This is a genomic window from Bradyrhizobium sp. AZCC 2262 (assembly GCF_036924535.1).
Taxonomy (GTDB): domain Bacteria; phylum Pseudomonadota; class Alphaproteobacteria; order Rhizobiales; family Xanthobacteraceae; genus Bradyrhizobium.
The window spans coordinates 8,963,292-9,020,023 of sequence record NZ_JAZHRT010000001.1 but is presented as its reverse complement, the minus strand read 5'-3'; the positions used below and the strand labels follow the sequence as shown (position 1 = coordinate 9,020,023).

Below are 56,732 nucleotides of genomic sequence, written 5' to 3'. Positions count from 1 at the left end.
GCGGATGCACATGCGCGGCGTCTCCGGCCAGCAGGACCCGTCTGTCCCGGTAAGCGGCTGCCTGACGCGTCATGTCGGTGAACCGGGAGATCCAGGTGGGATTGCAGACCCCGTAATCGGTCCCGTAGATGGCGACGAGCGCCTCGCTGACATCGCGCAGGGTGGGTTCGCTGTCGAGCCGCAACTGCGGTTCGGTCAGCACGATCCGGGCCGATCCGTCATCCGCCTTGCCGATTCCATGGATGCCGCGCGCATCCTGGTGAAGGCCCCACTTCGGCTCCTCGACCATCTTGGCTTCGGCGATCAACCAGCTCGTCGTCGGATCCCATCCGGCGAATTCGATGCCGGCTATTTTACGGATCAGACTGCGGCCGCCGTCGCACCCGACGAGATATTCCGCCCGCAGCGTCTGGCCGTCGGAGAGCGCGACGTCGACGCCGGTGTCGTCCTGCGCGAAACCGGTCACGTCACGTCCGCGATAGATCGTCACCGCCAGTTCGCCGACCCACTCGGCCAGGATGCGCTCGATATGGTTCTGCCACAGGCCGAGCACGTAATTGTGCCGGGTGGGAAGGTCGCTGATGTCCAACGGGATGTGGAAGTGCACGGCCGGATGGGTCTGTCCCTGCGAGAGGAACCGGTCGGCGATTCCGCGCTGATCAAGGACCTCGATGGAGCGTGCGTGCAGCCCGCCTGCGCGCGAGCCGGTGAGGTCCTGGCTGGCGCGCCGCTCGACAATGGCAACGTCGACGCCCGCCAGCGCCAACTCGCCCGCCAACATCAGTCCTGTCGGACCGCCGCCGGCGATCACCACCGCATGCGACCGGCACGTCGATAACAGTGCACTCATTTCGTGACCCCGCAGGTTCTGGCTTCGGTCGGCGTTTCTACGGGATGACGGGGGCCTTGAAGCAAGCCCCTTGCGCGCTACATATTAGAGTGGGGGGAGATCGGTAGTCCGGCTTCCGGTTATTTCCGCGGTAAAGCGGAGAGTTGCGGAAATGGCTTTGAAGAAGCGCGGAGGTCACAACTGGACCTTCCGAAGCCCGCTAATGACCCAAAGCGACAACCCCGAAGTTTTTGTGTATGGTTCGGCATTCGGATGAGCGGGATGCCTGCCTTGAGGATTGAGGCCATGCACAAGAAATTTGGATCGTTACTCCTGGCTATCGCTGCTGTTCTTTCCAGCCCGCAGGTGCAGGCGCAACCGGTTGCGGCCGAAACGCCGCAGACCGTGCTGGCGGCCCAGATTCGCATCCAGGGGTTTACCTGTGACAAGGCTCTCGGCGCCACCAGGGACAAAAAGCGCTCGCGGCCGGACCGCGCCGTCTGGGTCCTCAAATGCAGCAACGCGACATACCGCGTCACGCGCGCGCCCGACATGGCGGCGACGGTCAAAGCGCTCCAGTAAGCGAAAGACTTTTATCGACGCGTCGGATATCCGCGGCCGCTTGCGGCGCTTTGGTTCGCAGCCAACCCGTCGGCTGATCGCCGCGCCCCGCCGCCGGGTGCATCCTGCTTCGTGGTCGAGCCGGATTCAATGGTGATGCGCATTGGCCTGCGCTGGATTTCAGATTCCAAGTGCGAATAAACCAGTACAAACGATAATCAAGCTCACCACGATAACGGCAAGAAAGCTGGAAGAAGCAAAATCTTCGCGCATGACGACACCTATGCCCCAATCAGGCAAAGCTCCTTTAGGTTGCAATTAAATCATCGGTTCGTTTCAGGATGTCTTCGTCGAACTGAGAAAACGACTTCGTCGCGACCGCTCGACCGTTACATCCCAGGCTGCCCCACGAAGCCTCTTCACGAAACCGAGAGCCTGGCGGGCATGGAGGTTAAGCCTCCATCATTCCGCTCGGCGAGACGAATTTCCGAGATGTGGTGTGCTTCACACGCGGCTTGCCGCGCCCGGGATTACCCTAGCGCGCTCCCAGTTGGACATTGGCCTATCCCCAGCAGAAATCTGCGAACGGAGGAGCGTTAGCCATGGACGACGCCATACGGCTCTACCGAACGCTGTTGGGCAATCGCGCCTATGTGCGCTCGCTATCCGAGGGCGCCGCCTTCCTCGCCGCCAGCGCCATCGCGATCTTCGCGTCGGTCAGCTACGCCACGGTCCACGCCAGCAACTATGTCACCGATTTCGTGCTCAGCCGCGTTGGCCCCTACAATTTGCGCTTTCTGTTCGTTTACGGGACGTTCACAGCTTTTGTCATTACGGCGGGTCTGCTGGCCTGGCGGCCGAACCGGTTGCCATTCGCGCTGAAGGCCACGGCGCTGTTCCTGCTCGTCCGCGCCGTGTTCGTGGCGCTCACCCACATGGCGCCATCACCGATCGATCCGCAGAAGGCGGCGCCATTCTTCAACTCGATTTTTTACGGCAGCGACCTGTTCTTCTCCGGCCATACCGGGCTGCCGTTTCTCGCCGCGCTTGCCTTCTGGCACATCCCGCAGTGGCGGGCGTTCTATCTCGCGATGACTGGCTTCTTCGGCTCAGTCGTGCTGCTCGGCCACTATCACTATTCGATCGATGTGCTCGCCGCATTGTTCATCACCCACGGCGTCTTTCAGATTTCGTGCTGGCTATTCGGCCGCGACTACGCGCTATTTCGTTCTTCCGAGAACCAGGCGGCGCCAAGACCAAAGCGGGCAAGCCGAAAGATACTGGTCCCGGGTGGGCGCGCCCCCAAGCCGTTCATGCTGCACGTCGTTGGCGATAAATCGATGCCGGGTGATCAATCCAAAGCCGACACGCCTCATCAAGGCGGTTAGGTGCTACGGCATATTCCATATCCGTCCGCGCCCTGCTTTCATGCTTCGGATGAAAGCGTGTCCCCTCCCCGTCAGGAACGGAGAGAGGACGAAGCGCGATCCGCCTCAGTTCGTCGGCATGACGTAGGCGTAGATCCGGCCGCGCGAGATCGAGGCTTCGCGGACGCGGTTGCCGTTGTTGCCGGAGATCATGATCGGATTCCCCTTGGCGTCGATGCCGGTGATGATGCCGACATGACCGCCGCGGCGGCCGCGCGACATCACCGCAATCGCGCCGACCTGCGGGCCGGAAACGCGCTGGCCGTATTTCGCGAACGAGCTCGCCATGTCCGAGCCGGTGCCGCGATAACCGGAGTGCTGCAGCACCAGGTTCATGAACCGCGCGCACCACAGGCTGCCGCGTCCCGTCGGATTGCCGCCGAGATAGCGGCGCGCTTCGGCGACGACGTTCGATGAGCCGAAGCTGGATGCCATCGCGCCGCCGGCCGGCGTCACGGTTGCATTCGGCCCGACGCTTGCGCTTGTTGCGACGCTTGCATTGGCGTCGGCAAGACCGCGCGCCTGCATTTGCGCAACGCCACGCTCCCAGCGTGATGTGCGCTCGACCTGCCGGAGCCGGGCACGATGGCCGCGACCAGCGCTCGCCTCCGCGACGGCGTTAGGTGAGCCGAAGCCGCCGGGCGCCACCATCTGGGGGCTGCTCACCGCGTAGCTCGGATTGGTGTCGGCAAAACCACCCATCTGCATTTGCGGCGTGTTGCGCTCCCAGCGCGACATCCGGGCTGCATGGCGATAGTGGCGATAGGCGTAATGATGCTTGGCATGATGGCCGGCGTGATAGGCCCGGGCGTGCCGCCCTGCGCCGTGGTGAGGCCGTGCCGAAGCCGGCGAGACGAATACGACGATGGACGCCGAACACAGTGCCAGTGCCATGAACCGAAGCGACCGGCGAAACCCAAACAACTGACGCATACTAAATCCTCTGTATCACCCCCGCTTCCCCTTTGCGTTCGTCTACGAACGACCGCGGGGCGGCGTTTTGCGTCGCGGTGTGACGGGAACAAGACTTCATGTGGCGACGAGGAAACGATTTCGGGGTAATTCCGCGATCATTCGATGGCGAAAATGAAACGATTCCGCCGCATTGCGGCCCCGGAAATTAATTGCGATGTTCGGCGCGCTCGACGTAATGATGTTGCGTAAAAACAAGAAAATGGAGAGGAATCGAAAATGCCCCATGCCGTCGCCAAGGATAGCGTTCGACTGCACTATGAAGAGGCTGGAAGCGGGACGCCGATCATCTTCCTGCACGAGTTCGCGGCCGACCACACCAACTGGGAGCCGCAGATGCGCTACTTCTCGCGCGGCCACCGCTGCATCGCCTATTCGGCGCGCGGCTATACGCCCTCCGACGTGCCGCCCGCCGCTGCCGTCTACAGCTACAAGCACTTCTATACCGACGCGCTCGCCGTGCTCGATCACCTTGGCATTGCCAAAGCGCATTTCGTCGGCCTGTCGATGGGCTCCTACTCGTCGCTGCAGGTCGGCCTCAACGCCCCGGAGCGCGCGCTGTCGATGACGCTGGCTGCCGTCGGCTCAGGATCGGGTTTGGAAAACCTCGACGCCTTCCGCGCGCAATGCCGGGCCAATGCCGAACAGTATGAGGCGATCGGCTCAGTGGAAGTTGCAAAAGTGACGCGCGAGGCGCCGAGCCGGATTCCATTCCTGCTGAAGGACCCGCGCGGCCACGCCGATTTTTACGCCGCCCTGGCGCGTCACGATGCCAGGGGCTCGGCCAACACCATGCGCAGCTTTCAGGGCGGGCGTCCCTCGATCTACACCATGACGGATGCGATCCGGAAGGTGCCGACGCCGGCGCTGATCCTGTGTGGCGACGAGGACGACAATTGCGTCGGGCCGAGCCTGTTCCTGAAGCAGCATCTGCCGGCGGCGGGGCTCTCATTCTTTCCCAAATCGGGCCACGTGCTCAATCTGGAAGAGCCGGCGCTGTTCAACGAGATGGTGGAACGCTTCATCGCGCTGGTCGAGGCCGGGAGATGGCCGGTGCGGGATCCGAGGTCGCTGTTGAAGGCGTCGGTATAGGTATCCAGGCCGTAGACTCATAAACGCGCAGCCACAGCCGCATTCCGCGAATGCCGATGCTCGCCTGCAAGCGGTCGTGGGGTTCCGGTTGATCCGCCCCAAAACCGCAAGATCGGTCGAGCACGTTACGGCTATCGGCGACTAACTGGTGCCGCCACGGAGGAAGGGACGATGAAGGCGGCGCTTCAAAACTACCATACCCGGATGCAGCGGGTGTTGGACTACATAGACCAGCATCTGGACGGTGATCTGGATTTGGAAACGGTGAGCCGCGTTGCGGCATTCTCCAAATTTCATTTCCACCGGCAGTTTACGGCGACCTTCGAGTTGTCCGTGCATCGCTATGTCCAGCTTGCCCGTATGAAGCGCGCTTCGCACCGGCTGGCCTACAGGGACGCCCAAAGCGTCACGGACATAGCGATGGATGCCGGTTACGATGCACCCGATGCCTTCGCCCGCGCCTTTCGGCAACGGTTCGGGCAATCGCCTTCGTCGTTCCGGAAGTCTCCCGACTGGGAGCCGCGGCTTGCGGCCTTCGGGCCTCTCGACAACGCGAGGAGCAAGCTCATGCAGAAGACTTTTACCAACGACGACGTGATGATCCGCGATGTGCCCCCAACGCCGGTGGCGATCATAGAGCATCGGGGCGATCCGGCGACGCTCGGCGCCACCATCCAGCGGTTCATCGCGTGGCGCACGGCCGCTGGCCTGCACCCCAAGACAAGTCCGACCTTCAATGTCTGGCGTTCCGAGCGGCGTCCTGCGTCGCCTGCCGACTATAGCGTGGACCTTTGTGTCGGGACCGACCAACCGATCGAGGCGAACGGCGAGCGGATCAAAGCCGGCGAGATCCCTGGCGGACGCTGCGCGGTGCTGCGCGTCGTCGGCAACACCGACAATCTGGAGCCCGCCGCGCTATACCTTTATCGCGACTGGCTTCCGGCCAGCGGCGAAGAAGCACGCGACTTCCCGATCTATTGCCAGCGGGTGAGCTTCTTCCCGGAGGTGCCGGAGCATGAGGCGGTCGCGGAAGTTTTTCTGCCGCTGAAATAGCGCCCTCTGACGGCGGCCTGTCCCTTCCGATCGCAAGAAACGGTCAGGCTGCTGTCCCCCCTCGGTCGCTCCCGATTCACGGCCTAGTTGGCCGGCGCGCGGAAGGCAGCCCGGTAGTGCGCCGGGCTGGTGCCAAGCCGCAGCCTGAAATGATGCCGCATGGCGTCGGCGGAGCCAAAACCGGTCTCGGTCGCGACGCCTTCGATCGGGATCCGCGTTGCTTCCAGCAACTCGCGCGCCTTCGCGACGCGCGTCTGCACCACCCATTCACCGGGCGACATCCCGGTTGCATCCTCAAAACGGCGGATGAAGGTGCGCCGGCTCATTCGCGCCTTGGCGGCAAGGCTCGAGATCGTCAGATCGCGATCGAGATGGCGCTGCGCCCAGGTGAATATGGCGGCGAGAGCATCGCCTTGGATCGGGGGGACCGGTTGCCGGATGTATTGCGCCTGACCACCTTCGCGATGTGGCGCGATGACCAGGCGCCGCGCCACATGATTTGCGATCTCCGTGCCGTGATCGCTCCGCACGATATGCAGGCAGAGGTCGAGCCCCGCCGCGCGGCCGGCCGAAGTCATGATATCGCCGTCGTCGACATAGAGCACATTGGCATCGACCTGCACGCGCGGATACCGCCGTGAAAGCTCTTCGGTATGCGCCCAGTGCGTGGTGGCGCGCCGGCCGTCGAGCAGGCCGGCGGCGGCAAGGATGAAGGCTCCCGCGCAGATCGAGGCCACGCGCGCGCCGCGCCGGTGCGCACGCCGCAGCGCGTCGAGCATCGCGGCTGACGGCGACTCCACGATGTCGCGCGATCCCGGCACGATGATCGTATCCGCGCGGGCCAATGCCCCCAATCCGGCGTCGGCTATGACCTTGAGGCCGTTGTTGGCCGCCAGCGGCTGTCCTGGCCGCTCGGAGCACACGACGACGCGATACCAGTCCGGGCCCATCGTCGAGAGACCGAACACCTCCAACGTCAGGCCGAGCTCGAAGGCGCTGACGCCGTCATAGGCCAGCACCGCGACGACGCGTTGCGCGCCTTCCCTGCGGGATTTCCCCGGCAGACCTGGCATGATCCTGCTTGGCATGATCTTCACGATATACGGCATTCGTGCCACTGGCAAGATGGCGTCGCGCGGTTCACGTTCGCCCCCAAGGAGGCGAGCATGACTTTTCTGATTGCGACCTGCGAATTCCCCGACCGGGCCGACCTGGCCGCCGGGATGTGGCAGCGGCTTGCCGGCGAGTTCGAGAAGTCTCCGGTCGATCTGCTCGTCCTCCCCGAGCTCGCCGGCGTCGACAGCTTCTGGACCAGCCCCACTTTCGATGAAGCGGTCTGGCGCCAGGCCGCCGCGACGCATGCGACGCTCGAGGAGCACCTGCGGCCCATCGCTGCGAAGCGCATCGTGGGGACGCGCGCCATCGCTGAAGGTGCAAAGCGATGGAACGAGACGTTTCTATGGACGCCGGAGCGCGGCCTGGTTCGCGGCCGGGCCAAGGCGCTGCTGCCGCAGCAAGAAGGCGGCTGGGAAGAAACCTGGTTCGACCGCGGTTCGCAGTACGCCGAACCGGTGCGCGATGGCGCACTCTGCTATAGCGAACTGGTATGCACCGAACTCATGGTGAGCACGGCCGCGCGCGGTCTGGGGCAGTCGGGGGTTCAGGTGATTGCCGCGCCGCGTGCGACCGGCGGCCATCCGCGCTGGGAAGTAGCTTCGCGAATGACGGCCATCGCCGCGGGTGCGTTCGTGGCGACGGCCAACCGCCGTGGCGCGAGGCTTGCGGGCGGCAGCTGGATCGTGGCGCCCGATGGCGACATCCTCGCGCGCACCAACGTGAGTACGCCGATCGTCAGTCTCGAGATCGATCTCGCTTTGGTTGAGAGCGCGCGACTGACCTATCCGCGCAACGTCAGGGATTGAGCGGCCTCAGATTTCGAGGCTGCCGCGCGGGAATATTTTTTATTGCGGATGATCATTATTGAGAGGGCAGGACGATGAAACTGCGGCTATTGCGCAACGCCACGCTGAAGCTGGAGATACGCGGCCGGATCGTCCTGATCGATCCATTCTTTGCCCCAAAGGGATCGCGCCCGTCCTTTACTGGGCGCGCGCCCAACCCGCTGGTCGAACTGCCGGCAAGCCCGGAAGAAATCCTCGATGGCGTCGAACTCGTCGTCGTCTCGCATCTGCATGCCGACCATTTCGATCCGGTGGCGCAATCCCTGGTGCCAAAACATCTTCCGATGATCTGCCAGCCGGGAGACGAGGACAAGATCCGGTCGTACGGATTCAGCGACGTCATGCCTCTTGCCAAAATCATCGATTGGAACGGCATTCGCCTGCAGCGCCGCGAGGGCAGTCATGGCCTGGGACCGGTGGTGAAGAAAATGGGACCGGTGATGGGTTTCAGCATCACGGCAAAGAACGAACCGGCGGTCTACTGGGCCGGCGACACCGTGCTCTATCCGGCCGTCGAAGCCATCATCACGGGCACTAAGCCCGAGATCATCATCATCCATCCCTGCGGGGCACGATGGGACGGCGATCTCATCACGATGGATGCCGCAGAGGCCGTCGCGACCTGCCGGCTGGCGCCTGACGCCGTGGTGATCGCCACCCACATGGAATCGCTCGACCACGCCACCGTCTCGCGCGACGAACTGAGGCGGTATTCGATCGAGCAGGGCGTATCGCCGCAGCAACTGCTGATACCGCTGGATGGAGAGACCCTGCAGTTGGCATCGAGACAGGCTTGAACGTGTGGCCGGGGAAAGCGTTACTTCCCTGCCCCACCCCGGCTCAGCAAAAACACGCCCTGCTCGCCGAACATGTTCCAGACCCACCAGGGCAGGTTCAGCGGCACCGGGCGGCCGTAGAGATCGAGCGCGACGGCGCGCTCCATCTTGACGTTGATCTCGTCGCAGAGCTGCACGAAATCCTTGATGGTGCAGAAGTGGATGTTCGGCGTGTCGTACCAGGTGGCGGGCAGGTTTTCGGTGCGCGGCATGTGCCCGCCGACCAATAGCTGCAGCCGCATCTTCCAGAAGCCGAAATTCGGGAATGAGACGACCGCGCGCCGGCCGATGCGCAGCAGATTTTCCAGCACGACCTTCGGCTGCCGCGTCGCCTGCAGCGTCTGCGACAGGATCACGTAATCAAACGCATCATCAGGATAATTGACGAGGTCGGTGTCGGCGTCGCCCTGCACCACCGCGAGCCCCTTGGCGACGCAGCGGTTGACGCCCTCGCGCGACAGCTCGATGCCGCGGCCGTCGATGCCACGGGTTTCCAGCAGTTGCAGCAACTCGCCATCGCCGCAGCCGACGTCGAGCACTTTTGAGGCGTGCGGAATCATTTCCGCGACGAGAAGATGATCGGTGCGATAGTTACCCGTGCGATCGGGCGCTACGCCGCCGAGCGGCAAGGCCTGTTCCTGAAGCGCCATGTCAGCCACCTAACCCAATCCGCGCGCCTTGCCTGCCGATTGCAGGAAGGCGCGGGAAATGTCGAAGAACTCGGGAACGTCGAGCAGGAAGGCATCATGACCACGATCGGTCTCGATCTCGGCGAACGACACCCGCGCGCTGGACGCGTTCAGCGCATGCACCAGCGCCCGCGATTCAGAGGTCGGAAACAGCCAGTCCGAAGTGAACGACACCACGCAGAAGCGGGTCTTGATGCCGCGAAACGCCTGCGCCAGCACGCCATCGTGGTCGGCGGCGATATCGAAATAATCCATCGCTCGCGTCAGATAGAGATAGCTGTTGGCGTCGAAGCGTTCGACAAAGGACGAGCCTTGATAGCGCAGATAGCTTTCGACCTGGAAATCCGCGTCGAACGAGAAGGTCGGCAGATCGCGGTCCTGCATCCGGCGACCGAACTTGCGATGCAGCGCGGCGTCGGAGAGATAGGTGATGTGTCCGGCCATCCGCGCCACGGCCAGCCCGCGATGCGGATGGGTGCTGCGTTCGAAATAGCGCCCATGATGCCAGTCCGGATCGGCCATCACGGCCTGCCGGCCGAGTTCATGAAACGCGATGTTCTGCGCCGAATGGCGTGTCGAGCAGGCGACCGGCAGCGCCGAGAACACGCGCTGCGGATAGGCGGCGGTCCATTGCAGCACCTGCATGCCGCCCATCGATCCGCCGATCACGCAGAACAATGTTTCGATCCCGAGCCGATCGAGCAACATGGCCTGCGCGCGGACCATGTCGGGGATGGTGATGAGCGGAAAATCCAGCCCCCAGGCCTTGCCGGTGGCCGGATTGGTCGAGGCCGGACCGGTCGATCCCATGCAGCCGCCGATCACATTCGCACAAATGATGAAGTATCTGTCGGTATCGAGCGGACGGCCGGGACCGACCATGATTTCCCACCAGCCGGCCTTGCCGGTCAGGGGATGCACATTGGCGACATGCTGATCGAGGGTCAGCGCGTGGCAGATCAGTATGGCGTTGGAGCGATCGGCGTTCAGTTCGCCATAGGTCTGATAGGCGATCTGGAACGGCGCGAGATCGATGCCGCAATCGAGCTTCAGCGGCTGGTCCATGCCGAACTTCGCCACAGGCGAGGTCGGATGATCGGCCTCATGGGCGCGATCCTCGCTGTGAATCGACGGACTGGGTATCGAATGCACGTTTGTCATTTCGGCACCGACCTCCTTGCGGAGGCTCTACAGACAGAATCAGGCCATAAAAAACCCGGCCTGAACAAAGGTTCGGCCGGGATCAACTCTGTCCCCGGCCTGTTTAGCGAGTTGTTTAACGTGGCTGCAAGCCGGCCGGCTCAAATGACCACGGAATGGAACAAAGCTAGTCCCGCCCAGGCATTTCGTCAAGGCAGGCGGGGGGCCGGACAGATGGTTAATCGGATCGTGCAGGGCTCCCCCGTGACGTTTCTCTTTGCTTTCAGCGCCCGTCTTTCCTAATCAATGCGACTGTCTGCCGGCCGCATCGGGCTGTTCCGGCACCAAGGTTTTTTCCGATGTCCAAGGCACCGTTCAAGGCACCCCCGGCCCCGCCCTCGCTGCAGGAACTGCGCAAGGAAATCGATGCGATCGACGAACAGGTCCATCGCCTCCTGATGGCGCGCGGCGACATCATCGACCGGCTGATCCAGGTGAAGCAGACGCAAGAAGTCGGCTCCGCGTTCCGCCCGGCGCGCGAGGCCAGCATGATGCGCGAACTCGTCCGGCGTCATCGCGGCATCCTGCCGCTCGACACCATCGAGAGCATCTGGCGCGTCATCATCTCGACCTTCACATACGTCCAGGCGCCATTCTCGGTGCATGCGGACGTCTCGGTCGGCGAGCCTGCGATGCGGGATTCGGCGCGATTTCATTTCGGCTTCGTCGTGCCTTATGTGGGCCATTTCAGCGCGCAGGCGGCGGTCGAGGCGGTGGCGAAATCGAAGGGCGATCTGGCGCTGGTGTCGGCGACCTCGAGCCGCACGCCATGGTGGCTCGCGCTGGAGGCCAGCGGTGCACCGAAGATCACTGCCCGGCTGCCGTTCCTCGAACGCGCCGATCATCCGGCGGCACTGCCGGTGTTCGTGATCTCCCGGGTCGCCGACGACGCCATGGTGACGGAGGTCCAGTTGTGGAGCGTGCGCGTCGCCGGCTGGAACGCCGATATCGCCCGCGCGCTGGCGCCGCTCGCCGAAATCGTCGCCGTGCCCGACACCGCCTTCGACGGCGCGGCGCTCTTGGTGTCGGATGCCGGCACCGGTTTCGAGAAGATCAAATCCGCCCTGATCCAGGCCGGTGCCTCGGTGCGCTCGTCGGCCCTCGTCGGCAGCCACGCAACGCGCTATACGGTGCCCCCGAACGGGTCGACCAAGGTTTAAACGGCCCGCCCGAAATTCCGGAGTTGAAGATGAACCGCCCCGTGCCGAATCCCGGCATTCTCGATATTGCGCCCTACACGCCCGGCAAGACGCCGGTGCCGGAGCCGGGCCGCAAGGTGTTCAAGCTGTCCGCCAACGAGACCCCGTTCGGGCCGTCGCCGAAGGCGATCGAAGTCTACAAGGCCGCGGCGGCGCATCTGGAGGACTATCCGGAAGGCACTTCGCGGGTGCTGCGCGAGGCGATCGGCCGCGCCTACGGGCTCGATCCCAACCGCATCATCTGCGGCGCCGGCTCGGACGAAATCCTCAATCTCTTGGCGCACACCTATCTCAGCCACGGCGACGAGGCGATCTCCACCGCCCACGGTTTTCTGGTCTACCCGATCGCCACGATGGCGAACGGCGCCAAAAACGTCGTCGCGCCCGAGACCGACTTCACCGCCGACGTCGATGCCATTCTCGCGCGCGTGACGCCGAAGACCAAGTTGGTGTGGCTGGCCAATCCAAACAACCCGACCGGGACTTATGTCCCGTTCGACGAGGTCAAGCGGCTGCGCGCGGGATTACCGCTGCGTGTACTGCTGGTGCTGGACGCCGCCTATGCCGACTATGTGTCGCGCAACGATTACGAACTCGGGCTCGAACTGGTGGCGACCACCGAAAACACCGTCATGACGCATACCTTCTCCAAGATTCACGGGCTGGCGGCTTTGCGGATCGGCTGGATGTTCGGTCCTGCCAGCATCATCGACGCGGTCAACCGGATTCGTGGGCCTTTCAACGTCTCGACGCCGGCGATGCTGGCGGCGGTGGCCGCGATCGAGGACACCGCGCATGTCCAGATGTCGAAGGCGTTCACCGAGCAGTGGCGCAACTGGATCACCGAAGAGGTGACAAAACTCGGGCTGAAGGTGACGCCGAGTGTCGCGAATTTTGTGCTGATCCATTTCCCGCTCGACAAGGGCAAGACCTCGATTGAGGCGGACGCGTTCCTCACCAGACGTGGCCTGGTGCTGCGGGCGCTGAACAATTACGGACTCCCCCACGCCCTGCGCATGACCATCGGCACCGAGGAGGCCAATCGCCTCGTCGTCGACGGCCTGCGCGACTTCATGGCGGCGAAATGAACGGGACGCCGATTTTCCGGCGCGTCGCGCTGATCGGCTTCGGCCTGATCGGCGGCTCGATCGCGCGCGCGGCGCGGGCCCAGGGGCTCGCCAGCGAAATCGTCACCACCGCGCGCTCCGAAAAGACGCGCGCGAGGGTGTTGGAGTTGGGTATCGTCGACCGCGTGCTGGAAACCAACGCGGAAGCCGTCCAGGACGCCGACCTCGTGATCCTCTGCATCCCGGTCGGCGCCTGCGGGCCGGTGGCGCAGGAGATCGCGCCCTTCCTCAAGGCGGGCGCGATCGTCTCCGACGTCGGCTCGGTCAAGGGCGCCATCGTCCGTGAGATGGCGCCGCATCTGCCGGCGAGCGTCCATTTCGTTCCGGCCCATCCGGTGGCGGGCACCGAACACTCCGGACCCGACTCGGGTTTCGCCGAACTCTTCATCAACCGCTGGTGCATCCTCACGCCACCCGACGGCGCCGATCCCATGGCGGTCGAAACGTTGCGCGCGTTCTGGGCCGGCATGGGAGCCAAGGTCGAGATCATGACGCCCGACCATCATGATCTGGTGCTGGCGATCACAAGCCACCTGCCGCATCTGATCGCCTACACCATCGTCGGCACGGCGGACGAGCTGGCGCAGGTGACGTCGTCGGAAGTGATAAAATTCTCCGCCGGCGGCTTTCGCGATTTCACCCGCATCGCGGCTTCCGACCCGACGATGTGGCGTGACGTGTTCCTCAACAACAAGGAAGCCGTGCTGGAAATGCTTGGCACCTTCAATGAGGATCTCTCAAAACTCACCCGCGCGATCCGCCGCAATGACGGCGAAGCGCTGTTCGAGCATTTTACCCGCACCCGTGCCATCCGCCGCGGCATCGTCGAGATCGGCCAGGATTCGGCCGCGCCGGATTTCGGCCGGCCGCATCCGCCGTTGGGGAAGAAGGCGGAGTGATTCTATCGTCGTCCCTGCGAAAGCAGGGACCCATAACCACCGTCGGCGATTTTTTGAAAGAAAGCCGGCCACCATCTCGAAACACAACACCCGCCGCAGCGTATGGGTCCCGGCTCGCGCTTCGCTTGGCCGGGACGACGGCGAGATTCAAAACATCCTTGTAGCCCGGATGAGCGAAGCGATATCCGGGGCGGTGTTGGAGAAGTCCCGGATATCGCTACGCTCATCCGGGCTACGAAACTATTTCCGCGATTTCATGAGCCGCGCGATCGGATGTCGCATCACGAGTCGCGGCGCCATCGCCTGAGCGTCGATCGGCGATCGCGCCGATCCGATGCCGAGGTCGCCATTGGGATGGTAGAATGCATACATCCCAGGCTCGTCTATCATGTGCTGCGCCGACGCGGGCGACCCGACCAGTGCGGAAAACGCCACGACGGCGCCAAAAAACGGGATTCTGATCATCTTGCTTCTCCTCAATATCGACCCTTCAAGGGTCGTCAGAGAGCAAGAGCGGCGTAGCTGCGACTACATTCCCGGCAAAGCTGGATCGGCCGATCACGCTTCGGCGATCCGGATTTGAACGCACGCACACCGAGTTTGATCGCATGAGCACGTAGGATGGGTGGAGCGAAGCGATACCCATCGCTGCCCGGGAAACGAAGCGTTGGACTTCGCTCTAGACTAGAGAGGCTGCACGTAGGGTACAGCATCCATCAACAGCACACCAAAAAGCAGGGCCAGATAGAGCATGGAAAACACGAACAGGCGACGCGCAGGCTGCCTTTCCTTGTCATTGCTCCGACGTACCTGCCATGAGAGAAAAATCATGATCGCTCCAAGCATCGCCGCAGCCGCGCCATAGATCGCCCCCGCGAACCCCGCTGCCCAGGGCAGCAGGGAGACAGCAGCCAGAAGAACGCTATAGAGAAGAATCTGGCGCTTTGTTTCGGCCCGGCCGGCTACGACCGGCAACATCGGCACCCCGGCGCGAGCATATTCTCCGGCAAGATTGAGCGACAGCGCCCAGAAATGGGGTGGTGTCCAAAGGAAGATGATCAGGAACAGGATGAGCGGTTCGAGCCCGACATTCCCTGCGGCCGCGACCCAGCCGATGACAGGAGGGAGTGCACCAGCCGCACCGCCAATGACGATATTTTGCGGTGTTCGGCGCTTGAGCCACATCGTGTAGACGACGACATAGAAGAAAATTGTGAAAGCAAGCAGCGCAGCCGCGGCCATGTTCAGGAAAGCGCCGAGGCTTAGAACGGCGCACGTGCCAAGCATCAGTCCGAAAACCAGTGCTTCCGAGCGCGATACACGGCCGCCGGGAATTGGACGCGTGGCAGTGCGCGCCATCAACGCGTCGATGTCGGCGTCGTACCACATGTTGAGCGCACCTGCGGCGCCAGCTCCGGCGGCTATGCAAAAAAGAGCAACGACACCGGCGAAGGGATCGATGTCGCCCGGTGCGACCATGAGACCGACCAGTGCGGTAAAGACGACCAGCGACATAACGCGCGGTTTCGTCAGCGCGACATAGTCCCCAATGCTGGCATAGCTCGCGCGAACGAGAATTGAACGATTGATTTGCATGAGATCAATGCCTCCTCTTGCCCGCGACAGGCGGCATCTAATGGACCTTGCGAGCTTGCTTCCGGGGACTACCCCCACCTTCTGCCGACTAGCCCAGCGAGCTAATGACTTCCCGATAGGCGGCTTCAGGAAACGCTTTCAGCGTGCGTGTCCGGATGTTCCCCAGCATGCCCAGCTGCAGATTAAAACGCGCCGCGACGGCATCATCAGGAGCTTCATAGATCGCGACCATGTCGTAGTCGCCCATGGTGAGGAAAAAGAGTTTGAACTCGCCGCCCATCTCCTTGAGCGCTTTCTTTGCCGTATCCAGACGACCGGGCGAGTCCTTTACCTTCTGGATGCCCTGGTCGGTCCAATTTGCGAGCATGACGTATGTGGTCATGACCTCCTCCTTCTGATGCGAGGCGGCAGTATCTAGGTCGGCGACGCGAAGAACAGGGCCCGGATGAGGTGCGTGTACTCGGATTCGAACACCATGATGGCCACGAAGATCAGCACCGCCACTGGCGGCAGCAGGATGGCATAGGCCAGCGCCAACCGCTCCCAGGCCATGTGCATGAAGACGGCGACGATCAGGCCGGCCTTCAACACCATGAACAGCAAGATCAGCGACCATCTGAGATAGCCATGGAGGCCAAAGTAGTCGACGAGATAGGAGCAGGTGCTGAGGACGAACAACCATCCCCAGACCACGAGATAGAGCTTGATCGGGTGCTGCTGCCCCTTTACGTGCGTGGTTCCTGCCGCGACTGTGTCATGCGCGTGAGTGCGTAGCGAAGGTTGTTGTCCGTCTATTACTGCTGTGCTTGTCATGCGCCGACCTCACCAAAGATAAAAGAAGGCAAAGATGAAAACCCACACGAGATCGACGAAGTGCCAGTACAGGCCCATGATTTCGACGTTCTCGTAATGGCCTTTCCTGCTCGTGAAGAAACCGCGCCTTTCGACGTCGAAGTCGCCCCGCCAGACCTTTCGCGCGATCGCGATCAGGAAAATCACGCCGATCGTCACGTGGGTGCCGTGGAATCCGGTGATCATGAAGAAGCTTGAACCAAACTGTTCCGCGCCCCAGGGGTTGGCCCAGGGCCGGACGCCCTCCATGATCAGCTTGGTCCATTCGAAGGCCTGCATTCCGACGAAGGTTGCGCCAAATGCCGCTGTGACCAGCATCAACACTGCCGTCTTGGCGCGATCACGGCGGTAGCCGAAATTGACGGCCATCGCCATCGTCCCGCTGCTGCTGATCAGGATGAAGGTCATGATGGCGATCAGGATGAGCGGGATGTGCTTGCCCCCGATATTGAGGGCGAAGACTTCGCTCGGGTTGGGCCACGGCACCGTCGTGGACATTCGCGCGGTCATGTAGGAGAGCAGGAAACAACTGAAGATGAAGGTGTCGCTGAGGAGGAAGATCCACATCATGGCCTTCCCCCAGGAGACATTCTTGAATGCGCGCTGATCCGAGGACCAGTCGTCAGCAATGCCCTGCCAGCCGGCAGCTCGCGCAGGCGATTCTCCAAGGTGAGTCAGCGCAGTCTCTGCCATCTGGTCTCTCCCAGAGCGTTTTCCAGCGAAGTGGACACCGGTTCGCATCAAGAAAACGCGTCAAATCAAAAATCCAGAGCCCCGTTCCGATTTCATCGGAACGGAAAAGGCTCTAGGTGAGCAACCGCCGACAGATGTCGACGAAATCGTCCGTCCAGCCCGTCAGCAGACCAAGCAAGACGAGCCAGACCAACAGCAGGAAGTGCCAGTAGATCGTGCAGAGCTCCACGCTCAGGCGCACCTGGGCCATCTCGGCGCCACGCCACACTTTGGCAGTCGTCCTCTCGAGGGCCACCAGGCCGCCCATCAGGTGCAGCCCGTGCGCCGCGGTGATCATGTAGAAGAAGGAATTGGCCGGATTGGACGTCACGAAATAGCCCGCGGCCCTCAGCTGTTGCCACGCCAGCAATTGCCCCACCAGGAATGTAACGGCGGATGCTGCCCCTGCGCACAGGCCGATGATTACACCGTCCATGTCGTCCCGGCGCGCGGCCACGTATGCCCATTGCAGCGCGACACTGCTCAGGACCAGGACGCCGGTGTTGAACCACAGCAGCGCCGGCACGGGCATTGCCCGCCAGTCCGCCATGTTCATGCGCATGGAGTAGGCGCTGATGAAGAGTGCGAACAACGAGGTGGCGACGGCGAGGAACACTCCCAGTCCGATCTTCGCTGCCGGCAAGGTCATTGCTCCCGTGCCCGGGAAGTCGTCGATCGAACCTTCTTCCAGCCAGGGTTTGGCTGTCAGCCGTTGATGCGAGAGCCACCATCCGACGATGACCGCTATCACAGCCATGAACAGGACGATGGCGCTCACGGAGCAGCTCCCTGAGCAGCTCGTGTCGCCGGTGGCTGGTTCTGCGGAATGAAGTCCTGCGCGGCACCTGGCACGCTGTAGTCATACGCCCAGCGATAGACCACAGGGAGCTCCTTGCCCCAGTTGCCGTGCCCCGGCGGGGTCTCCGGCGTCTGCCACTCCAGTGTCGTCGCCCGCCATGGATTGCCGCCTGAAGGTCTGCCCCTGAACAGGCTCCAGACAAGATTGAACAGGAACACCATCTGGGCGAAGCCCACGATCAAGGCCATGACGGTGATGAAGGCATTGAGCGTATGGACGTTCGGCGTGATGAACGCCGCTTCGCCAAGGTCATGATATCGCCGCGGAACTCCCTGCAGCCCGAGATAATGCATGGGGAAGAAGATCAGATAGGCACCGAGGAACGTGACCCAGAAGTGAAACTTGCCCATCCAGTCATCCAGCATCCGCCCGGTGACCTTGGGGTACCAATGATAGATCGCCCCCAGCACAACCATGATGGGCGCCACGCCCATCACCATGTGGAAATGCGCGACGACGAACATGGTATCCGAAAGCGGCACGTCCACGACGACGTTGCCGAGGAAGAGGCCGGTGAGCCCGCCGTTCACGAATGTGATGATAAAGCCGAGGGCGAACAGCATCGGAACGGTGAGATGAATGTCGCCGCGCCACAGGGTCAGCACCCAGTTGTAGACCTTGATGGCGGTCGGGATCGCGATGATCAGCGTCGTCGTGGCGAAGAAGAACCCGAAATGCGGGTGCATGCCGCTCACATACATGTGGTGCGCCCATACGACGAAACTGAGCGCGCCGATTCCCACGATAGCCCAGACCATCATGCGATAGCCGAAGATGTTCTTTCGCGCATGCGTGCTGATCAGATCGGAAACGATGCCGAAAGCCGGAAGTGCGACGATGTAGACCTCAGGATGGCCGAAGAACCAGAACAGGTGCTGGAACAGGATCGGGCTGCCGCCGCCATACTTCATCTGCTGGCCCATCTCGACGAGTGCGGGCATGAAGAAGCTGGTTCCCAGCAAGCGGTCGAACAGCATCATGACAGAGGCGACGAACAGCGCCGGGAAAGCCAGCAGCGCCATCACGGTAGCCGTGAAAATGCCCCACACCGTCAGGGGCAAACGCATCAACGTCATGCCGCGCGTGCGCGCCTGCAGCACGGTCACCACGTAGTTCAGCCCGCCCATGGTGAAGCCGATGATGAACAGGATCAGCGACGCCAGCATCAGAACGATGCCCCAATCCTGCCCGGGGGTGCCGGAGAGAATCGCCTGCGGCGGGTACAGCGTCCAGCCGGCGCCGGTGGGCCCGCCGGGCACGAAGAAGGTCGACGCCAGCACGACAACTGCGAGCAGGTAGACCCAGTAGCTCAGCATGTTCACATAAGGGAAGACCATGTCCCGGGCGCCGACCATCAGCGGGATAAGGTAGTTGCCGAAGCCTCCCAGAAACAACGCCGTGAGCAGGTAGATCACCATGATCATGCCGTGCATGGTGATGAACTGGAGATATTGATTTGCATCGATAAAGGAGAATGTGCCGGGAAATCCCAGTTGCAGGCGCATCAGCCACGACAGCACCAGCGCGACCAGCCCGATTGCCGACGCCGTCAGCGAGTACTGGATCGCAATGACTTTGGCGTCCTGCGAAAAGACGTAGTGCGTCCACCAGCTTTTGGGGTGATAGAGCTCAACCTCCGGCACTTCTGCAGGCGGAGCGTCCGCGATTGCGTCATACGGGACATCGACCATAGAAATACCTCCTCGGTCGTTTCCATCGGGGGTGAGTTGGTTTCACTTGCCCGATCTATCTGCGCAACGGCACTTTCTACTTGTCGCCGGATTTGTACGTCGCCTTCATAACGGCGTTCCGGCGTGACAGTTCTGCAAACGTCTGCTGCTTCTCCAGCCAGGCGTGATACGCACCCTCTTCGTCGACGATAACCTTGGCTCGCATCTGCGCGTGCGCTGCGCCGCACAGCTCGGCGCACAGCACATCAAACGTTCCGGTTCGGATCGGCGTCATCCAGAAATAGGTGACCATGCCGGGGACCATATCCATCTTGGCCCGGAACTCTGGCACGTAGAAATCGTGCAGGACGTCGACGGAGCGCAGCAAAACCTTGACCGGCTTCCCGACCGGGAGGTGCAAGTCGCCATTTTCGATGACGACGTCGTCTTGCCCGTGCGGGTCGTCGCGATTCAAGCCCATGGGGTTGTCGGGGCCGATGTTGCGGACATTGGTCGTACCCATCCGGCCGTCCTTGCCCGGAAGGCGGAAGCTCCATTGCCACTGCTGGCCCATGACCTCGATCTCGGTGGCGTCGGCCGGAACCGTGACGAACTGGTGCCAGACAAACAGGCCGGGCGCCAACATCGCTGCGACGCCGATTGCGGTCCCAACGGTGAGCCACGATTCGAGCTTCTTGTTCTCAGGATTGTAGTGTGCCTGCCTTCCCTCCTTGTGATGGAAGCGGAAGACGCAATAGGCCATGAACGCGATCACCGCGAAGAACACCACGCCGGTGATCCAGAAGGTGATGCTGATCGTGTGGTCGATGTAGCTCCAGTTGGTGGCGATCGGCGTCCACCACCACGGGCTGTAGATGTGAAACAGCACCGAGCCGACCGCAACCAGAAGCAGTACGATAGCGACAGCCATCCCTCGCTCCTTCTTGCCACTAAAGGCAACGGAGAGGAATCAGAGGGCGGAGCTCGCATCTGTCTCGATGGCTGACTTCACATGCGCCATCGCAGTGCGTCTTGCCTCACCCATTTGACCGGTCGCGACATCAAAACGTGGCACGGAGCACACGTTACGACCGCTAATCATCGGATCCGGGCGTCTGACAATCAAGATGATACGCGTCGCGCCGCGCGTCAATAGATCAATAAAGAACGTTGCGATGCAGCACACTGGTGCCAGCACAATCGCTCGATGATGACGCGATGCACCAAATGACCTCCAGCGTGCACAACTCACCCAGCCGTGAGCGCTATTTTCGTGAGTGCTATTTGACGCCAATCGCGCTAAACTTGCTGGGCAGGTCGCGACAAGTTTCGTCCGGCTAAGCTCCTTCGATGAACTTGAGTTTGCCGTACTCGGCTCGACCGCGACTCTCGCACATCAATGCGGAGACACGCGGGTTGCGGCGTTTTGACCGCCGCTACTGCGAGCACGGGAGGTTGCGCCTATGGCCACCACGTATTCTGACAGCATCGCAAAGTTTGGACGGCATGTATTCGGCGAGGCCGCCACATATCCCATTCGCAGAATCGAACTGTCCGACCTGGGCGAGGCGTTGCGTCTCGGCTGGGAAGACTTCAAGGCCATGCCAAGTCACGCGGTAGTCGTGTGCGTGATTTATCCCGTTCTTGGTATTGCGCTGTTCAGGATGGTCCTTGGCTATTCGGTACTGCCATTGCTGTTCCCGCTGGCCGCCGGGTTTGCCTTGCTTGGACCCTTTGCCGCGATTGGGCTCTACGAGCTCAGCCGCCGCCGCGAGCGCGGCGAGGAAGTCGACGTATCGAAAGCGCTTCAGGTGCTGCGCGCCCCGGCTCTCGGCGCCATGGTCGAGCTCGGCGTGCTCCTGCTCGTTCTGTTCGGAGCCTGGATCGGCGTAGCGAACGCTATCTACGTCTCAATCTTTGGCCACGCACCGGCTGCGAGCATCCCCGATTTTGCAACGCGCGTGCTGACGACGCCGGAAGGCTGGTCGCTCATCCTCGTCGGTTGCGGCGTTGGTTTTCTGTTCGCGGTGGTGGCGCTGTGCGTCAGCGTCGTGTCGTTTCCGTTGATGCTCGACCGGCATGCCACTGCGATCGACGCCATCCGGACGTCGCTGCGGGCGGTGATGAAGAATCCGGTTGCCATGGCCGGGTGGGGGCTGATCGTCGCGGCGCTGCTGGTGATCGGTTCGATACCGCTCTTCGTCGGTCTTGCCGTCGTTCTGCCGGTGCTCGGTCATGCCACCTGGCACCTGTACCGGAAAGTGGTGGAGCCGGATCCCAACCCGCCACAGGAAGAACCTCGCCTGCGGAAAGGACACCGCTACGCGGCGGATTTCCCGGCCAATCTCTTCCCGTGGAGCCGCGAGCGCTAGCTCGTAATGATTGAAGGGATCTACCCGGCAATCGCCGGATTCAGTTACGTGCGCGCCGTCCCAGCAACTGGGACGGCGCAGCGCTGTTGACATGTGCGAGGCGTCTATCACTGATCCGTCAGCGTCCGCCGATGGCTGATCGAGCCTAAAGACCGGCCCCCGATAGCAACAGAACCGCACCGAGTGCCATAAGGAAAAGGCCCGGCCAATTCGTTCCGAGCCCCAGGAATCGCAAGCTGCGCCGTGGCGGCTCCAACGTATCGCGAGCGGGCCGAGAGGAATCGCGGCCACTAAGCGGTCCGCGCCAAATAGCGGTGCGTGCCATGTACAGGAGTCCGCCGATAACGAGGAGCGCGCCAAGTCCCATCAGGAACATCCTCGCCTCCTATTTGTCGCTGCCCCGCACAATACAATTGGACTCAAGCATCCAAGCTCGAAAACGTTCCGGCCAGGCGCTGCAATTCGGCTGGTCGCTGGTCGACGTGAGTCCGGAATGCAAACCAAAGCGAGCATCCATCGGACACTCTGAATTGGGCTGACGTTCTAGAATAGCGGCGGCACCTGCCCTACTTTCAGGGGTCCGAGAAACACCGCGCCGTCGACGAAGCGCAGCGGGAAGGCGCGGGCCTTCTTGCCTTCCAGCTCCGCCTCCTTGCCGAGCGCATTGATGCCCGCGGCGACGCCGGTATTGGCGTTCTGCTTAACGACCTTGCCCAGCCCCGGGATCGCCCGGTCGAGCGCGCCGAACAGATTGTTGAGGTCCTGCGTCTTGACGCCTGGGGCTACGCGATCGAGCGTTGCCTGCGGCACGCCCTCCTCCAGCATCTTTTCGATTCCGAGCGCCGGAATTACTTTCTCGATCCCCGCCACCGTCATCTGCAATTCGCCGTCGATCCGCCCCTGGGCGTTGAGGGTCAACGTGCCCGCGGCCACCGAGACCAGGTCGCCCTGTTGAATCCGCGACCGCACGATCTCGACATGGCCGCCGGCCGCCTGCAACTCCCTGAACCGTTCGGGCCACGGTTTTGGCGAAAAATCCTCCAGGCCGGTCAGCTTGGTATCGATGTCGGCGTCGAACGGCTGAGCGAGCAGCGGGTGCACCTCCTGCACGTTGCCGCCGGATATCCGCAACACGGTTTCGATCACGGGATGATCCTTCGCCGAGCCTTCGGCGAGGCGGCCGTGCAGTTCGACACGGCCGGCGCGCGCGAGCGGCGTCTGCACCGGTCCGTTGATACGGTCGATCGAGGGATTGTCGAACACGATGGAAGCGCGTTGGGGAATATCGGGCAGGCCGCTTACGCTGCTCTGGCCGATGGTCCAGTTCACCTTCAGCGACGGCGGCTGGCCGCGATCGGCCAGCGTGGCCGGCGCCTTGAATTCGGCGATCAGCAATTTCGGCTGGTAGATCTGCGCGATCACCATGATTTCGCCGAGCCGCGCGGTGAACAGCGCCTTCGCGTCCGCCGTCTGCGAGACCAGCGCAACGCTGGCGTCCTCGCAGCTGACTTCGAAGCGGAATGGGAAACCGGCCACCGAACGCTTGCCGCACACATAGACCCGGCCGGATTTGGCCTCCTGCGCCGCCCACGCGTCGGCACGGACGCCGACTTCGGACGCGGCATAGAACCAGAACGCGCTCCACGCCGCGGCGGCGACGACGAGCAGTGCGGGCATGATGAAAAGGCGCCACAGCGGGCGCCGGCGCGGCGCGGGGGTCATGTCAGGCATGCGGCGTCCTTTGGCTAGCGATTTTGTCAAATGTAAGCATCCGCCGATCACAACAAAAGGCATTGATTTCACTTCGCTTTGTCGTTCCGTTCTGGTAGCGGTGCGAGGGCATGTCTGCGATTACGCTGAACGATACGGAATTCTCGACAGGCGACCTCTGGGTGTTCGGCTACGGCTCCCTGATGTGGCGCCCGGGCTTCGAATTCATCGAACGGGTCCCGGCGCGGCTGATCGGCGAACATCGCGCGCTCTGCGTCTATTCCTTCGTCCATCGCGGCACGCCGGAAAAACCCGGCCTCGTGCTCGGGCTCGACCGCGGCGGCGCCTGCCGTGGCGTCGCGTTCCGGGTCGCGGAGAAGAACAGCGCCGCCACCATTGCCTATTTGCGCGAGCGCGAGCAGGTCACCTCGGTTTACCGCGAGGTGAAACGATCGGTGTGGCTGGAGAACGAGGCGCGGCAACGCGTCAGCGCACTCGTCTATGTGGTCGATCGCGGCCACGTGCAGTATGCCGGACGGCTGTCGCCGGCGGAGCAGTTGCGCCACGTGCTGCAAGGGCACGGCCAGTCCGGCGTCAACCGCGACTATGTTCTGGCCACCGTGAAAGCGATCGAGGCGGAAGGTTTCCGCGATTCCCAATTGCACCGGTTGGCGGCGATGCTGCACGACCAGCACCATCCGCCGCTTCCCGCAGAGAACAGCGACCGTTGAGCCGGGGTAATCGGCGGCGTCTCCGTGCATGCGACGGCGTGCGTGGTGGCGTAATCGGGTCGGGACGAGCTGCTGGTGTCACGCGTCGTCACCGATCTGGTCGCTGAGCGCATTAAAATTCTTCCCCGCGCAATACGGGCTCGGCGCCTCCATTCGACCCGTCGGTTTTGCGGGAAAAATTGCCTTAATCTATCGCAACGGTGCCGGCGTTTGACGGGGATTTGGCAACCCGCCTATGTATGGTCATCTGGCGTCTGGCAGCGGCGCCGTTGAAAGGGCCGGCGATGCAATGCGTTCGATGCGGTAGCCTGAACAGGACTGACAACGACTATTGCGAGAACTGTGGTGCGCCTTTTGGGATTAAATGCGACGCGTGCAACCATATTAATGGCTCCGCCAGCCGGTTTTGCGGCCAATGTGGTACGGCGCTGACGCAAAGGGCGGTGGGCGGGGGTCCCTCACAACGTCTGCTTCGGTCCCTCAGTAGCAAGGGCGGCGAGCGCAAGCGCCTGACGGTGCTGTTCGCCGACATTCGGAATTCGACCCGGCTGATAGACAGCCTCGGTGATCCCGAACTCGCGATGCGCCGGCTGGAGCCGGTACTCAACCTCATGAAGGAGGCCGTTCATCGCTACGACGGCATCGTCAACAAGATCCAGGGCGACGGTGTCATGGCGCTGTTCGGCGCACCGCGGCCGCATGAGGACCATGCCGTTCGCGGCTGTCTGGCTGCCTTGGCGATGCAGGATTCGATCGGGCGCCTTGCCGACCCGAGCCTGCAGATCAGGGTCGGCCTGCATACCGGTGAGGTCGTCGTCCAGACCATCGAAAACAGCATCTACCAGACGTATGACGCGGCCGGAGCAAACGTCCATATCGCCAATCGACTGGAGCAGATGTCCGAGGAGGGCTGCACCCTCATCAGCCGCGATACCTATGTCAGTGCCAAGCAGTTCGTGGAGGTCGCGCCGCTTGGCATGCAGGCCGTTCGCGGGATCGCCGCCCCGATCGAGGTTTTCAAGCTGACGGGGCTGCTCAACGCACCGGCGAGCGATGTCTTCCGCAGCGGCAAGCGGCTGACTTCGCTGATCGGGCGCAGCGAACAGGTGGCAGCGCTCGAGAGCGAGCTCGCCCACGCAATCAAGGGCGACGGGCGTGTGGTCGGCGTGGTCGGCGACGCCGGCATCGGCAAGAGCAGGCTCTGCTTCGAATTCGCCGAGAATTGCAGGCGGCAAGGCATCCGCGTGTATGAGGCTCGCGTGCTGGCCCATGGCCGGGCGACGCCGTTTCAGCCGGTGCTCGAACTGTTGCGCGACATTTTCGGTATCCGGCCCAGGGATTCCGTCGAAAAATCGCGCCGCCGGGTGATCGAGCGCTTCGCCCCAATCGCCTCTTCCGAGCAGCAGCTTTTGCTCTTGCTGGAATTTCTCGGTCTTTCGGACCCGCAGCGTCCGCCGCCGAAGCTCGACCCGCGTGCGCTGAAGCTGCAGTTGCTCGATCTGGTCCGAACGCTCGTGCACGTGCGGTCCGATGAAACGCCGGCCGTGGTCCTAATAGAGGATCTCCACTGGATTGACGCGGCGAGCGAGGAGTTCATCGAGACACTGGCGGATGCCGTCGTCCGCACTGCCACATTGCTCATCGTCAATTTCAGGCCGGGCTTCGCGGCTGCCTTCATGAAGCACGCGCACTTTCGTCAGATCGTGATGCCGCCGCTCGAATGGGCGGATGCGGATCGGTTGTTGCGGGAGCATTTCGGCGAGGATCCGTCGCTCGCCCCGCTTACCCGCAATGTCATCGAGCGTGCGCAAGGCAACCCGTTCTTTATCGAAGAACTCGCCACCGCAATCGCGGAGCGCGGCGATTTCGACGGCGAAAGGGGCGCATACCGGCTGAAGCACGGCGTCGACACCATACCGCTGCCGGCGACCGTCCAGGCCGTCGTCGCCGCGCGCATCGACCACCTCGAGGAAATGGCCAAGCAGGTGCTGGAGACCGCCGCCGTGATCGGGCGGCTGGTTGCGATGTCGATCTTGAGGCCGGTCGCAGCCTTGCCCAACCACGAGCTGTTGGAAGCGATCTCGCAGCTCAGGCAGGCGGAACTGCTGTACGATTTGCCGCCCTACGAGCAGGAATTGCTGGCGTTTCGCCATCCGCTGATCCAGGAGGTGGCCTATGCGACGCAACTGCGATCGCGCCTGATCGCGCTGCACGCTTCGGTCGCCAAAACCATCGAAGCCTTTGATTGGGGAAAGCTCGACGAATTTGCCGGCCTTCTTTCCTATCACTACGAGTCAGCCGGCCAGACGCTGGAGGCCGCCACCCATTTGCGGCGGGCGGCGCAGTGGATCGGCCGGACCAACTCTGCGGAAGCATTGCAGAGCTGGAAGAAAGTACGTGGGCTGCTGCAGGATTTGCCGCGATCAGAGCATGTCGACAGTCTCCGCGCCCTTGCCAGCGGCCAAATTCTGAGCTTCGCCTGGCGCGAGGGCATGTCGGCCGACGAAGTGAAGCCGTACGCGGAAGAGGCCATCAGCTTCGCACGGGCTTCCGACAAGATGCACGAACCGATCCTGATCGGTGCATATGGTCGGGTTCTGGCGTCGACCGCGGCGACCGACGACTACGTCAAGCTGGCGCAGGACGCCGTCGAGTTGACCTCTCAGGAAGGGGATGTCGCCCGCTTCGCAACCGTGAACGCCATGCTCAGCCAGGCTTTCTTCATGTCCGGCCGCCTGCTGGAAGCCCATAATGCCGCGGACGTCACGCTTGCCGCCATCGCCGAACAGGGCGGCTTCGACAAGAACGTAACGCTGGGCCTCAATCCCAATCAGATCCTGGGGTTCGATGTCGAGCACTGGGTCAAATGCCTCAAGGCCAGGATCCTGGTCCGGCTCGGTCGATTTCGTGAAGCCGAGCAACGGCTCAAGCAGCTGATGCAGGCGACCCCCGAGCGCGTGGCCGCGGTCGTGCAGTTCATTCCCCATTTTGCCTCGGTCGAGATGGCTTGGGGATTGGGCAAGCCCGAAATGGCGCGGGCGCATGCGGCCAAGGTCGCGGAATTGGCGGAGCTTTCCGGCATGCCGTATTTGCGAGTTGCGGCAATGGTCTGTGATGCACTTGCACATGCAACCGCGGGCGAACTTAACGAGGCCGCCAGCGAGCTCAGAGAGGCGATCGCATTCGCTCGCCATGCCCGCGCGGGTCTCGAATTCGAAGGCCGCATGCTTGCCGATTTTGCTGACGTGCTCTATCGCGCCGGCGATCTCGATGTCGGGTTGGAAGCTTGCGATGAGGCTATTGCAGTCTCGCGGCGGCGAACTGACCGGCTTGCCGAACTGCATGCGACCGTGGTGCGCGGATTGATCCTGGCGGCCGCCGGCGATGTCCGGAACGCTGACGAGATCGATCAGATCATTCTCCGCGCCGATGAGCTGTTGAACGCGTCGGGGGCAGCTTTCTTCGCGCCGCAGTTGGAAAAACTTCGCTTGCAGCTTGAACCACGCTAATGATGTGACACAATGGCCTCGGGTTTAATGACCTTGGGTTTAATGACGTTTTTCTTATTTGGGAGGAAGTATTGTGGGAGCAATGATCAAAGACAGCACGACCCTGGAGATTCTCGTTCAGTTGAACAAGCGATTTGATGCAGATTCATTGCCGGAGATGATTGAACTGCAAAACGAGTTCGAGGTCTTTTCCAGCAAGCGCTCCCTTCAGCAGGCCTTCGCTCTCCTGGGCATCGTGCCGACAGACTGGTCGGAGCGGAGACGCTGGTACAAATTCCTCGATCATCTCAAGAAGTATCCCTCCGATTTGCCCAAAATCAACGGACACGACCGCGTGATAAAGGCCTTCAAGGACGGTCTTGCGGCTGAAAAGCCCATTCCGATCTCGATCAAGTGCCACTCGGCGGCCGAAGATCCCAGGGTGACCGTGGCAAAAGGCCGGCCTGTCGTCTTTACCATCGAGACGCATCTGATCGTGTCCATTCCGACCACGCCCGGACGGGAGGTCCGCAAGCAGGTTGCGGAGATCGCCAGGAAGCGGCGCGCCGCGAAGAAGAAATGACGAGCGGCCTTGAGCGTGTCGATATGGGTGCTCGGCCTGGCGGTGCTGAGGTTCAGCGGGTCTATTCCGACGTCGAGGCCTATTACGGCGCGCGGGTTGCCAAATATGGTGCAACGCCGCGGGGGGTGGATTGGTCGTGCCAGGCCACCCAGAGCCTGCGTTTTGTCCAGCTCCTGAGGATTTGTGATTTCGCAGCACCGTTTGCTTTGAACGACGTCGGTTGCGGGTACGGTGCGCTATGCGCGTTCCTGGACCTGCGCTATCCCGATTCCAGGGTCGACTATCTCGGCGTCGACCTCTCGCGCGCCATGGTCAGCCGGGCGCGCCGGCGCTTCCGAAGGACGGACCGCCGCTTTGCCGTCGGAAAGGCAAGCCCGCGGCCTGCGGACTATTCCGTTGCCAGCGGCGTCATGAACGTCAATGTTGGTTATTCCCGTGCGGTCTGGGAAGATTTCATCGCTGCTGTGCTCCAGGACATGCGACGGACCAGCCGGCGCGGGTTCAGTGTCAACTTCATGAGCGACATGGTCGCTGCATCCGAGGCGCCTGACAATTCACCCGAGACCCGACTCTATCGCACCAGTCCCGAGCGATGGATTCCTTACTGCGAAAACGCGCTCGGCTGTTCGGTCGAGACGCTCGAAAATTACGGAATGCGGGAATTTACGCTGCTAGTCCGCTGCCGGCAGAATTTGGCGAAGGATTTGCCTCTCCGACATTGATTTTCGCGAACCTTGAGGATGAATGCGTGCCTTCCCGGAGTTCGAGGCGTCCGAGCCGACGCGAGACGCCCAAATTCGAAACTGAAGTCGCCACTCTGCTTTCGCCGAGCGCGTATGCCGATGACGCGGCGCTAAACAAGGCCTTCGCCCGCTTGCGTCAACTATCTCCGGTGCACTGGGTGGACGTTCGCGGGATCAAACCTTTTTGGGCGCTGACGCGACATGCCGACGTTTTGTCCGTCGAACTCCGCAGCCAGCAGTTCGGGGCGGAACCACGAACCTATCTGTCCAGCGAAGCCATGGACTTCGCCCTGCGACAGGTCAGCGGCAAGCCACAGGTCGTGCGTGGCCTGACCGAAATGGATGACCCGGACCATGGACGGTATCGCGCCATCCTCCAGCGATCGTTCACCTCGGCTGCGCTCCTGCCCTTGGAAGAATGGCTGCGTGACCGGGCGAAGGTCGCGGTGGACGCCATCGCCGACCGCTCCGGCGTCTGCGATTTTGCGACCAATATTGCGATGCCGTACACGATGCGAGCGATTGCGCACATGCTCGGCTTTCCCGAAGCCGATGATGCGGAGCTGATACGCTTCGTGCACGGATTTGTCGGCGCCGAGGATCCGCGGCGCCGGCTGGCCGAGGAGCCGGCCGAGGCGATGCGTCTCGCCATGCTCGGTCTGCGCGATTACGTTGAAGCTGCGGTTGCCGAGCGGCGGTCATGCCCGCGTCATGATCTGGCAAGCCTGATTGGAAATGCGAAAATCGACGGACAGGAAATCCCGCATTACGAAATGATTTCCTATTTTTACCTGATGCTGACCGGAGGGCACGACACCGTCGCGCTTGCCCTTGCGGGCGGGCTGCACGCGCTTCTCACTTATCCCGACCAGTTCGTGCGGTTGCGTGAGCGGCCAGAACTGTTGGACTGCGCGATCGACGAGATGTTCCGCTGGACCACGCCGCTTCGCCATTTCATGCGCACCGCGCGGCAGGACACCGAGGTTGGCGGCCAGCAAATTCGGGCCGGCGAAGCGCTGGCGCTTTTCTTCGCTTCGGCCAATCGCGATGAATCCGTCTTTGCCGACGCCGGCACGTTCCGTGTCGATCGTTCGCCCAATCCTCACATCGCCTTTGGCCACGGGCCGCATTTCTGCATGGGCTATCAGTTGGCGCGCATGGAAATTCGGGCGCTGTTCTTGGAGCTGTTGCAGAGGGTCGAACACGTCGAACTTGCCGGCGAAGTGCGCCGCGCCCAGTCGACGTTTATCACCGGCATTATCTCGCTGCCTGTGCGTTTTAAGTTCCGATAAGGAAGGTGGGCATCGGCACGGCGTCAACCGCGACTATGTTCTGGCGACGGTTAAAGCGATCGAGGCGGAAGGTTTCCGCGATTCCCAATTGCACCGGCTGGCGGCGATGCTGCACGATGCGCATCATCCGGTTCTTCCCGCAGAGAACAGCGACCGTTGAACCAGGGATGGCGCGGGCAAGGTATCAAAGGGTGGAGTGGCGGCGATGAGACCGCGCATTCGCACTAAAGGAGAGAGACGATGGACCTGAAGGGCGCGGTTGCACTCGTGACGGGCGGCAATGGCGGGTTGGGGCAGCGCATCTGCCACACGCTCGCGCAGGAGGGCGCAGATGTGGCTGTGATGTACGCTCGCAGCCGCGACCAGGCGGAAAGCGTCGCTGGCGAACTAGCGTCGCGTTATCAAATCAATGCTCAAGCCTTCGCGTGTGATATAACCGACGACGCGGCCGTGGATCGGCTGGTAGCGGACGTAACCCGGGCCTTCGGCCGCCTTGATGTTCTGATCAATGACGCCGCTTACAACGTCTCGATCCCGTTCGGCGATCTCGACAATCTGACGCTGGAGGTATGGGACAAGATCATGGCCGTCAACCTGACGGGGCCGATGCGCCTGACCAAGGCGGTGGCCCCAATCATGAAGGCACAGGGGCGTGGCCGCATCGTCAACATCGCTTCGGTGGCGGGGCTCAGCCCAACCGGCTCCTCTATCGCCTATGCCGTGTCGAAGGCGGGGCTCATTCATCTGACGCGTTGCATGGCGGTGGCGCTGGCGCCTGAGACGCTCGTCAACTGCGTGGCACCGGGTCTGCTGGAGGGCACGCGCGCGACCGCCAATCTCCGGTCCGAACAGATCGAGCGTTCCGCATCGAGCTCGCTCCTGAAGAAGGCCGCCGACAAGGACGACTGCGCCGATATGGTGGTCGCCATGTGCCGCACCGAGACGATGACCGGCCAGACCGTCGTCATCGACGCCGGACGCATTTTCCACTAGAACGACTGGCCTTGACCAGACGGTCTCAAGCAGCACTCACCGGTTGCTTGCATGCGCGTCCGGAGGCGCTTTATCTGTCTGCAGCGAACGGGTATCCATTCGGTGCCGCCCGGCTCGAGGAATATCCGAGGTTTGATCGATGGTCGTCTGGTCTCCTTTCAGGTTCAACAGTGGGCGCGAGATGGCCAATCGGTTTGCGATTGCGCCGCTGACAACGGATTCTTCCCATGAAGACGGGACGGCTCCCGACAACGAACTCGAATTTGTCCGGCGGCGTGCTGCCAGCGGATTCGGAGCCACCATTTCTTCCGCCGCTTACGTCGAACAGGATGGGCGCTCCTGGCAGGGAATAGGTGCTGCCCATGATGGGCACTTGCCCAGTCTCAATCGGCTCGCCGAAGCCATGCGTGCGGCGGGAGGTCTCGCGATTCTCCAGATCTATGACGGCGGCCGCATCGCAAAGCCCGAGTTGATCGGCGAGCAATCTCTGCGTGCGCCTTCCGCCGTCGCATCGTTGCGTCCTGGAGCAAAGACACCAAGGGTGATGACGTCCGATGAGATTGAAAGCCTGATTGCAAGCTTTCGCGAGGCTGCTTCGCTCGCGCGAAAGGCCGGCTTCGACGGCGTCGAGGTTCATGGCGCCAACCACTACGCGGTTCATCAGTTCTTTTCACCTCGGGCCAATCATCGCGTCGATAAGTGGGGAGGCACGCTTTCAAAACGCATGAACTTCCCACTCGCCGTCGCGCAGGCCGTTCGCGACGCGCTTGGTCCAAAGCTGATCGCAGGGTTTCGCGTTACGCCGTTCGAGGCCGAGTCGGATGGTTATACGCTTGAAGACAGCAAACTACTCTGCAATGAACTTGCGAAGCTCAATCTCGATTACATCTCCGTTTCGCTCGATGATTATCGCAACAGCCGGCCGGTGGGAGAGACCCGTGTTTACAATGGTCCCGTCGCGAAGATCGATACCCCGGCAGAGAGCCCCATCACGGCATTCGCCCGCGTCATAGCCGGCCGCAGCGCGGTCATGGCCAGCGGCGGGATCAAGACCTGCATGGATGCTGAGGGCGCGACCAGGTTGGGAGCCGATCTGGTTGCGGTAGGACGCGCCGTGGTAGTCGATCCGGAGTGGCTTTCCAAAGTCCGAAGCAAGTGTGAAGCATCGATCCTTGCGGGACTGCCGAAGGATGAACTCGAGATAGCCAGAGCTTTAAGCATTCCTCCGCGAATGGTCGAATACCTGTTGAGCCGTCCAGGCTGGATCCCTCGGCTTTAGACCTGACCTTCTCGGACGGCATGGAGCCGGACGCACCATTCGCGGATTTGTACGCGCCTAGTTGGCCTGCGCCGTCGCCGGCCGGCGCGGCGCCGGCGCGGGCTGATCGGAAAATTCGGGCGCCAGGTCGATGCCGGCGCCGGCCAGCCACACGCGCACCTCGGCGGCAACATATTTCGCGTATTCCGACAGCAACAGACGCAGCGTCGCACCGCTGGTCCACCACGGCTCGTCGCGCCATCGGTCGCCGACCACCACGAACGGAATCAGCGTGACATCAGGCATCGCATGCGACAATTCAACGATGGCGCGCGGCATGTGGTAGTTCGACGTCACCACGATCAGCGATTTGAAGCCGCGCTCGCGGGCCCAGCGCCGCGTCTCCGCGGCATTGCTGCGCGTGTTGACGGCGGAGCGGTCGAGATCGACGCAGCAGCGCAACAGCAGCGACTGGTTGTCGGGCAGCGAGCGCGAAATATCGCTCACCGCGTTGGTCGGATGCACGCCCGAAATCAACAGCCGCTTGCCGTAGCCGCCGGCCAGCAATTCCATCGCATCCGACACCCGCGACGAGCCGCCGGTGAGCACCACGATCCCGTCGGCGTTGCGCGCCGGCTTGATTTCGACGCCGCGCAATTGCGAGAGAAAGGCGATGAAGCCAACGGCCGCGCCGACGAACAGGATCGCCATGGCCCCGACGATGGCCGCGCGCAGCCATCCGCGCGGCCGCGCGGCCCGTGCCCTCGGCGTGCTGTCGTCGTGCTGCAAACCCATGTGGTCCTTCCCACGCGCAATTCTAGAAGGTTTTCAGACGAAGTGGAGTCCCGGTCCCAGGTCAAGGACGTGACTTGCTTCACTGCAAAACGCCATTGGCCGGCTCAATCGATGTCGTCCAGCGTGGCGAACAGTGTTCGCCGCGACGCCCAGGCGGTAATGGCGGCGATCGCCACGGCCTGTACCGCGAGCGCCAGATAACCCGAGGGCGGCAGCGAAAACGTCCCCAGCAGGGCGGCGAACTGATCGCCGACGGGGGTGCCGGAGAACCAGGCGGCGATCGATTCGGAGAAGCCGAAACCCAGCATCGCGGCGCCGCCGCCGATCACCCCGCCCTCCAGCCCGAGCCTGAGAAAATGCCGCAGGAAATGGTTGGCGATATAGCGGTCGCCGGCGCCGACGAAGTGCAGCACCTCGACGATCGGGCGGTTCGCCGCCATCGCGCCGCGGGTCGCGAACGACACCGAGATGATCGTCGCCGCGATCACCAGCACGAGGATGCCGATGCCGGCAAATACCGTCGCCCCGGTCATCGAGCGCATGCGCTCGATCCAGGCGCGGTGATCGTCGACGCTCGCCGACGGCGCCACCTGCGTCACCCTGGCGCGCAATGCCGCGAGGTCCAGCGTGGTGCCGGGCTGCACGCGCGCGACGATGACGCGGGGCACCGGCAACTGCTCGATCGACAGCCCGCTGCCGAGCCATGGCTCCAGCAACCTGGCCGATTCGTCCTTGGTGAACGGCTTGACCTGGACGATGCCGGGCTGCGTCCGCATCGCTTCCGCCGCCGCCGTCACGTCACGTTCGAGATCGCGCCCGGCCTGCGGGCGCACCTGCATGGTGATTTCGCTGGCGACTTCCGACTGCCATTCCGCGGCCGATGCGCTGACCAGCAGCACGGTGCCTGTCGTGATCGACGCGAGGAACGTCATGATGGCGACGACGGCGACCAGCGCGCGGCCGGAGATCGACGCCCGCGGGACGATCGGCGACATGTTGCGCGCGCGCGCCGGGACCTGCGGGCGCTCGGTCCCGAGGTCCACTAGTGGCCCGTGTTCGTCACTCATCCTACTCATAGATGTGCAGCCGTCCCTGATGCAGCACCATCCGCCGCGCCTCGTACTGGTCCATCAGCGTGATGTCGTGGGTCGCGATGATGACGGCGGTGCCCAGCCGGTTCAGTTCGATGAACAGCCGCAGCAGGCGCCGGCCGAGCGTCGGGTCGACGCTGCCGGTCGGCTCGTCCGCCAGCAGCAGTTGCGGCCGCGAGATCACCGCGCGCGCAATCGCGGCGCGCTGCTTCTCACCGCCCGACAGGATCGGCGGCAGCGCATCCATGCGCTCGCCGAGGCCGACCCATTTCAGGAGGTCGATCACCTCGCGGCGGTAGCTGGATTCGTCGCGGCCCATCACGCGGAACGGCAGCGCCACGTTCTCATAGGTCGTCATGTGGTCGAGCAGGCGAAAATCCTGCAGCACGATGCCGATCTTCTGGCGCATGTTCGCCACCTGATCCTTGCCGAGCAGCGAGACGTCCTGGCCGAACAGGTTGACGAGGCCACGGGTCGGTCGAATTGACAGAAACAACAGCCGCAGCAGCGAGGTCTTGCCCGCGCCCGAGGGGCCGGTGAGAAACTGGAAGGAATGCGCCGGAATCAGGAAAGTAAGGTCGCGCAGAATCTCCGGGCCGAGCCCGTACCGCAAACCGACATTTTCGAACCGAACCAAGCTCAGCTCCGCTCGACATGAGCCGTGGCCGAGCTGCGCTCGGCATGGGCAGTAGCCGAGCTCCGCTCGGCGTGGGCAGTAGCCGAGCTCCGCTCGGCATAGGCAGTGGCCGAGCCGCGCTCGGCGTGGATCGTGACCGAGCTGCGCTCGGCATCGACAGTGGCCGAGCTCCGCTCGGCGTGGGCCGCGGCCATAAACCCCGGACTTGAACCTGAACCTGGACCCGAACCCGAACTTTGGGCTTGCGGCCCGCCGGTTCGGGAACCAACCGGACAAAACGGTTTTGCGACCGTTATGGTTTCCGATTCGTTAACAGTCGCTATGTAGCATCCGGACAAAGACACGGTAGAGATGGGCTCCATGCATATCGTTTGCCCTCATTGTACAACATCTTACGCCATCAATCCGGCCACCCTGGGACCCGGCGGGCGGACCGTCCGCTGCTCGCGCTGCAAGGAAACCTGGCAGGCGCGGCCCGAAGACGCGATCGAAATGGCGGCCGCCATGCCCGCGGCCATGCCAGGTTCGGGGCAATCGGCCCCGCCGGCGCCGAACGATGCCGCGGCCGAATGGGAAGCGCTGGCGCGCGAGGAAGAAGGACAGGACGCCCCTGTTGTCGAGAGCCCCTCGATTTCGGCCGGCTGGCCGGCCGAGGGCGAAGGTTCGCAACCAGGCGGCGACAGCGACTGGCCGTCGGCCGCCCGGCAGGATGTGGAGGACCATGAGGAGATCACCACGCACCGCCAGCGGCTGGCCCGCCTTTTTCGGCTGCCGTCCCTGCCCCGCATCCCCTTCATACCCTCCGTCGGTCTGCCGACCGCCTGCGCCGCGATGGGCGCGCTGATCCTGGCGCTGATGATCTGGCGCGCCGACGTCGTGCGGCTGTTGCCGCAAACTGCGACGTTCTACACGATGGTCGGGCTGGAAGTGAACCTGCGCGGGCTGGCGTTCAAGGACATCAAGGTCGGCAACGAAACCGTGGACGGCAAGCCGGTGCTGGTCATCGAAGGCATGATCGTCGCCCAGACCAAAAACCCGGTCGAATTGCCGCGGCTGCGCTTTTCCGTCCGCGACGCGCAAGGCACGGAAATCTACGCCTGGAACGCGGTGCTCGAGCAGCCGGTGCTCAAACCCGGCGAGCGCGCCTACTTCAAGTCGCGGCTGGCCTCGCCGCCGCCCGAAGGCCGCAATATTGACGTACGCTTTTTCAACAAGCGGGATTTGGCCGGCCACGCCTGAAGGAAGGCCGCCTGCCCCGCTGGGGCGAGAGAGACGATTTCATGCCACGCGTGCTGATTGCCGATGACGAGGATTCCATGCGCTCGCTGGTGGCGCGCGCCATCGCCATGGACGGCCACGAGACCGTCACCGCCGAGGACGGCGCCGAAGCGCTCGATATCCTGACCCGCGAACACTGCGCGTTCGACCTGCTGTTGACCGACATCCAGATGCCCGTAATGGACGGCATCGCACTGGCGCTGACGGCGGCGCGCGATTTTCCCAAGCTGAAGATCCTGTTGATGACGGGCTTCGCCGCCCAGCGCGAACGCGCCTCCGGCCTCAACGCCATCGTGCATGACGTGGTGACGAAACCGTTTTCCGTGCACGATATCCGTACCGCCGTGGCGGACGCGCTGGCGGCGAGGAAAGCGGGGTAATTTCAGGCGGCCCTGTGAATCCGTAGGGTGGGCAAAGCGAAGCGTGCCCACCATTCTCGACAGCGCAAGAAATGGTGGGCACGGCGCAAATGCGCCTTTGCCCACCCTACGCATCGAGTGAAATCAATAATCCTTCAACAGCCGCTCGATGTAATCGAGTTCGATCTGCGGACGGGACGGATCGGCGAGACGGCGGCGCAGTTCTTCGAGGATCCGGCGCACCCGCTGGACGTCGATCTCGCCGGGGATCTTCACTGTATAGTCGTCGGTGAATTCGTTGTTGCGCATCGGCCGTCCCAGTGGATCGGTCGAGTTGGCCGCGCCCTGCTGGCGGCCTCTGGGATTGCCGGGACCGTCGCCCGGCTGGTCGCCGTCACCCTGCTGCATGGCTTCGGCCAGGCTCTGGGCGCCCTTGCGCAGCGCTTCCAGTGCGCGGCCTTGCGAGTCCACCGCGCCGTCGGCATTGCCCTCGCCGAGCCGGCCGGTGGCGTCGCCCATCGCCGAATCGGCCTGATCGAGCCCGTCCTCGCCGTCGCCCTGGTCGCCGCCTTGACCCTGCTGGCCTTGCCCCTGTTCGCCGCGCTGACCTTGCTGGCCCTGCTGGCCGCGCTGGCCCGGCCCCATGCCGCGCTTGGCGAGTTCTTCCTGCAATTTCTTGAGCCGGTCGCGCAGGCCCTGCTGGTCCTGCTGCAGGTCGCCCATGCTCTGGTCGCCCTGTTTGCCGCGCGAGCGGTCGCGCCTGGAATCCTGGCCCTGCTTGTAGGTCTTGTCGCGCAATTGCTGCTGCTTGCGGATCATGTCGCCGAGCTCGTTCAGCGCCTGCTCCATGTCGTCGCCGCCCTGGCCGGGCTGCGCCATCTGCAGGTTCTCCAGCATCTGCTGCAGCTGCTCGAGCAACTGCTTGGCGGCTTCCTTGTCGCCGGACCGCGACATCCGCTCCAGCCGGTCGAGCATGCTCTTGAGATCCTGCTGGCTCAGCATCTTGGTGTTGGGATCGAGCGGACGGGCCAGTTGCTGCGGATTGTTGCGGAATTGCTCGGCGAGCTGGCGCAGGAAATTGTCCAGCGCGGCGCGCAGATTGTCCGTGAGCTTCTTGATCTCCTCGTCGGTGGCGCCGCGTTCCAGCGCCTGCTTGAGCGCCTCCTGCGCCGCGCGCAGCGCCTTGTCGACATCGGAAATGTTGCCGTCCTCGATGGTGACGGCGAGCGCCCACAGGCTCGCAACCACCTCGCGTAGCGCATCGTCGGTGCGCGCCGCCTCCAACTGCCGCGACACGCTGTAGAGGCCGAGATAATGGCCGGCCTCCGGCGTGAACAATTCCGGCGCAATCATCAGCGCATCGAGCGCGGTAAAGACCTGCGCATTCTGGCTGGCGTCCAGCGCCAGGATACGGCGCTGCTCGATCAGCGCGCGGGCCAGCGGCTTCGTGAACAGCCGCTCCGGCAGCCGCATGTTGAAGGGCTCGCTCTTGCCCTCATTGCCGGCCTCGTCCTTGGCGGTGAGCGTCAGCGTGACATCGGCGCCGGCATAGGGGTCTTCGCTGAGGTCCTTCACCGTCTGGCCGACGCCGTTGCGGGTACGCGCATTCGGCAGCACCAGCGCAAACTGCGGCGGCTCGAACAGCGGCCGCGGCTCGGTCTTGTCGGCCTCCTTGCTCTTGCCGTCCTTGCTGGCTTCCTTGTTAGTTTCCTTGGCCGCATCGGGGTTGCGGGCGGCGAATTGCGCGCGCGCTTCGGTGACGCCGTAATCGTCCTCGAGCTTGTAGGACATCTGCAGCGAGCCGCGGGCCTGGCGTTCCGGATCCTTGGCCAGTGAAATAGTCGGCGCACGGTCGGGCGTGGCCACGAAGCGCCACAGCGGCTGGCCGGACGGCGCGCGCACATGCGCGGTGCCGTCGCCGGCGATCTTGAAATGGCGTTCGTTGGTGCCCTTCGGCGCCTGCTCGCTCGGCGCGACCTCGGTCACGCCACCACCGACGACGACATCGATGGTGCCGCCGCTGGAGCGCACCAGCAGCGTGCTGCCTGAAGGTACCGGCAACGGTGCTGCGCTATCGGGCGAAGCCGCATCCCTGGCGGCAGACAGAATCACCGGCGGCTTGCCGGTATAGACCGGCGGGGTCACCCAGGCATCGACCCGCACATTGGCCGGCGCCAGCACGCCGTTCCAGTCGAACGCCGCGGCTACCCGCAGCGTGCGCTCGTCGCCGGCGGCGACATAGGCGGCCGCCAGCATCACGATGACCAGCGCGCGCAGCGCCCAGGGATCGTGGATCGGAAGCCGCGGCGACGGCAGCCCGGCGCGAATCCGCTTGATCGAGGCCAGCGTGCGCTCGCGCTGCTCCCGCCACAGCGCCTGCGCGAACGGGTCCTGGCTCTGGAGCGTATCGGTCAGCGCGGTCGCCGGGCGATGGCGAATGCCGGTGCCGCGGTCGAGCCGGCTCAAGGCCTCTTCGCGGGTCGGCCAGCGAAACCGCGCAAGCGGGAACAACGCCGCCAGCGTTAGCAGGATGAACAGGCCGATGCCGATCGCGCGTGCCAGGAACGGCAGCGCCAGCCACAATCCGGCCCAGGACACCACCAGAAACAACCCGACGACGCTCAAAATCCGGGCGAAGCCCGGCCAGGCACGCTCCCATGCGATCGCATACTGAGCCCGTTGCAGGGCCTGCGTCAGCTGAAGCCGCGCGACGGCATCCGGCTCGCGCGCAGATTTCGTGGGGTCAGAGGGAGCGCCGCTCAACAATCTCTCCGGGTTGTCGACAAATCACCCTAGCACAGCGGCGGCAATGAGGCACCTGTTCCCGGGGGTAACCCACACCCGGAAATACGCATAACACGAAGGCGTGACTGCCGCCCTTTAGCCCCGTAACGTCGATTTCGGACCGTAAAAATACGTAAGGGAACGTCATGGACCAGAAGACACACGACAAGGGACTGGAAATTCGCAAAGCGGTGCTCGGTGAGGCCTATGTCAACAACGCGCTCAAGAACTCCGACAGCTTCAACAAGCCGTTCCAGGAACTCGTCACCGAATATTGCTGGGGCGCGGTGTGGGGGCGCGAGGAATTGCCGCACAAGACCCGCAGCATGCTCAACCTCGCCATGATCTCGATCCTGAACCGGCCGCATGAATTGAAGGCGCACATCAAGGGCGCGCTGACCAACGGCGTCAGCCGCGACGAGATCCGCGAGATCTTCATGCAGGTCGCGATCTATGCCGGCGTGCCCGCCGGCGTCGATAGTTTTCGCATCGCGCGCGAAGTGTTCGCGGAATTGGACAAGAGTTGAAGTCGCGACTGCGACACCGCCGGATTTCAGCCGCCATTGCGAGCGAAGCGAAGCAATCCACCTCGCCGCACAAAGAAAGAATGGATTGCTTCGTCGCTTCGCTCCTCGCAATGACGACTTCAAGGAGACACCATGGAAATCGGATTCATCGGCCTCGGGAAAATGGGCTTCCCGATGGCGCGGCGCCTGATCGAGGCAAAGCACCAGCTCACCGTATTCGATACGCGGAAGGAAGCGACAGACAAGCTCGTCGCGATGGGCGCGCAAGCAGCCTCATCGCCTAAAGACATCGCCGACCGCTGCGAAACCGTGCTGGCGAGCCTGCCGTCGCTGCAGGCCTCACTCGATGTTGCGACCGGCTCGGGCGGCGTGATCGAGGGCAAGCGGGTAAAACGCTTCGTCGATCTTTCCACCGTCGGCTCGCAGATGGCGGTCAGAATTCACGGCCTGCTGGCGAAGAGCAACATTGTCCAGATCGACAGCCCCGTCAGCGGCGGCGTCGGCGGCGCCGAGAAGGGAACGCTGGCCGTGATGGTCTCCGGCCCGCGTGCCGACTGCGAGACGGTAAAACCCGCGCTCGACGTGATCGGAAAAGTGTTCTTCATCGGCGAAAAACCCGGCTCGGCGCAGACAATGAAACTCGCGAACAATTTCCTCTCCGCAACCGCCATGGTGGCGACGTCGGAAGCCGTGGTGATGGGCGTCAAGGCGGGGCTGGATCCGGCCGTGATGATCGACGTCATCAACGCGGGCTCCGGGCTCAATACGGCCAGCCGCGACAAGTTTCCGCGCTCGGTGCTGCCGCGCAGCTTCGATTTCGGCTTCGCGACCGGCTTGATGGTGAAGGACGTGCGGCTCGCGCTGGAGGAGATGAAATCGCTGGGGCTGTCGATGGAGGTCGCCGAAGCGGTCGGGCGCTTATGGGAAGTCATCATCCGCGACGAGGGCGCGGAGTCGGATTTCACCGCCGCCATCAAGCCGATCGAAAAGGCGGCGGGCGTCGTGGTCGGCGGCGCGAAGGGCGGCCACGCGGCGAAATAGCGCTGACGATCGGTTCATGCGCCGGCGCGTGACGGACAGCGGTGCGGTGCGCGACGCGGGTCCATGAACGTTAGTTCCAGGTTGGCAAGGCCGATCGAATGGCGCTACGTTCTCAATGGACGTGAGTGCAGGCTGGCGTTGACCCGATCAACTGGGACGCGCATGAGGTCTCGTGGCGTAAATCCGGAGTGCAGGCAGAAGCGGCTGCGGACCGCATGTCTTGCCGTTGCGGGTCTGGCCGTGCTGATCGCGGCGGGGAACGATGCGAGCGCCAGAAGCGGCCGGAGCGAACGCCCGATCGAGTCCATTCAGTCGCGCAGCGCCGGCGAGCCGACCATGGCCATCGTTTCGCTCCGCAGCCAGCGGATCACCATCTACGATTCCAAGGGATGGATCCTGCGGGCGCCGGTATCGAGCGGTACCAAGGGACGCGAGACCCCCGCCGGCATCTTCAGCGTCATCCAGAAGGTCGAGGAGCATTACTCGAACCTCTATGACGACGCCTTCATGCCGCACATGCAACGCATCACCTGGTCGGGCATCGCGCTCCATGGCGGCGTCCTGCCCGGGCGTCCGGCGTCCCATGGCTGTATCCGCCTGCCCTTCGACTTCGCCGAACGCCTGTTCGACGAGACCACGATGGGCATGCGGGTGATCGTGGCGCCGGGCGACGTGGCGCCCGTTGAGATCGCTCATCCGCTTCTGTTCCAACCGAAGCCCGGCGCCGCCGCCCTGGCCGCCTCCCGTACCGCGGAAGCGCAAGAGGCGGCGAGGAAAGCGACCGAGGCGCGAATAGCCGCCGGGACGGCCTTGCGGGACGCCACGCAGGCCAAGGTGCCGGTTCGCGCGGCGGAAAATCTGAAGCGCAGAGCCGAGGCGCAATTGGCGGCCGCCGAGACCAAGCTTGGCTCCGGCATCTCGGCGGAAGCAAAAGAGCAGGCTGAGGACGCCAAGGCGCAGGCGGTCGCCAAAATCGCCGAGCTGCAGCTGCAATGGGACGTCGCCAACGTGGATATGCAACTGAGGCTCGATGCCGCCACGTCCGCGCGTGAAGCCGCCGCCGCGGCGGAGACCGCGCGGGTCAAGGCAGCCGAGGCGGCCCGCCAGATCGCGCGCGAACTCCAGCCGATATCGGTGTTGATCAGCCGCAAGACCCAGCGGCTTTATGTCCGGCAAGCCCTTGCGTCCGTCTTTGAAGGTCCGGTCACGATCGCAGATCCCGATCGTCCCATCGGCACGCATGTCTTCACCGCCATCGAGCGCACGACCGACGACGCCAACTTGCGATGGAGCGTCGTCTCATTGCGCGGTGGACGTCCGCCAAATGGCGCGGTTGAGCCGCCAGACCGGGCGCGCGGGAGTAGCGGCCGCGACCTTGAGCCGGCGCCTGCGGACCCGGACAGCGCAAAGGCCGCGCTCGACCGCATCACCATTCCGCAGGACGTACTGGATCGCATCGGTAACATTACGCCGCGATCTTCCCTGATCGTCACGGACGAGGCGTTGAGTTCGGAAACCGGCAAGGGAACGGAATTCGTGGTGCTGTTGAGCGGCGAGCCGCAAGGCGGCATCAAGCGGCGGCGACGCAGTCCGGGGAGCTACGCGCACTCGCGCACGTTCTGGCGCTCGCCTTTCGGAAGTCCGTTCACCTGGTAAGCCGGTTCTTCGCGCGGCAAGCGCCACGAATCGTTCAGTCCGACGCATCATGATCGCTGCCATGGGTGTCGACGGCTTCCCGCGACGCCCAGGCTCACAACCATTTCGGACGGTGTGGACGTTCGTTCGCGTCGCAGCTCACGCGCGCGGATTTTGAGCGCCGCTTACGAAGCGTCCGCTTTGTATGGCGCAACACCGCTCAAGAAAGGGGTTCCGATCGGGCGAGCTGCCATCGGCAAGTTTCGTCGCAGAATCGGACAAGGCATGGTCGCTTCGGGAAAGACGCTCGGCTTGCCTTGCGCCAAAAGCAGGGCTCCAACGTTCGAGCCCAAGGTTCCGTCCTGCCCAGGTTTCCCAGCGGTGTTGCCACACCGGCATCCATTATCGACGCGCTGAAGGCTGCAGCCGGTCTGCGGCCAGGGACTCGCGCGAGCTTCGCCTGGGGCCGATGCGTTCGGGGTACCTACGTCCCCTCCGATCAGGCCCGGGAGATCACGAAATCCCGCAGCTTCACCAAGCCATCGCGCGTGCTGGCGCGCTTCTCATTGGACGACGGCAATCCGGCGGCGGCCAACACGGAACTCCTGCTGCGCGGCTTCAGCTTCCGGCTCGGCAGCGACGGTCAGCGCTCGGACATTTTCACGCAAAGCGCCCCGGTTCATTTTGCCAGGACGCTCGATCAGATGCTGGCTTTCCTTGCGGCACGCATTCTAGGACCGGACGGCGAGCCGGATTGGGAGAAGGTCGAGGCATTCTCCGCCAGCAATCCTGAAACGCTGCATCAGGCGGACTACATCGCTGCGCATCCGTTGCCCGCAAGTCTTGCCGGCACGACCTATTGGGGGGTGCACGCATTTCCCGCCACGAATTCAAAAGGCGAGACACGGTTCATCAAGTTCAAGGTCATGCCGGTCGGCGAAGAAGGCCGGCAGACCGCGAACGAGACGACCGCGAAGCCTCCCGACCTCCTGCACGGTGACATCGACTCCCGGATCGTCGCCCGCGACATCAGGTTCAGCGTGATGGCGCTGCTCGACCGTCCCGGCGACCCCGTCATGGATGTCACCATCCGGTGGCCTGACGAGAACGCGCGCGAAGCTTTGCGGCTGGGAACGATCGTGGTCACCGGCGTCGAAACAAACGATGTGTGCGACGACGCCGTTTTCAATCCGGCCAACCTTGCCGAAGGCATCGGGCGTCCGCCGGACGAGATGTTTGCGGCGCGCTGCGCCGCCTACGCGATCTCGCAGACCAGACGTCGCTGATCCGGCAAAGCGTTTTCAAGCGAAGCGAATACCGGTTCGCGTGAAGAAAACGCGCCAAAACCAGAACGTCAGGTTTCGCTTTCCGGTGCGCCCTGCGTTTCGCGGCGCCATGCCGCCGGGCTGACGCCGACCACCGAAGAAAACACCCGCGTGAAATGGCTTTGATTGGCGAACCCGGCCGATATCGCAATCTCCGACAGGGGCAGGTCGCGCACGCCCATCAACTGCTTGGCCGTATTCACGCGCTGGCGCAGCAGCCATTGGTGGGGCGGCAGGCCGGTAGAGACGCGGAATGCACGCGAGAAATGGCTGACCGAAAGATCGAAATCCGCCGCGATCTGCTCCAGCGAGATTTTTCCGCCGAGATCGGATTCGAGCTTTTCGCAAGCGCGCTTGACCTGCCAGGACGCAAGACCGCCGCGGGCCAGTTCGGCGGGGCGCTGCAATCCCCCATAAGCCTGGGCAACGTGCGCGGTGAGCGCGAGCAGCATGTGATCGATGAAGAGCTGATTGGTCTCGGCCGGCCGGCGCAGCCCTTCCAGGAACGAAGCGCCGACCTGGCGAATGATCGCATCGTCATGACCGACGCCGAGTTCGCAGGCGATCTCACCAATGCGCCGCGCGCCTGACTGCTCGGATATGCCGTCGAGCGCCGAGCGAGGAAGATAGAAGAACAGGGAATGGAACGGCTTGTCGATCACATAGCGCGGATCGCGCTTGAGGTCGTACAGATACGTCGCGCCGGCCCGGACATCCCTCTTCATGACGCATTTCCCGTGCTCCCAGAGCTCGCAGTCCGGGTAGTCATGAAGTTTCAGGCTGACCAGAAAGGCGTCCTCAAGAGCAAGTGAGCCGGAGAGGCCGGGCACGGGATTATCATCACGGGTCTCGGTCACGGCGAGTTCGATGCTGCGCAAGGAACGCGTCATCAGCGAAGGCGGCGCATCCTTCAAGTGCAAGAACTGCCCTAGCCTCCGCCCGAAGGCGCCCGCCTGTGCCATCTAGATGATCTCATCAATGAGGATAAGCCGAAACTCGCTCGCGTGCGAGGTGAGTACCATTATCCGACATCACTGCGCGGCCGTCCAGTTGTTCATCCGAAGCGGCAGCGTGGCGGTTTTATGACGCAAAGCCCAACCACTTACACAAGAATGTGAGCGCGGTTGTCCATTCGTAGCAATGCCACCCGGCGCCCGGTTTTCCGACGGCACGCCGCGGCGGTTCGCCGTGCGACTTTGGTCGCACACGCGTGATCGCCGCTTGCAGCAGGTTCGGACAAAGCATGGCGGCTTTGGGAAAGACGATGGACCTTCACAGCGCCTAGAACGCGCGCCGAACACGCTCAATTCGAAGTGCTTCTCAACGGCGAGGACATTGACCATGAGCTGCACGCCAATCCCGCGCGACGTTCTGCAGCAGATCCAGTCCGGCACTTCCGGGACGACCCGGCATTTCCCGCTGAACGGCGAGGCGCGCCCCGCCGATGTGGAGATGGCGCGCGTGCTCAAGACCGCACCGGTCAGCATGGCTTCGGACCCGGCCAGCGGCTCCATCGCCCACTGGAAGCACGGCGCGTTGCATGACGTCGTCGCGCCGATGGCCGATCACGTCATCATGACATATCCCAGCGGCGTGCAGCGACTGGAGCGGCGCAACGGAAAATCCGCTGCGATTGGAACGGCGCGCACCGGAGTCGTGACGATCATTCCGGCCGGCTCAAGCGCCCGCTGGGACATTCCGGGGCCCGTCAACGTCGTGCAGCTCTACTTTCCTCACAGGACGCTCGAGCGCGTTGCTGGTGAAGCCGACACGTCGGCTCCGGCCGAGTTGCTCGAGCGAACGGGGCATTCCGATCCCATCACATCCCGCCTGCTCATAAGCGCATCGGATGCGATTGAAGGCAGCGCGGCGCTGGATGCGCTGTTCCGGCATCAGCTCAATGATCTTCTCGCCACCCGCCTCCTTGCTGCACATGCCGGTGCGCCTGCCGTCTTTCAGCCAGCGCTGGGTGGCCTTGCGCCAATCGCGTTGCGCCGCACGATCGAGCGCTTGCGCTCGGGCGACGATACGGACGTCTCCCTTGCGGCGCTGGCTTCGGATGCCGGCCTGTCGCGCTTTCACTTCTGCCGCGCCTTCAAGGAGAGCACGGGGCTCTCGCCGCATGCCTGGCTGCGCCAGCACCGGCTCGAGCAGGCCATGAAGATGCTGCGCGACACCGACGATTCGGTCGTCTCGATCGCAGCGGCGCTTGGCTACTCCTCGCAGACTGCCTTCGCTGCGGCATTCAGAAAGCTGACCGGCGAAACCCCGAGCGATTGGCGGAGGCGCATGCGTTAGCAGCAATCGCTCTACAGCGACGGCAATCGCTCTGGGGCAGCGGCAGACCTGATCAGTTAGACCACCACCATGTCCAAAACACGCACGGAGACAAATGATGATCGGGAAAAACTTCGTCAGCCGGCTGGCAATCACGTCATCACGAAGGGGCCTCGTGACCGCGGTCGTGTACGGACTTTCGCTGGCCATCCGCTTCACTTCAGCGGCGGGAGAGGAGGTGGAAATCCCGCCGCAATCCGCGCAACGCGCGCAGCCGCTGATTTCAATCATGACCAGGGATAGCTCACGTCTTCCCTATGAAGACTGGGGCCGCAAGTCCATGCAGCCGGTCGTCTTCCGCCAGGGCTGGCCGCCAGGTTCGCCGTCGCCCAGCTGCATCGCCCCCTAAGAGCCTGCGATTTCATTTCACGCATTGGCGTCGTTGCGGACCGCAACAAGTCTTGCCGCACCTCGGAGGCGGCGGCCGCAACGCGCCTGTACTGAGAAGACCCAACCAGAGGAGAACGTCATATGCGATTAGTTATCATCGGCGCCGGCTTCGCCGGCATGTATGCTGCCCTTTCTGCTGCCCGCCTGCGCGAGATCCAGGGCGTCTCGCCTGACGAATTCGAGATCGCGCTGGTCGCACCCGAGCCGACGCTGGTGGTTCGCCCGCGTCTCTATGAGCCGAAGCCCGAGACGCTCACCGCGCCGCTGCTCGATGTGCTCAAGGCCATCGACGTCGTCTATGTGCAAGGCAGCGTTGAAGCGATCGACACCAAGTCCCGCTCGCTTCAGATCGCCGCCGCCAAGGGCAAGCGGAAGTCGCTCTCCTACGACCGCCTGGTCGTGGCCACCGGCAGCCGGCTGTTCCGTCCGAACATTCCCGGCCTTGCCGAGCACGGCTTCGCCGTCGACTCGCTCGATGATGCGGTTGCCCTCGACAAGCACCTGCATGGGCTCGCGAAGCGGCCGGCCATGAACGGACGCGACACGGTCGTCGTGGCCGGCGGCGGCTTCACCGGCATCGAGGCGGCTACAGAAATGCCGGCGCGGCTTCGCGAGATCCTCGGCAAGGATGCCGGGACCCGCGTCATCATCGTCGAACGCAACGGCGCGATCGCACCCGACATGGGCGCAGGTCCTCGCCCTGTTATCGAGGACGCCCTGCGCAAGCTTGGTGTGGAAACTCGCCTCGGCGCCGGCGTCGCCTCGCTCGATGCATCCGGCGTCACGCTGTCGAGCGGCGAACACATCGAAGCCGAGACCGTGATCTGGGCAGCGGGCATTCGCGCCGCTCCCCTGACCGCGCAGATCCCCGCCGAGCGCGACAATTCCGGCCGGCTGCTGGTCGACCGCGATCTGCGCGTGCCGGGCGTCCAGGGCGTCTTCGCCACCGGCGACGCCGCCCGTGCCGCCTGCGACTACGATGGCAACTACGCCTTGATGTCGTGCCAGCACGCGACACGGATGGGCGCCTTTGCCGGCAACAATGCCGCAGCCGAACTGCTGGGCGTTCCTACCAGGCCCTACCACCAGAAGGCCTACGTGACCTGTCTCGATCTCGGCGACGCCGGCGCGCTGTTCACGCGCGGCTGGGAGCGCAAGGTGGAGATGGTCGGCGACGTCGCCAAGAAGACCAAGCAGGAGATCAACACCGTCTGGATCTACCCGCCGAAGGCCGAGCGTGCCGCCGCGCTCGCGTCGGCCGATCCGGAACGCGTGACTGACCTCTAGACGCGATGCAGGCCGCGCCCGCTGGCTGCGCGGCCTGCTTCAACCGAGCCAGCCACGAGCCTTTTTACCATGAAGCAGGAGAGAACCATGACCATGATGCAAGCGACAAACATCAACCCAAACATCACCTCACACCCCGGCAGACCAGGGCCCGAAGAGTTGGTTCCGTCGCGCTACGCGGTGCGGGTCGGCGAGATCGACGTAATGGTGGTCAGCGATGGAGTGCTAACGCTTCCAGGCGCGATGTTGGCCCACAACGCCGAACCGGCTGTCCGGGCGGCTTGGCTAAAAGACAATTTCCTGCCGCCGGACGCTTTCGATTGGGCGCTGAACGTGGTCGTGGTGCGTAGCGGCGGCCGGACCATACTCATCGACGCTGGAATGGGGGCGGAGTTCCCCTTGCCGCGGGCCGGGCAGTTGATCCATCGACTGGAGGCCGCCGGCATCGACCTCGCATCCGTGACCGATGTGGTGCTTACCCACATGCACATGGATCACGTTGGCGGGCTGCTCGTCGACGGGGTGAAGGAGCGGCTCCGTCCGGACCTGCGGATCCACGTGGCGGCCGCCGAGGTCAAATTCTGGGAGGCGCCTGATTTCTCCCGCGTCTCCATGCCGCCGGGCTTCCCGGATGCACTTCGGGCGACCGCCAAGCGGTTCGTGAAAGAGTACCGCAGCCAGCTGCGGCTCTTCGAGGAGGAGTACGAGGTGGCGCCGGGGGTGGTCGTCCATCGTACCGGCGGTCACACCCCCGGGCACAGCGTGGTCCGCCTGGCGTCCGGCGGCGAGCGCCTGACGTTCGCCGGAGACCTCGTGTTCCAGGTCGGGTTCGAACACCCCGGGTGGTACAACGGCTTCGAACACGACCCCGAGGAAGCGGCCCGCGTTCGTATCGGTCTTTTGCGGGAGCTGGCTGAGACCGGCGCGCTGCTGGTGGCCACTCATATGCCGTTCCCATCCGTCGGCCATGTCGCGATCGCCGGCGACGCCTTTCGTTGGGTACCGGCCATCTGGGATTACTGACCGTTTGTTGGATTAGGGCCGAACCAGGGCGCGTACTCATAGTGTTAATGAGTTCACGCCCTGGCTCAACCATTCGAAATGCGAGAGACCTCAAGTGGACGCTGCTGAGAATGTCGGCTTTGGGGACCTGAAACCGACGTCACCGCCCCCTTCCCGTATCGCGATTTGACCTGCTATGATCGCATTCCGGAGGGGGCGGGCATGAAGCGTCGCGAGCTCATTTTTGTTCTCGGCAGAATCGCTTCGGGATTTTGGCCCCGCCGCCGCATCGTCATCGCCACGATAGCCGCAATGGTGCTTCTGCCGATCGAGGTCAGCGATGCCGGCTGGCTGTCGGATGTCTTCAAAGGCTCGTCAAAGCAAGCCAAGTCGTCAAAGCAAGCCAAGTCCTCAAAACAAGTCAAATCGCTGAAGCACGTCACGTCGCGCAAGCCAGCCGCTTTGGCAAAGTCTGCCGCCACGCCAAAGCGCCGCACCGTAAAGCTTGCCGCCCTGGGGCCGGTCGGCTTGAACCCTGCCGCCTTGAAGCCGGTCGCAACCCGGTGCGATCCCGCGAAGTTCCGGATCGTTCTGGACGTGGGGCATACCGCCGAATCGGAAGGCGCGATCAGCGCCCGCAACATCTCCGAGTTTGTCTTCAATCTGCGCCTTGCGAAGCGGATCGAGGAGAAGTTGAAGGCCGAAGGCTTTGCTCAGACCAAATTGCTCCTGACCGAGGGCAAGGCCAGGCGCAGCCTGGTCAAACGCGTCGCCGTCGCCAACGATCTACCGGCGGATCTCTTCCTGTCGATCCACCATGACTCCGTGCCCAACAAGTTCCTCGAGGACTGGGAATTCGAGGGAAGGAAAAGCCATTTCAGCGACCGCTTCAGCGGCTATTCCGTCTTCGTCTCCCGCAGCAATCCGGACTTCAAGACAAGTCTTTCGTTTGCCGAGCTGATCGCCAAGGAGATGAAGGCCCAGGGCCTCGAGTATGCCCAACAGTATTCGCAAGCGATCATGGGCCGGCACCAGCGTCCGCTGCTGAACAAGGAAACCGGCGTCTATCGCTACGATGAGCTCATCGTGCTGAGAAAGACCCGGATGGCCGCCGCCCTGCTCGAGGCGGGCTCGATCATCAACCGGGACGAAGAGCTCAAGATGAGTTCGCCCGAACGCCGGGACATCATCAGCAGCGGTGTCGCAGCGGCAGTAAAGGAGTTCTGTGAGCCCCGATGGGGCATTCTCGGTCCGCTCTGACGGCGGCGCGGCGGCGCGACCTCGAATCCGATTCCGAATTGCTGCCTTCAGCCTTTTGACTGCTTCCTGATCTCGTCGAGCTTGGCAAGCGCGCGTTCAAACTTGTCGTTGAAGAGCCACATCGCATCGAGAATTTCGCGGAAGGTTGCAGATGTTTTGGCCCTGTCAGCCTGTCCAAACGTGAAAACGCTGTTGTTTCGCAGATATCCCATGATCTTCGGGTCCGAAATTCTGTAGTCGACCAGGTTGCGTGATGCGAGTGCGGACCTGGTCGGGCTGGGAATAATCTGGATCAGTTCAAACAGCTTCATCTGATCGATCGGATCCGGCAGTGTTTTCACGATCGCCGGTACTTGCAGGAAAATATCCGCGTGTGCGTTCATGAGGGCATCGCGCACGGCGGTCCAGTGGTTGTACCGATGATCCAGATTGCCGGCCCGTGCCTCCTCCTTGTCGTCGCGGGCGTTAAGCGCGGGATCAAAGGCCGCTATCGAGTTTTTTATCGCGGCCCATTTCCTCCGCCCGTTTTGATCCTCGGATACGCCTGCTTGCAAACTGCCCTTGTATTTGTTCGAGCGCGCGTTCCCAATGTTTTGATTGCCATTGGTCTCGGCAAAGAACAGCCCCAGGCTGATGCGGCCCGCCGCTTCGGCATTGGTCGCATCAAGGCCCCTGGCGCGCGCAATGGCCGTGCCCAGATCGGCAACGTCCTTGAATGGCGTATCTGATTTTTGCGCGTTGGCGGGCGGCGCCTGCATGAGGTCGAAAAGTCTCCTGTACTCATCAAGCAGCGGCTCATTGTCGGCGCTAAAATACGCTGGAGGGATTCCGTATTTGTTGGAGCCGCCTATTTTGGACGGAAGCGCGTCGGTGAGGTCTTTGTAGGCGCTCATCATGGCGTTGCGTGCAAGGTAGAGCGCTTGTCCCGGCAGGTTCGGTAACCCCTGTTTCGAATCGATCTGCGTCCGTCGCTGGCGCAGGACCTGCTCGAAGTGGGTTCGTGAATTGTTGTAGGTCTCGAGCGCGTCCGATTGCTTTTTCGTCAATGGCTCAGCCATTGCAAGCGATATGAAACCGAGATTGCCGACGGCGGCCGCGACGATGCTGATGGTAACATCGATCGCAATGGAAGCCGGGGGTGTGAAGAAGAGTCCAAGGACAAGAGCTGACGTGGGCGCAGCCGTACGCTTTTTTATCCCCATGGCGATTCCCTGCCCAAGTTTCATCGGATACGACTCATTGGATCGTAAACAACGAACGCGCAAGCTTGGCGAGGCGAAAGCTCCCGGTTCACCTCGGCGAATGTCAAACGGCCTCGGTGCCGAGCACACCAAGGCCGCCAACCCTGCAGGAGGGTTTCTCCGATTTGGGGCTTCCGGTGTGCGGAAAGCTGCCAGCCGCGATGCCACCTAACGCACAGTGCGCCCGTGCACGGACGTGGTTGTCACGCGCCTGGCACAGGCATTGCTCTTGATAGGCTGGCTAGGCATTTCAGTGGCCCAGTTTGGATCAAGCGCCGCCGGGACGTGTATTGCGATACCGGCGGCGTGTTTTTCCGGGACAAAACCGTTTCCCAGAGCTGACGAAAACGTCCTGAAACAAACGGTCAGGTATCCCTGTTGTCGGATGTTGGATGGCCGAAATGCAATTCATCCTTGATCTGATTTGGATGCATTCGTGTGGCAATTAACTCGCCGAAATAGGCCAGCAGGACGCGCTGCCATAATCGCCGCCTCTGCAGCGGTTCTCGCACTATTCAACCTGGCAATCTTCGCAGCCTAGTTATTGACTCCGCTTCCGCGTGCGGCTTCCGAAGAGGTCGGAGCCCCAGAATGAGACGAGGACCAGCGCGCAAGTCGCGAGGCCCAACAATGCCAGAATTGTTTCGAGCATCATTGAATAAACTCCCTTGCGTTGGGATTTTGCCATACGAACGCGCCGCAGTTGAGCGCGTTCAATCCGTGTGCCCGACGCCGACGTACGGCGCGTTAGACGGACGGTCCCAGCTTCGGGCCAGGCATCAACCGTTGGGGCCGTCCTTGTCCTATGCCGGGCGCGCCCATCCACACGGTGTCCAGCATGGACCGAAATAAAAATCTAATTCGAATCAATGTCTGTAGGGAACCCGACAGTGCGACATGGTTCCAGGCTCGATGGGACCTCAGCAATCCATGGAAGGGAAGTCCGGCGATCGCCGTCTCGGGCGTACGGCTGAAGCTCGCTATTCCGGCGATCTCGAGCCGGATGACTTCAGCAACGCGTTGACCTGGATTGCGGTGTTCAGTTGCCCGATCTTTCGTAGCACCACGTCCTTCACCGATCCTGGCGGCAATAGCGCAGCCTGTTCTTCGAGCTGCTTTTTCTCGGCGGCCAGACGCTCATCAAACGAATGCGGAATTGAACGCTTACGCTGCATGACACCACGCGGGGTATGTTACCGACGGTCTCACTCAGTACATACCTGAGCTTGTTCCGCGTCTGTCCTGTAGCCGACTCGGGGCCGCTGTAATGCGCCCCATGACCACCAGGTCGCGCGAGGTTGTCTGGGGCGGCGACGAGATCGGCTACCTGACGGAGCGCCACAAGCGTACGAATGGATGTCCGCTGGCAGCGGGAGGCAAAGCGGACCTCGGCGCCGCCGATCCGGACGTCCGAAACTGCTGCACCTTGCGTGGATCCATTCAGCGCGCAACCAGCAGCGTTCATCGCGCGCGATCCTTCGCCTCGCAGCCCCGCAGAAACAGCGTTACGCATTTCCGCACGCGCGCTCTGACCTGCGCGCGGGAAGGCAGCGGCACGCCGCCAAAGATCGCCGCGCGTTGCGGTGCGCCTGCGACCATCCCGATCAGGATGCCGGCGGCTTCCTCGGGATTGTCGAGGTCGATGAGCCCGCGCTTGACCTGAAGGCGCAGCCAGTTCGACAGCGCCGTGGCGGTGCGGGCAATGCCGTTCCTGTAGAACGCCGCCGCCAGATCGGGGAATTGGCCAGCCTCCTGCAGGATGATGCGCTGAAGCGCGACGACGTCAGGATCGAGCGTTAGGTCGGCGCACGCCATCAGCGCGGCGTTCATCCCGGTTTCGATGTCTGCATCCTCCGCGACGTGCAGGCTGAAATCGGACAGGAATCGATCGAGCCGGTCGGACACCATGCCCTCGAACAGCGCCGCCTTGTTCGGTACCAGGCGATACAGCGTCTTGGTGGAAACGCCGGCGCGGCGGGCCACGGTTTCGGTGCTGGTCGCAGCGTATCCGGCGGCGGCAAATTCGTGCCGCGCGGCCTCGTAGATGATTTGACGCGTCTCGTCGTCGGGGCGGAGTTGCGGACGCCCGCGATCGCGGCGATCGGCGGAAGATTCTGCTCTAGCCATGCTCTTACATGATGCCTGTCATTCCATTGACAGTCCAGATATCGGCTCTATTTTGGAAATTGTCAAGTTTCCTAATTCTTCCAGAGCGGAGAACCGCCATGACCGTCCACTCGACCTCCTTCCCGACCGATCAGCCGGTCCTCCCGGCCGCGCCCGCCGAGGCGTTTCTGCCCGCGGCCGCCGCGGCGGCACCGCAAGCGGTCGCTGCAAAAAAGCTCAATCTTCGCAAGCTATTGCTCACCGGAGCCGCGATCGCCGCACTGGCGGGCGCGGCCTGGTATGGCTGGGACTACTGGACCGTCGGCCAGTATCTGGTGTCGACCGACGACGCCTATGTGAAGGCCGACAGCACCACCATCGCGCCGAAGGTCACGGGCTACCTGCAACAGGTGCTGGTGAAGGATAACGAGCGCGTCACGACCGGCCAGGTGCTGGCGCGCATCGACGACCGGGATTTCAAGGTCGCGCTCGATCAGGCCAAAGCCGATGTCGCCGCGGCGCGTGCCACGATCACCAGCAAGCAGGCCCAGATCGAAGTCCAGCAGGCGGTCATCAACGCGGCCAAGGCGACCATCGACGTCGACCAGGCGGCGTTGACCTTCGCGGTCCAGGAAAGCAAACGCTACACCGATCTAGCCACCACCGGGTATGGCAGCGTGCAGAATGCGCAGCAGGCGCAATCGCGTAACGGCGGCGCACAAGCGGCCCTGGCGCGCGATACGGCCAATCTGACGTCGGCACAAAAACAGGTCGATCTGCTCAACGCCGAGATCGTTCAAGCCACTGCTGCGCTGGCGCGCGCCAACGCGATCCAGAACCAGGCCGAACTCAATCTCGGCTACACCACGATTACGGCCCCGATCGACGGCGTCGTCGGCAATCGCACGCTGCGCGTCGGTCAGTATGTGCAGGTCGGGACGCAATTGATGTCGGTGGTGCCGGTTGATGGCGCCTACGTGGTGGCGAACTACAAGGAAACGCAGCTCACCGACGTGCATGAAGGTCAGGCCGTCGATATCGAGGTGGACATGTTCCCGGGCCAGGTCGTGCACGGCCATGTCGACAGCATCGCCCCCGCCAGCGGCCAGGAATTTGCGCTGCTGCCGCCGGACAACGCCACCGGCAATTTCACCAAGGTCGTGCAGCGCATCCCGGTGCGGATCGCGCTCGATACCGGCAAGAACCCGCGCATCGAACTGCGGCCGGGCATGTCGGTGATTCCCACCATCGAGACGCGTTCGTCGAACACGAGCCGCGCGGCGGCTGCGGCCGCCAACATCCACAAGACGGTTTCTGGAGCATCGTGCCATGTCAAATCAGAGCCCTTCCGCCTCGATATCCACGCTGCCGATCTCGCGCACAGCATCTAGCCCGAACCGCGCCAGCGTCACGACCTGGATTGCCGTCCTCGCCGCCATGATCGGCTCGTTCATGGCGATCCTGAACATCCAGATCACTAATGCTTCGCTGCTCAACATCGAGGGCGGCATCGGGACCGGTGTCGACAACGGCTCCTGGATCTCGACCTCCTATTTGATCGGCGAGATCGTGGTGATCCCGTTAACCGACTATCTCAGCCGCGTGTTCTCGTTCCGCCGCTATATGATCGCGAGCGCCGCGCTGTTCGCCGTGTTCTCGGTCGCCTGTGCCTTCACCAACGACCTGCCCTCGATGATCGCGATGCGCGGATTGCAGGGTTTTGCCGGCGGCGTGCTGATCCCGATGGCGTTTACGCTGGTTCTGACCAGGCTGCCCAAGTCGCAACAGCCCGTAGGGCTTGCCATCTTCGCGCTGTCCGTCACCTTTGCGCCGGCGATCGGGCCGACCATCGGCGGCTATCTCACCGAAAATTACGGCTGGCGCACCATCTTCTTCGTCAACGTGATCCCGACGGCTGTGATGGTGAGCGCGCTCTATCTGACGCTGGAGCGGCAGCCGATGCAGCTCAGGCTTTTGAAGGAAGGCGACTGGGCCGGCATATTGACCATGGCAATCGGCCTGTCGGCGCTGCAGACCGTGCTCGAGGAAGGCAACAAGGACGACTGGTTCGCCTCCCCCTTCATCCAGCGCATGGCGGTGATCGCGCTCGTCAGCCTGGTGCTGTTCGTCTGGATCGAACTCACGGCTGAAAAGCCGCTGATCCGGTTGCGGCTCCTGACGGGTCGCAATTTCGGCTTCGGCACGATTGCCCTGACGATGGTCGGCTTCGCTCTGTTCGGCTCCGTCTACATCCTGCCTGCCTATCTTGGCCAGGCCCAGGGCTACAATGCCGAGCAGATCGGCAAGGTGCTGGCGTGGACGGGCTTGCCGCAACTCCTCTTGATTCCGCTGCTGCCAAAGTTGATGCAGCGTTTCGATACGCGCTACATCGCCTTCACCGGCCTGGTGATCTTCGCCTATAGCTGCTTCATGAACACGGCGATGTCTCCGGATTATGCCGGCGACCAGCTCTTCATTCCCAACATCGTGCGCGCCATCGGCCAGGCGATGGTGCTGACGCCGCTGACCTCGGTGACCACAGGCGACATCGCGCCGCAGGATGCCGCCGCGGCGTCAGGCATCAGCAACATGTTCCGCAACCTCGGTGGCGCGATCGGCACCGCGGTGCTCGCAACCGTGATCACCAAGCGGGAGCAGTTTCACTCCAACATCATCGGCCAATCGGTCACGCTCGGCCGCGAGGAAGTGCGCAACCGGATCGCCCAGACGTCGGACTATTTTCTGGCCCACGGCGGCTCGGACCCCGCCGCCGCGCATCAGCAGGCGATCGTGGCCCTCGGCAAGGCCGTGAAGCATCAAGCCCTGGTGATGGGATTCAGCGATACCTTTGCGGTGATCGGCATCGTGCTGGTGCTGGCCGCGCTCGCGGTTGCGCTGACGCGCAAGGTGAAG

General features: G+C 63.0%; 53 protein-coding genes, 1 pseudogene and 1 riboswitch (2 of these 55 cut by a window edge). Of the genes and pseudogenes, 31 read left to right on the top strand and 23 right to left on the bottom strand.

All coding sequences use genetic code 11. The annotated features are described in order from the left end of the window. On the bottom strand, positions 1-850 hold the 5' portion of the coding sequence (locus V1283_RS42385) for an FAD-dependent monooxygenase (RefSeq protein WP_334392522.1). The gene continues 632 nt to the left of window position 1, outside the view; 850 of the gene's 1,482 nt are visible here — the first part of the coding sequence; it begins with the start codon at positions 848-850; the stop codon falls past the left edge of the window. Between the two features lie 285 nt (positions 851-1,135). Between V1283_RS42385 and V1283_RS42380 the strand changes: the two genes are divergently transcribed. Both V1283_RS42380 and V1283_RS42375 read left to right on the top strand, forming a co-directional pair. Next, the gene (locus V1283_RS42380) at positions 1,136-1,411 is read left to right on the top strand and encodes a hypothetical protein (RefSeq protein ID WP_334392521.1); all 276 of its coding nucleotides are present in this window, start codon (positions 1,136-1,138) and stop codon (positions 1,409-1,411) included. Between the two features lie 581 nt (positions 1,412-1,992). Then, positions 1,993-2,778 carry a phosphatase PAP2-related protein gene (locus V1283_RS42375; protein ID WP_334392520.1) on the top strand — a complete coding sequence of 262 codons (786 nt, stop codon included), beginning with the start codon at positions 1,993-1,995 and terminating at the stop codon, positions 2,776-2,778. Positions 2,779-2,883: 105 nt separating this feature from the next. Here V1283_RS42375 and V1283_RS42370 read toward each other — a convergent pair whose 3' ends face one another. After that, positions 2,884-3,750, bottom strand: a complete 867-nt coding sequence (locus V1283_RS42370) for a TIGR02594 family protein (RefSeq protein ID WP_334392519.1) — start codon at positions 3,748-3,750, stop codon at positions 2,884-2,886. Positions 3,751-4,008: 258 nt separating this feature from the next. On the opposite strand from V1283_RS42370, the gene V1283_RS42365 reads away from it, so the two are divergent. Further along, entirely contained in the window at positions 4,009-4,881 is an 873-nt protein-coding gene (locus V1283_RS42365; protein WP_334392518.1) for an alpha/beta fold hydrolase, read from the top strand. Between the two features lie 171 nt (positions 4,882-5,052). Beyond that, positions 5,053-5,934, top strand: coding sequence for an AraC family transcriptional regulator (locus V1283_RS42360; protein ID WP_334392517.1), 882 nt, complete (start codon positions 5,053-5,055; stop codon positions 5,932-5,934). Between the two features lie 83 nt (positions 5,935-6,017). Here V1283_RS42360 and ftrA read toward each other — a convergent pair whose 3' ends face one another. Beyond that, on the bottom strand, positions 6,018-7,022 hold the full coding sequence (ftrA, locus tag V1283_RS42355) for a transcriptional regulator FtrA (RefSeq protein ID WP_334392516.1): 1,005 nt from the start codon (positions 7,020-7,022) through the stop codon (positions 6,018-6,020). 78 nt (positions 7,023-7,100) lie between these two features. Between ftrA and V1283_RS42350 the strand changes: the two genes are divergently transcribed. Together V1283_RS42350 and V1283_RS42345 are read left to right on the top strand one after the other, a co-directional pair. Continuing rightward, positions 7,101-7,856 carry a carbon-nitrogen hydrolase family protein gene (locus tag V1283_RS42350; protein WP_334392515.1) on the top strand — a complete coding sequence of 252 codons (756 nt, stop codon included), beginning with the start codon at positions 7,101-7,103 and terminating at the stop codon, positions 7,854-7,856. A gap of 74 nt (positions 7,857-7,930) precedes the next feature. Then, positions 7,931-8,692, top strand: coding sequence for an MBL fold metallo-hydrolase (locus tag V1283_RS42345; protein WP_334392514.1), 762 nt, complete (start codon positions 7,931-7,933; stop codon positions 8,690-8,692). A 20-nt stretch (positions 8,693-8,712) separates the two neighbouring features. On the opposite strand, the gene metW is transcribed toward V1283_RS42345, so the two are convergent. Both metW and metX read right to left on the bottom strand, forming a co-directional pair. Beyond that, complete coding sequence (metW, locus tag V1283_RS42340; RefSeq protein ID WP_334392513.1) at positions 8,713-9,381, bottom strand: methionine biosynthesis protein MetW; 669 nt, start codon at positions 9,379-9,381, stop codon at positions 8,713-8,715. Positions 9,382-9,390: 9 nt separating this feature from the next. Continuing rightward, positions 9,391-10,581, bottom strand: coding sequence for a homoserine O-acetyltransferase MetX (gene metX / locus V1283_RS42335; RefSeq protein ID WP_334392512.1), 1,191 nt, complete (start codon positions 10,579-10,581; stop codon positions 9,391-9,393). 82 nt (positions 10,582-10,663) lie between these two features. Continuing rightward, positions 10,664-10,743: riboswitch (SAM riboswitch) on the bottom strand. Between the two features lie 176 nt (positions 10,744-10,919). Between metX and V1283_RS42330 the strand changes: the two genes are divergently transcribed. From V1283_RS42330 to V1283_RS42320, 3 genes are read left to right on the top strand one after another with little or no spacing between them, the layout of a single operon-like run. Continuing rightward, positions 10,920-11,780 carry a chorismate mutase gene (locus V1283_RS42330; RefSeq protein WP_334392511.1) on the top strand — a complete coding sequence of 287 codons (861 nt, stop codon included), beginning with the start codon at positions 10,920-10,922 and terminating at the stop codon, positions 11,778-11,780. 29 nt (positions 11,781-11,809) lie between these two features. After that, positions 11,810-12,907 (top strand): pyridoxal phosphate-dependent aminotransferase, encoded by a 1,098-nt coding sequence (locus tag V1283_RS42325; protein ID WP_334392510.1) that lies wholly within the window; start codon positions 11,810-11,812, stop codon positions 12,905-12,907. Next, positions 12,904-13,845, top strand: a complete 942-nt coding sequence (locus V1283_RS42320) for a prephenate/arogenate dehydrogenase family protein (protein ID WP_334392509.1) — start codon at positions 12,904-12,906, stop codon at positions 13,843-13,845. The genes V1283_RS42325 and V1283_RS42320 overlap by 4 nt, the downstream gene beginning before the upstream one ends. A gap of 240 nt (positions 13,846-14,085) precedes the next feature. Here the strand turns inward: V1283_RS42320 and V1283_RS42315 are convergent, their stop codons facing one another. The 8 genes from V1283_RS42315 to V1283_RS42280 form a co-directional block, all read right to left on the bottom strand. Next, entirely contained in the window at positions 14,086-14,310 is a 225-nt protein-coding gene (locus V1283_RS42315) for a hypothetical protein (protein WP_334392508.1), read from the bottom strand. Between the two features lie 219 nt (positions 14,311-14,529). Next, positions 14,530-15,441 (bottom strand): heme o synthase, encoded by a 912-nt coding sequence (locus tag V1283_RS42310; RefSeq protein ID WP_334392507.1) that lies wholly within the window; start codon positions 15,439-15,441, stop codon positions 14,530-14,532. 88 nt (positions 15,442-15,529) lie between these two features. After that, complete coding sequence (locus V1283_RS42305) at positions 15,530-15,823, bottom strand: GYD domain-containing protein (RefSeq protein ID WP_334392506.1); 294 nt, start codon at positions 15,821-15,823, stop codon at positions 15,530-15,532. A gap of 32 nt (positions 15,824-15,855) precedes the next feature. Next, positions 15,856-16,254: a cytochrome C oxidase subunit IV family protein gene (locus tag V1283_RS42300; RefSeq protein WP_334392505.1), complete on the bottom strand. Its 399-nt coding sequence runs from the start codon at positions 16,252-16,254 to the stop codon at positions 15,856-15,858. A 9-nt stretch (positions 16,255-16,263) separates the two neighbouring features. Next, a complete protein-coding gene (locus V1283_RS42295; RefSeq protein WP_334392504.1) occupies positions 16,264-16,986 on the bottom strand; it encodes a heme-copper oxidase subunit III family protein in 723 nt (240 codons plus the stop codon). 112 nt (positions 16,987-17,098) lie between these two features. Beyond that, positions 17,099-17,803 carry a cytochrome c oxidase subunit 3 gene (locus V1283_RS42290; RefSeq protein ID WP_334392503.1) on the bottom strand — a complete coding sequence of 235 codons (705 nt, stop codon included), beginning with the start codon at positions 17,801-17,803 and terminating at the stop codon, positions 17,099-17,101. Further along, the gene (locus V1283_RS42285; protein ID WP_334392502.1) at positions 17,800-19,575 is read right to left on the bottom strand and encodes a cbb3-type cytochrome c oxidase subunit I; all 1,776 of its coding nucleotides are present in this window, start codon (positions 19,573-19,575) and stop codon (positions 17,800-17,802) included. Before V1283_RS42285 ends, V1283_RS42290 begins: the two co-directional genes overlap by 4 nt. 76 nt (positions 19,576-19,651) lie before the next feature. Next, a complete protein-coding gene (locus V1283_RS42280; RefSeq protein ID WP_334392501.1) occupies positions 19,652-20,485 on the bottom strand; it encodes a cytochrome c oxidase subunit II in 834 nt (277 codons plus the stop codon). 532 nt (positions 20,486-21,017) lie between these two features. Here V1283_RS42280 and V1283_RS42275 point away from each other — a divergent pair. Further along, entirely contained in the window at positions 21,018-21,926 is a 909-nt protein-coding gene (locus tag V1283_RS42275) for a DUF2189 domain-containing protein (RefSeq protein ID WP_334392499.1), read from the top strand. Positions 21,927-22,469: 543 nt separating this feature from the next. Here V1283_RS42275 and V1283_RS42270 read toward each other — a convergent pair. Then, positions 22,470-23,657 (bottom strand): DUF2125 domain-containing protein, encoded by a 1,188-nt coding sequence (locus V1283_RS42270; RefSeq protein WP_334392498.1) that lies wholly within the window; start codon positions 23,655-23,657, stop codon positions 22,470-22,472. A 110-nt stretch (positions 23,658-23,767) separates the two neighbouring features. On the opposite strand from V1283_RS42270, the gene V1283_RS42265 reads away from it, so the two are divergent. From V1283_RS42265 to V1283_RS42250, 4 genes are all read left to right on the top strand, one after another. Then, positions 23,768-24,367 (top strand): gamma-glutamylcyclotransferase, encoded by a 600-nt coding sequence (locus V1283_RS42265; RefSeq protein WP_334392497.1) that lies wholly within the window; start codon positions 23,768-23,770, stop codon positions 24,365-24,367. A 239-nt stretch (positions 24,368-24,606) separates the two neighbouring features. Further along, positions 24,607-27,876: an AAA family ATPase gene (locus V1283_RS42260; protein WP_334392496.1), complete on the top strand. Its 3,270-nt coding sequence runs from the start codon at positions 24,607-24,609 to the stop codon at positions 27,874-27,876. Between the two features lie 82 nt (positions 27,877-27,958). Beyond that, positions 27,959-28,438, top strand: a complete 480-nt coding sequence (locus tag V1283_RS42255; RefSeq protein WP_334392495.1) for a hypothetical protein — start codon at positions 27,959-27,961, stop codon at positions 28,436-28,438. After that, positions 28,435-29,160: a class I SAM-dependent methyltransferase gene (locus V1283_RS42250; protein WP_334392494.1), complete on the top strand. Its 726-nt coding sequence runs from the start codon at positions 28,435-28,437 to the stop codon at positions 29,158-29,160. The genes V1283_RS42255 and V1283_RS42250 overlap by 4 nt, the downstream gene beginning before the upstream one ends. Before the next feature lie 161 nt (positions 29,161-29,321). On the opposite strand, the gene V1283_RS42245 is transcribed toward V1283_RS42250, so the two are convergent. Continuing rightward, positions 29,322-29,762 carry a hypothetical protein gene (locus tag V1283_RS42245; protein ID WP_334393419.1) on the bottom strand — a complete coding sequence of 147 codons (441 nt, stop codon included), beginning with the start codon at positions 29,760-29,762 and terminating at the stop codon, positions 29,322-29,324. A gap of 69 nt (positions 29,763-29,831) precedes the next feature. Here V1283_RS42245 and V1283_RS42240 point away from each other — a divergent pair, with 69 nt between their 5' ends. From V1283_RS42240 to V1283_RS42225, 4 genes and pseudogenes are all read left to right on the top strand, one after another. Next, on the top strand, positions 29,832-30,473 hold the full coding sequence (locus tag V1283_RS42240) for a cytochrome P450 (protein WP_334393379.1): 642 nt from the start codon (positions 29,832-29,834) through the stop codon (positions 30,471-30,473). 1 nt (position 30,474) lies between these two features. Further along, positions 30,475-30,633, top strand: a pseudogene (locus V1283_RS42235) (gamma-glutamylcyclotransferase); the annotation flags it as partial. Positions 30,634-30,713: 80 nt separating this feature from the next. Then, positions 30,714-31,466, top strand: a complete 753-nt coding sequence (locus V1283_RS42230; RefSeq protein WP_334392493.1) for an SDR family NAD(P)-dependent oxidoreductase — start codon at positions 30,714-30,716, stop codon at positions 31,464-31,466. Between the two features lie 139 nt (positions 31,467-31,605). Next, positions 31,606-32,745 carry an oxidoreductase gene (locus V1283_RS42225; protein WP_334392492.1) on the top strand — a complete coding sequence of 380 codons (1,140 nt, stop codon included), beginning with the start codon at positions 31,606-31,608 and terminating at the stop codon, positions 32,743-32,745. A 57-nt stretch (positions 32,746-32,802) separates the two neighbouring features. Here V1283_RS42225 and V1283_RS42220 read toward each other — a convergent pair whose 3' ends face one another. The 3 genes from V1283_RS42220 to ftsE form a co-directional block, all read right to left on the bottom strand. Continuing rightward, positions 32,803-33,519 carry a YdcF family protein gene (locus tag V1283_RS42220; protein WP_334392491.1) on the bottom strand — a complete coding sequence of 239 codons (717 nt, stop codon included), beginning with the start codon at positions 33,517-33,519 and terminating at the stop codon, positions 32,803-32,805. 104 nt (positions 33,520-33,623) lie between these two features. After that, complete coding sequence (locus V1283_RS42215) at positions 33,624-34,595, bottom strand: cell division protein FtsX (RefSeq protein ID WP_334392490.1); 972 nt, start codon at positions 34,593-34,595, stop codon at positions 33,624-33,626. Next, positions 34,588-35,247: a cell division ATP-binding protein FtsE gene (ftsE, locus tag V1283_RS42210; protein WP_334392489.1), complete on the bottom strand. Its 660-nt coding sequence runs from the start codon at positions 35,245-35,247 to the stop codon at positions 34,588-34,590. Before ftsE ends, V1283_RS42215 begins: the two co-directional genes overlap by 8 nt. Before the next feature lie 360 nt (positions 35,248-35,607). Here ftsE and V1283_RS42205 point away from each other — a divergent pair, with 360 nt between their 5' ends. Together V1283_RS42205 and V1283_RS42200 are read left to right on the top strand one after the other, a co-directional pair. Beyond that, complete coding sequence (locus V1283_RS42205; protein ID WP_334392488.1) at positions 35,608-36,486, top strand: MJ0042-type zinc finger domain-containing protein; 879 nt, start codon at positions 35,608-35,610, stop codon at positions 36,484-36,486. 41 nt (positions 36,487-36,527) lie between these two features. Then, positions 36,528-36,905 (top strand): response regulator, encoded by a 378-nt coding sequence (locus tag V1283_RS42200; protein ID WP_334392487.1) that lies wholly within the window; start codon positions 36,528-36,530, stop codon positions 36,903-36,905. A gap of 123 nt (positions 36,906-37,028) precedes the next feature. Here V1283_RS42200 and V1283_RS42195 read toward each other — a convergent pair whose 3' ends face one another. Beyond that, the gene (locus V1283_RS42195) at positions 37,029-39,647 is read right to left on the bottom strand and encodes a TIGR02302 family protein (protein ID WP_334392486.1); all 2,619 of its coding nucleotides are present in this window, start codon (positions 39,645-39,647) and stop codon (positions 37,029-37,031) included. A 167-nt stretch (positions 39,648-39,814) separates the two neighbouring features. Here V1283_RS42195 and V1283_RS42190 point away from each other — a divergent pair, with 167 nt between their 5' ends. The 4 genes from V1283_RS42190 (at position 39,815) to V1283_RS42175 (ending at position 44,157) form a co-directional block, all read left to right on the top strand. Further along, entirely contained in the window at positions 39,815-40,195 is a 381-nt protein-coding gene (locus V1283_RS42190; RefSeq protein WP_334392485.1) for a carboxymuconolactone decarboxylase family protein, read from the top strand. 132 nt (positions 40,196-40,327) lie between these two features. Further along, complete coding sequence (locus V1283_RS42185; RefSeq protein ID WP_334392484.1) at positions 40,328-41,236, top strand: NAD(P)-dependent oxidoreductase; 909 nt, start codon at positions 40,328-40,330, stop codon at positions 41,234-41,236. A 162-nt stretch (positions 41,237-41,398) separates the two neighbouring features. Then, entirely contained in the window at positions 41,399-42,892 is a 1,494-nt protein-coding gene (locus tag V1283_RS42180) for a L,D-transpeptidase family protein (protein WP_334392483.1), read from the top strand. Between the two features lie 341 nt (positions 42,893-43,233). Further along, entirely contained in the window at positions 43,234-44,157 is a 924-nt protein-coding gene (locus V1283_RS42175; RefSeq protein ID WP_334393377.1) for a catalase, read from the top strand. A 68-nt stretch (positions 44,158-44,225) separates the two neighbouring features. On the opposite strand, the gene V1283_RS42170 is transcribed toward V1283_RS42175, so the two are convergent. Beyond that, positions 44,226-45,158 carry a helix-turn-helix domain-containing protein gene (locus V1283_RS42170; protein WP_334392482.1) on the bottom strand — a complete coding sequence of 311 codons (933 nt, stop codon included), beginning with the start codon at positions 45,156-45,158 and terminating at the stop codon, positions 44,226-44,228. 379 nt (positions 45,159-45,537) lie between these two features. On the opposite strand from V1283_RS42170, the gene V1283_RS42165 reads away from it, so the two are divergent. The 5 genes from V1283_RS42165 to V1283_RS42145 all read left to right on the top strand — a co-directional run bounded on the left by V1283_RS42165 (position 45,538) and on the right by V1283_RS42145 (position 50,472). Next, positions 45,538-46,494: a helix-turn-helix transcriptional regulator gene (locus V1283_RS42165; RefSeq protein ID WP_334392481.1), complete on the top strand. Its 957-nt coding sequence runs from the start codon at positions 45,538-45,540 to the stop codon at positions 46,492-46,494. Between the two features lie 97 nt (positions 46,495-46,591). Continuing rightward, positions 46,592-46,882, top strand: coding sequence for a hypothetical protein (locus V1283_RS42160; protein WP_334392480.1), 291 nt, complete (start codon positions 46,592-46,594; stop codon positions 46,880-46,882). A 122-nt stretch (positions 46,883-47,004) separates the two neighbouring features. After that, on the top strand, positions 47,005-48,210 hold the full coding sequence (locus tag V1283_RS42155; protein ID WP_334392479.1) for an NAD(P)/FAD-dependent oxidoreductase: 1,206 nt from the start codon (positions 47,005-47,007) through the stop codon (positions 48,208-48,210). A gap of 93 nt (positions 48,211-48,303) precedes the next feature. Beyond that, positions 48,304-49,233 carry an MBL fold metallo-hydrolase gene (locus tag V1283_RS42150; protein WP_334393375.1) on the top strand — a complete coding sequence of 310 codons (930 nt, stop codon included), beginning with the start codon at positions 48,304-48,306 and terminating at the stop codon, positions 49,231-49,233. 201 nt (positions 49,234-49,434) lie between these two features. Next, positions 49,435-50,472, top strand: a complete 1,038-nt coding sequence (locus V1283_RS42145; RefSeq protein WP_334392478.1) for an N-acetylmuramoyl-L-alanine amidase family protein — start codon at positions 49,435-49,437, stop codon at positions 50,470-50,472. 47 nt (positions 50,473-50,519) lie between these two features. Here V1283_RS42145 and V1283_RS42140 read toward each other — a convergent pair whose 3' ends face one another. The 3 genes from V1283_RS42140 to V1283_RS42130 form a co-directional block, all read right to left on the bottom strand. Next, positions 50,520-51,530, bottom strand: a complete 1,011-nt coding sequence (locus V1283_RS42140) for a hypothetical protein (protein WP_334393373.1) — start codon at positions 51,528-51,530, stop codon at positions 50,520-50,522. Positions 51,531-52,693: 1,163 nt separating this feature from the next. Beyond that, positions 52,694-52,888, bottom strand: coding sequence for a hypothetical protein (locus V1283_RS42135; RefSeq protein ID WP_334392477.1), 195 nt, complete (start codon positions 52,886-52,888; stop codon positions 52,694-52,696). 286 nt (positions 52,889-53,174) lie between these two features. Further along, complete coding sequence (locus V1283_RS42130) at positions 53,175-53,840, bottom strand: TetR/AcrR family transcriptional regulator (protein WP_334392476.1); 666 nt, start codon at positions 53,838-53,840, stop codon at positions 53,175-53,177. A gap of 98 nt (positions 53,841-53,938) precedes the next feature. Here V1283_RS42130 and V1283_RS42125 point away from each other — a divergent pair, with 98 nt between their 5' ends. Beyond that, the gene (locus V1283_RS42125) at positions 53,939-55,210 is read left to right on the top strand and encodes an HlyD family secretion protein (protein WP_334392475.1); all 1,272 of its coding nucleotides are present in this window, start codon (positions 53,939-53,941) and stop codon (positions 55,208-55,210) included. Beyond that, positions 55,176-56,732 carry the 5' portion of a DHA2 family efflux MFS transporter permease subunit gene (locus V1283_RS42120; protein ID WP_334393371.1) on the top strand. 24 nt of this gene lie beyond the right edge of the window, so the window shows 1,557 of its 1,581 coding nt (coding positions 1-1,557); its start codon is at positions 55,176-55,178; its stop codon lies beyond the right edge, outside the window. The genes V1283_RS42125 and V1283_RS42120 overlap by 35 nt, the downstream gene beginning before the upstream one ends.

Excerpts from the sequence above, each read along its gene's own strand:
- V1283_RS42345 (WP_334392514.1), top strand. The coding sequence starts at position 7,931 with ATGAAACTGCGGCTATTGCGCAACGCCACGCTGAAGCTGGAGATACGC.
- V1283_RS42325 (WP_334392510.1), top strand. The coding sequence starts at position 11,810 with ATGAACCGCCCCGTGCCGAATCCCGGCATTCTCGATATTGCGCCCTAC.
- V1283_RS42215 (WP_334392490.1), bottom strand. The coding sequence starts at position 34,595 with ATGAGTAGGATGAGTGACGAACACGGGCCACTAGTGGACCTCGGGACC.
- V1283_RS42360 (WP_334392517.1), top strand. The coding sequence starts at position 5,053 with ATGAAGGCGGCGCTTCAAAACTACCATACCCGGATGCAGCGGGTGTTG.
- V1283_RS42275 (WP_334392499.1), top strand. The coding sequence starts at position 21,018 with ATGGCCACCACGTATTCTGACAGCATCGCAAAGTTTGGACGGCATGTA.
- V1283_RS42130 (WP_334392476.1), bottom strand. The coding sequence starts at position 53,840 with ATGGCTAGAGCAGAATCTTCCGCCGATCGCCGCGATCGCGGGCGTCCG.
- V1283_RS42270 (WP_334392498.1), bottom strand. The coding sequence starts at position 23,657 with ATGCCTGACATGACCCCCGCGCCGCGCCGGCGCCCGCTGTGGCGCCTT.
- V1283_RS42225 (WP_334392492.1), top strand. The coding sequence starts at position 31,606 with ATGGTCGTCTGGTCTCCTTTCAGGTTCAACAGTGGGCGCGAGATGGCC.
- V1283_RS42255 (WP_334392495.1), top strand. The coding sequence starts at position 27,959 with ATGATCAAAGACAGCACGACCCTGGAGATTCTCGTTCAGTTGAACAAG.
- V1283_RS42280 (WP_334392501.1), bottom strand. The coding sequence starts at position 20,485 with ATGGCTGTCGCTATCGTACTGCTTCTGGTTGCGGTCGGCTCGGTGCTG.
- V1283_RS42190 (WP_334392485.1), top strand. The coding sequence starts at position 39,815 with ATGGACCAGAAGACACACGACAAGGGACTGGAAATTCGCAAAGCGGTG.
- V1283_RS42300 (WP_334392505.1), bottom strand. The coding sequence starts at position 16,254 with ATGACAAGCACAGCAGTAATAGACGGACAACAACCTTCGCTACGCACT.
- V1283_RS42160 (WP_334392480.1), top strand. The coding sequence starts at position 46,592 with ATGATCGGGAAAAACTTCGTCAGCCGGCTGGCAATCACGTCATCACGA.
- V1283_RS42155 (WP_334392479.1), top strand. The coding sequence starts at position 47,005 with ATGCGATTAGTTATCATCGGCGCCGGCTTCGCCGGCATGTATGCTGCC.
- V1283_RS42185 (WP_334392484.1), top strand. The coding sequence starts at position 40,328 with ATGGAAATCGGATTCATCGGCCTCGGGAAAATGGGCTTCCCGATGGCG.
- ftrA (WP_334392516.1), bottom strand. The coding sequence starts at position 7,022 with ATGCCAAGCAGGATCATGCCAGGTCTGCCGGGGAAATCCCGCAGGGAA.
- V1283_RS42145 (WP_334392478.1), top strand. The coding sequence starts at position 49,435 with ATGAAGCGTCGCGAGCTCATTTTTGTTCTCGGCAGAATCGCTTCGGGA.
- V1283_RS42265 (WP_334392497.1), top strand. The coding sequence starts at position 23,768 with ATGTCTGCGATTACGCTGAACGATACGGAATTCTCGACAGGCGACCTC.
- V1283_RS42150 (WP_334393375.1), top strand. The coding sequence starts at position 48,304 with ATGATGCAAGCGACAAACATCAACCCAAACATCACCTCACACCCCGGC.
- V1283_RS42170 (WP_334392482.1), bottom strand. The coding sequence starts at position 45,158 with ATGGCACAGGCGGGCGCCTTCGGGCGGAGGCTAGGGCAGTTCTTGCAC.
- V1283_RS42205 (WP_334392488.1), top strand. The coding sequence starts at position 35,608 with ATGCATATCGTTTGCCCTCATTGTACAACATCTTACGCCATCAATCCG.
- V1283_RS42350 (WP_334392515.1), top strand. The coding sequence starts at position 7,101 with ATGACTTTTCTGATTGCGACCTGCGAATTCCCCGACCGGGCCGACCTG.
- V1283_RS42310 (WP_334392507.1), bottom strand. The coding sequence starts at position 15,441 with ATGCAAATCAATCGTTCAATTCTCGTTCGCGCGAGCTATGCCAGCATT.
- V1283_RS42240 (WP_334393379.1), top strand. The coding sequence starts at position 29,832 with ATGCTCGGTCTGCGCGATTACGTTGAAGCTGCGGTTGCCGAGCGGCGG.
- V1283_RS42315 (WP_334392508.1), bottom strand. The coding sequence starts at position 14,310 with ATGATCAGAATCCCGTTTTTTGGCGCCGTCGTGGCGTTTTCCGCACTG.
- metX (WP_334392512.1), bottom strand. The coding sequence starts at position 10,581 with ATGACAAACGTGCATTCGATACCCAGTCCGTCGATTCACAGCGAGGAT.
- V1283_RS42380 (WP_334392521.1), top strand. The coding sequence starts at position 1,136 with ATGCACAAGAAATTTGGATCGTTACTCCTGGCTATCGCTGCTGTTCTT.
- V1283_RS42135 (WP_334392477.1), bottom strand. The coding sequence starts at position 52,888 with ATGCAGCGTAAGCGTTCAATTCCGCATTCGTTTGATGAGCGTCTGGCC.
- V1283_RS42330 (WP_334392511.1), top strand. The coding sequence starts at position 10,920 with ATGTCCAAGGCACCGTTCAAGGCACCCCCGGCCCCGCCCTCGCTGCAG.
- V1283_RS42295 (WP_334392504.1), bottom strand. The coding sequence starts at position 16,986 with ATGGCAGAGACTGCGCTGACTCACCTTGGAGAATCGCCTGCGCGAGCT.
- V1283_RS42140 (WP_334393373.1), bottom strand. The coding sequence starts at position 51,530 with ATGGCTGAGCCATTGACGAAAAAGCAATCGGACGCGCTCGAGACCTAC.
- V1283_RS42285 (WP_334392502.1), bottom strand. The coding sequence starts at position 19,575 with ATGGTCGATGTCCCGTATGACGCAATCGCGGACGCTCCGCCTGCAGAA.
- V1283_RS42165 (WP_334392481.1), top strand. The coding sequence starts at position 45,538 with ATGAGCTGCACGCCAATCCCGCGCGACGTTCTGCAGCAGATCCAGTCC.
- V1283_RS42370 (WP_334392519.1), bottom strand. The coding sequence starts at position 3,750 with ATGCGTCAGTTGTTTGGGTTTCGCCGGTCGCTTCGGTTCATGGCACTG.
- V1283_RS42200 (WP_334392487.1), top strand. The coding sequence starts at position 36,528 with ATGCCACGCGTGCTGATTGCCGATGACGAGGATTCCATGCGCTCGCTG.
- V1283_RS42180 (WP_334392483.1), top strand. The coding sequence starts at position 41,399 with ATGAGGTCTCGTGGCGTAAATCCGGAGTGCAGGCAGAAGCGGCTGCGG.
- V1283_RS42230 (WP_334392493.1), top strand. The coding sequence starts at position 30,714 with ATGGACCTGAAGGGCGCGGTTGCACTCGTGACGGGCGGCAATGGCGGG.
- V1283_RS42220 (WP_334392491.1), bottom strand. The coding sequence starts at position 33,519 with ATGGGTTTGCAGCACGACGACAGCACGCCGAGGGCACGGGCCGCGCGG.
- V1283_RS42320 (WP_334392509.1), top strand. The coding sequence starts at position 12,904 with ATGAACGGGACGCCGATTTTCCGGCGCGTCGCGCTGATCGGCTTCGGC.
- metW (WP_334392513.1), bottom strand. The coding sequence starts at position 9,381 with ATGGCGCTTCAGGAACAGGCCTTGCCGCTCGGCGGCGTAGCGCCCGAT.
- V1283_RS42260 (WP_334392496.1), top strand. The coding sequence starts at position 24,607 with ATGGTCATCTGGCGTCTGGCAGCGGCGCCGTTGAAAGGGCCGGCGATG.
- V1283_RS42375 (WP_334392520.1), top strand. The coding sequence starts at position 1,993 with ATGGACGACGCCATACGGCTCTACCGAACGCTGTTGGGCAATCGCGCC.
- V1283_RS42305 (WP_334392506.1), bottom strand. The coding sequence starts at position 15,823 with ATGACCACATACGTCATGCTCGCAAATTGGACCGACCAGGGCATCCAG.
- V1283_RS42365 (WP_334392518.1), top strand. The coding sequence starts at position 4,009 with ATGCCCCATGCCGTCGCCAAGGATAGCGTTCGACTGCACTATGAAGAG.
- V1283_RS42125 (WP_334392475.1), top strand. The coding sequence starts at position 53,939 with ATGACCGTCCACTCGACCTCCTTCCCGACCGATCAGCCGGTCCTCCCG.
- V1283_RS42250 (WP_334392494.1), top strand. The coding sequence starts at position 28,435 with ATGACGAGCGGCCTTGAGCGTGTCGATATGGGTGCTCGGCCTGGCGGT.